This window comes from Blautia glucerasea (assembly GCF_013304385.1).
Classification (GTDB): Bacteria; Bacillota; Clostridia; order Lachnospirales; family Lachnospiraceae; genus Blautia_A; species Blautia_A ammoniilytica.
In genome coordinates, this window is sequence record NZ_JAAITU010000002.1 from 115344 (window position 1) to 173014 (window position 57671).

Here is a 57671-nt window from a genome sequence, read left to right on the forward strand (position 1 = left end):
TGTGCATTATATTTGTATCCATTATTGGCTTCTCTGTTCATATGTATGGCAAGACTGGGAATCAAAGCCATATCCTCATTCATATCCACCAGGATCTGCCGGATCTCCCCCTTTTCCCTGGCGATCACACGTCCTGCCACAGAAAGAGGCCTGTCAAACCAGGGTGCCATCAGCATTCCTCCATAGGGTTCCACATTCAGGTGCACATACATTCCTTCTACATTTATCTCCGGATTCTCTTTGATTTTTAATGCAGGAGAATCACTGTGGCTTGCCAGTATGTGAAAATGGTCTGCCCCTTCTTCCGGTATGGAAAAAGCAGCCAGTGCGGAATGATTCCTTGTTGTAAAATATCTGCCTCCCGGATGGATGTCCCAGCATTCCTTTTCAGACAATTCTGTAAAGCCCTTTTTCAAAAGGCGTTTCTTCATCTGTTCCACTGCCTGAAATGCAGAAGGGCTTTTCTTTATAAATTCAAGTAACTTTTCAGCATTTTTTCTGTACATATCCAAAATCTCCTCATCCGTATGATATCCTGATTATACGCTACATTCCATTTGGCTGCAACCGGAAGGATACAGCACTTAATGTGCCTATTACATAAAAAAGCTGCTGTACCTCCTGAGTACAACAGCCTGTCCGTCAGTCTTTTATGATCAGTGCCATAAAAACAAGATCTGTATTACCTGTATTTGATAATCCGTGACCTTTGCCTGATGAAGTATAGGTAATATCCCCGGCACTCACCGGACGATATGCACCATTATCATTATACTCTCCCTGACCTGCAAGAATATAATAGGTCTCACTTTCCCCATGATGCTCATGATAACCAAGCGAGCATCCCGGCTCCAGTGTTACTTCTGCATACAGACCGCATTTCCCTGCAAGATATGGTTCTTCCAGGATCTCCTTAATGATCACATGGCCATTTCCTTCGCACATATGCTCAATACGGCTTACCTTCATAATGAAACCTCCTTTTCAATTCTGCTGATCGCCTCCAGCGTATTCTCATAGGTACCAAACGCAGTAAGCCGAAAATATCCTTCGCCCTGAGCACCAAAGCCGGAACCAGGAGTTCCTACTACATTTGCTTTTTCCAGCAGATAATCAAAAAACTCCCAGGATGTCATTTTCCCTGGTGTTTTCAGCCAGATATACGGAGCGTTCACACCACCTGAAACGGAAAAGCCAGCATTTGCAAGAGATTCCCGGATCGTTTTAGCATTCCTCATATAATAGCCTACCTGCTCCTTTAACTGTGCCTTGCCTTCCGTAGAATATACAGCTTCCCCTGCACGCTGTACGATGTAAGGAGCACCATTAAACTTAGTGCCATGACGTCTTGCCCACAGTTCATGAAGTGCCACACCATCACGGACCAGTTCCTTTGGAATTACGGTAAAGCCAAGCCGCACACCTGTAAAACCTGCATTCTTGGAAAAGCTGCGAAGCTCGATAGCACAGGTTCTTGCACCTTCACACTCATAAATAGTATGTGGTACATTCTCTTCAGAAATATATGCTTCATAGGCTGCATCATAAATGATCACGCAGCCGTTTTTGTTGGCATAATCCACCCATTGCTGAAGTCCCTCTTTTGTAATGGCACCACCTGTGGGGTTATTAGGGAAACAAAGATAGATTAGATCCGGCACTTCTTCCGGCAACTCCGGCAGGAAGCCATTCTCTTCCCTGCAGGGCATGTAGATCACCCCGTCAAAATTCTCACGCTGTGTATTGTAAAAACCTGTACGTCCTGCCATAACATTAGTATCCACGTACACCGGATAAACCGGGTCGCAGACTGCCACCTTATTATCCAGTCCGAAAATCTCCTGGATATTTCCTGAGTCACTTTTGGCTCCATCGGAAACAAAAATCTCATCAGCACAGATCTGACACCCTCTATCCTGATAATCGTTTTTTGCAATGGCATTCCTCAGAAAATCATAGCCAAGATCCGGTGCATAGCCGCGAAAAGTCTCTGCATGAGCCATCTCCTCCACAGCCTTATGAAGGGAATCGATAATCGCCGGTGCCAAAGGCTGGGTCACATCTCCAATCCCAAGACTTATGATTCTTGCATCTGTATGCTCTGCCTGATATGCTTTTACTTTCTTACCGATGGTTGAAAAAAGATAACTGCCCGGTAATTTAAGATAATTGTGATTTACTGTTACCATAAATATCTCCTGCCTGCCAGAAGCCTGCTGCTATATGGCATCCTGGCTTGTTTTAATTTTATTTTCGTTTGCTGATCTCATCAGCAAGAGCCTCCCGAACACCTGCCGGATTTGCTTTTCCCTTTAATTCTTTCATGATCAGTCCTACAAAGTAGCCCATAACCTTATCCTTACCTTCAAGAAGCTGGGCAAGAGGTTCCGGATTCTCATCCAGGATCCTGGTCACAGTACTTTTAAGCAGGCCTGTATCTTCAACAATTTTCAGACCTTTCTCTTCAATGTATACCACAGGATCAATATCCTGGTCAAACACTTTTTCAAATACCCTTTTTGCATTCTGGGCACTAACCTGTTTTTTCTCTACCATATCCAGCAGATCTGCAAGATGCTTTGCACCAAAATGTACCTTTTCCGGCTCCATTCCCTTTTCTTTTACAAGACGAAGCACCTCACCCATAAACCAGTTTGCTGTTTTTTTCGGATTCCCGGACAGCGTGGCTGTTTCTTCAAACAAATCCGCAAGATGCCTGGATTCTGTAAGGATTTCCGCATCATAAGCCGGAAGCCCGTATTCCTTTTGATAACGCTGCTGCTTTTCTTCACGGAATTCCGGAAGCTGTGCCTTCGTATCCTGGATCCACTGGTCTGAAATATGAATGGGTGGAAGATCCGGATCTGGAAAATACCGATAATCCTTTGCATCTTCCTTAGAACGCATAGCATGGGAAGATTCTTTGTTATCATCCCATCTTCTTGTTTCCTGCACTACAGGTCTTCCCATTTCAAGAAGCTCGATCTGGCGCTCCCGTTCCCCTTCAATCGCTCTTGCAATTGCTTTAAAAGAGTTCAGGTTCTTCATCTCTGTTCTTGTTCCAAATGTGTCTGAACCCACCTGGCGGATAGAAAGGTTTACATCTGCACGCATAGATCCTTCCTGCAGCTTACAATCAGAAACGCCCAGGTACTGCATAGTGCAGCGCAGCTTTTCCAGGTATGCGATCACTTCTTCTGCGCTCCTCATATCCGGCTCAGAAACAATCTCGATCAGAGGCACACCACTTCGGTTGTAATCTACAAGAGAACAGTCTTCCCATTCATCATGGATCAGTTTTCCTGCGTCCTCTTCCATGTGCATTTCATGAATACGGATTTTCTTTTTGCCTGCAGAAGTCTGGATCTCTACCCAGCCGTCATGACAGATTGGCAGATACAGCTGGGAAATCTGATAGTTCTGAGGGTTATCCGGATAGAAATAATTCTTTCTGTCAAATTTGCAATACTGGTTAATGCTGCAATTCGTTGCAAGCCCGGCTTTTAATGCAAATTCAACTACTTTTTTATTCAATACAGGAAGAGAGCCTGGCATACCGGTACATACCGGACAAGTGTGTGTATTTGGTGCTCCTCCAAATGCGGTAGAACAACCGCAGAATATTTTTGTTCTGGTAGCAAGCTCTACATGAACCTCCAAACCGATCACTGTTTCATACTGTTTCATGCTCTGGCACCTCCTTCTTCCGGAGTTCCAAAATCTCCTCTTGCCTGCTCATATGCATGTGCTGCGCGCAGGATCTTCTTCTCCATAAAGCAGTCACCGATCATCTGTACGCCGATAGGCAGCCCTGTATGGTCCTTGCCGCAAGGAACGGAAATCCCAGGCAATCCGCACAGATTGACTGCAACTGTATAAATATCTCCCAGATACATAGCCAGCGGATCCTTCAGGCTTTCTCCGATCTTTGGTGCTGTATAAGGTGCTGCCGGGGCAAGAAGTACATCATATTTTTCAAATGCCTGGTTAAATTCCTGCATGATCAAAGCTTTTGTACGCAAAGCCTTCAGATAATATGCATCGTAATATCCGGAGCTAAGTACAAAGGAGCCAAGCATAATACGTCTTTTTACTTCTTCTCCAAAGCCTTCTGTTCTGGAACGCTTGTACATATCATGAAGACCTTCATATTCTTTTGCCCTGTATCCATATTTCACCCCATCAAAGCGCTCCAGGTTGGAGCTGGCTTCTGCACTGGCAATGATATAATAAGCAGGGATCATATATTCCATTGTTTTTACTGAGAAAAACTCAACGATTGCCCCAAGCTCTGTAAGTGTTTTCAGCACTTCCATAAAAGCAGCCTTTACTTCCGGATCGATTCCCTCTGCCAGATATTCTTTGGGAACACCAAATTTCATACCTGTGATCTTTCCATTTAAAGCTTCCATAAAATTAAGATCTTCTCTTTTTTGGGATGTACTGTCCTTAGGATCGTGACCTGCGATCACCTGAAGAAGTGCTGCACAGTCTGCTACATCCTTTCCTACAGGTCCGATCTGATCCAGGGAAGATGCGTAAGCGATCAGTCCATATCTTGAAACTGTACCATAGGTCGGTTTCAGGCCTGTTACTCCGCAAAAAGAGCTGGGCTGACGGATCGAACCACCGGTATCTGAGCCCAATGCCATGTACGCTTCTCCTGCTGCTACCGCTGCACAGGAGCCGCCAGAAGAACCACCGGGTACATGCTCCAGATTCCATGGGTTTCTTGTGATTCCGTAAGCAGATGTTTCTGTGGTACTTCCCATAGCAAACTCATCCATATTTGTTTTTCCGATAATGATCATCCCTGCCTTTTCCAGCCGATCGATCACCTCTGCCTGGTACTGAGGCTCAAAGCCTTCAAGAATCTTTGAAGCACAGGTAGCAGGCTTGCCCTGTACACAGATATTATCTTTTACTGCAATAGGCACACCTGCAAGCGGGCCTGTATAAGTGCCGTCTGCAATTCCTTTTTCTACCTGTTTTGCTCTCGTATATGCTTCTTTTTTATATAAATCCAGATACGCATGTACTCTGTCTTCTTTTTTCTCGATCTGGTCAAACACAGTCTTTACACCATCAACCACACTGATCTGATGCTGTTTGATCTTTTCCGCCAGAGCCAGCGCTGTCATTTTTTCCAAATCCATGGTTTTCTCTCCTATCCTATGGTCTTGGGCACCTGATATTGTCCATCCTTTGCTTTTGGTGCATTCTTCAGCATTGCCACGCTTTCATCTCCATTTGTCACCACATCCTCACGGAATACATTAGCATTCCCGAAAATATGAGACAGTGGTACCACACCAGATGTATCCAGTTCATCCAGCTTTTCAACATAATCCAGCATTTTCTGCATATCAGCCTTAGCCTTTTCTCTTTCTTGTCCGGAAAGGGACAGCTTTGCCAGAATGCATACATTTTCCATTGTTTCATCATCTATGATCTTTGCCATTTTTCCATCTCCTCTTATGGCTCCAGCCTGTTCATATCTCTTGGGAACAGGCATGTTTCACGTACATTATCCTCTCCCAGCAGCTGCATGGTAAGACGTTCCAGACCGATTCCCAATCCACCATGTGGCGGCATTCCATGTTTGAAGGTATCCAGATACTCCTCCATTCCTTCGGTTTCCATACCTCGTGCGGCTAACTTGTCACACAGTGCCTGGTAATCATGGATACGCTGCCCTCCTGAGGTGATCTCCAGGCCATGGAACAGAAGATCAAAGCTTAAGGTATACCTGGTATCTTCCGGATCATCCATAGCATAGAAAGGACGTTTTTTAGAAGGATAATGGGTTACAAATACAAAATCCGCATCATATTCTTCTTTAAAGTAACGGCCGATCAAGGCTTCTTCTTCAGGCTCCAGGTCAAATGGATTACGGATCTGACGTTTGTACTTTTCGGACACCAGTTGTTTTGCTTCATCAAAACGTATCTGTGGAATCCTGGCCACATCCGGAAGCTGAACCTTCAGCATTTCCAGTTCCTTAGCATAATCCTTTTTCAGAAGCTCCATAGCATACTGAAGATATCCTGTCTCCATGGCCATGATCTCCTGAAAACAGTCAATATATCCCATTTCAAAATCAAGGCTTGTATATTCATTCAGGTGACGTTTGGTATTATGCTTTTCTGCACGGAACACAGGCCCCGTTTCAAACACACGGTCAAATACGCCAACCATCATCTGTTTGTAAAACTGCGGGCTTTGTGCAAGAACAGCAGGCTTATGGAAATAACTGAGTTTGAACATATTTGCACCGCCTTCAGCTCCTCTAGAACCGATCTTTGGTGTGTGTATCTCTGTAAATCCCTGTTCATAAAGATAATCTCGAAAAGCCCTTGTAAGACCTTCCTGGATCCTGAATTTTGCCCTTTCCTGAAGGTTACGAAGAGAAATGGAACGGAAGTTCAGCTTTGCTTCCAGAGAAGTATTCAGCTTCCATTTGTCAATTGCCAGAGGAAGAGGTTCTGCCGGTGATGACAATACTTCCAGATTTGAGATCAGAAGCTCTCTGCCCTGTGGTGCACGCTCCTCCTGGCTGACAGTTCCTGTCACTCTTACGGTCATGGCTTCTTTCAGATCACGGACAGAAACATTTGCTTTTCCCTCTTCCAGCACCGTCTGAAAAAGCCCTTCTTTTTTTCTTAAGATTACGAATGCAATTTCACCCATATTTCGGATACTGTGAATCGCACCTGCCACACAAGCCTGCTGATTCAGGATGTGGTCACTTAAAAGTTCTTCAAAGCTGCATTCTTTCTTTTCCCATTTACCATCCAAAAATTTCATTTCCTCATCCTCCATATTCACAGTGAATTGCTGCCTTTTCAGGCATTTTCTTAAACTTTATACTTCATCATATAAGAGCATTAGCACCATCTGTGCTGTTTCTACCATATTAGTACCGGAATCCATACTGCATTTCTGTATATAACGGTATGCATCCTCTTCATTCAGATGATTTCGCTCCATTAATAAAAATTTTGCATTAGATATATAATTCTGTTCTTTCCAGCTACGGGGCTTTGGCCGTTTCTTGTCTTTTTTCCATCGTCTTTCCAGCTGTGAAAGTACCATATCAACTGTATTTACCAGATCACTGGCTTTCATAGGCATTTCCACAGATAAGACGGAAGATGGCGCCTCTTTGATCACTCTGGCTGATGCAAGCAGCAACAGCTGAAAATAGGAAGGCAGATATTCCAATATATCCCGGTAATACATATCCGGCAAATGGTAGCCACAGATTAGGACTCCCCCATCTAGTTCAGACATGCTTGCCAAAGCACCTGCACCTGTGCTGCACACTGAAGCCACAGAAAAACCATACCGGATCAGGATCGCCCGTATTTTTTTCGCATCTTCGATCTTAGGCAGCGCAATTACAATGCTGCTATTCATACGTACCCGCCACTCTCTTTCGTCTTTGTTATACAAACCTTCACGCTGGTATTTCGTATTCCTGCTTCATATTCTTAAATACGATACAGATATTCTTCAATCTCCCATTGTGTCACCTGTCTTGTATAACGAAGCCATTCTTTCTTCTTTGCAGCGGTATATTCCTCACAAAATTCCTTGCCAAGAATCTCTTTCATCCACTGGCTGTTCTCAAATTCTTCTACAGCTTCACGAAGATTCTCCGGAAGATTTCCTATATTCATTGCTTTTTGATCAGATTCAGACATGGAACGATTGGAAGACTTTGTAGGATAGGTCTTCTTTTCAATTCCATCCAGTCCTGCAGCCAGACAGCAGGCAAATACAAGATATGGATTGGCTGCCGCATCCGGGCTTCTCAACTCTATCCCTGTATGTTCTCCTCTGGCACCTGGAATCCTGATCAGGGAATTCTGATTGTTTGTAGTCCAGGTAAGCTCTGTAGGTGCCTCATATCCTGGCACCAGACGCTTATAAGAATTCACCACTGGATTGGTGATCACAGCCATTTCCCTGCTGTGAGCCAAAAGGCCGCCAACAAAGTAATACGCATCCTCACTTAACTCCTGTGGATTCTCCGGATCTACAAAAATATTTCTGCCCTCTTTAAATAAAGAAAACCGAATATGCATGCCGGATCCGTTAGCATCCACTTTAGGTTTTGGCATAAAGGTAGCATGAAGCCCATGACGCTTTGCAATGGTCCGCACTGCCATTTTAAAGGTCATAATGTGGTCAGCCATTTTACGGATCTCATCACATCTGAAGTCGATCTCATGCTGTGCCGGTGCAGTCTCATGATGGGAGGATTCGATCTCCATGCCCATATCCTCCAGATTCAGCACCATATCTCTTCTTGCATTCTCTCCCAGATCCACAGGACTGATATCCAGATAACCTGCCTTCTCATGAGTCAGTGTGGTAGGTACTCCATTATCGTCTGTATGGAACAGGAAAAATTCACATTCCGGGTCAATATAGCAGGTATAGCCCTTCTGCTCTGCCATTGCAGCTGTTCTTTCTAATATATATCTGGAGCTGCGTTCATTTGGCTTTCCGTCCGGTGTATAAATATCGCACAACAGTCTGGCAACCTTTCCCTGCTGGGGGCGCCATGGGAGGATAGTAAAGGTGTCAAGATCCGGATAAAGATACATATCCGGTTCTTTTTCTCCTGCGATCCCTGCAATAAAAGATCCATCTACCACGCATTCATTATTTAATGCCCTTGGAAGCTCTCTTGCGGTTATGGCTATATTTTTCAATGTTCCAAACATATCCGTAAACTGCAATCGGATAAACTCTACATCTTCATCCTCCGCCATCTGTAAAACTTCTTCTCGTGTATAATTCCCCATCTCATTCTCTCCTTTATAATAAAAAAGAGCATACTTCATACAACATCTGTATGAAGAACGCCCTTGTTCATGTTGAACATTATAGCAACGGCATTATTTGTTGTCAACTCCTTTATCACTGTGAATCAAAAAAAATACAGCCACAAAAGCCTTAAAAAGCTTTGCAGCTGTATCATTATGCCTGCAACTGTGATGGTGCCGGACAGTTACAAGTTTACAGATATGAATATCCCATCAGAGATTCATCCACTGCTTTGGCAGCTTCTCTGCCTTCACGGATCGCCCAAACCACCAAAGACTGGCCTCTATGCATGTCTCCTGCTGTAAACACACGCTCCACACTTGTTTCATATCCATTCGGTTTTGTTTCCACATTGGTACGTCCGTTTACTGCTACCTTAAATGCATCTGTCACATATTTCTGGCTTCCAAGGAAACCGGCTGCGATCAGTACCAGTTCTGCCGGGATCACTTCTTCTGTTCCTTCTACAGGTACCATCATCATGCGGCCAGTTTTAGGATCTTTCTCACTTTTCAGCTTAACGATCTTTGCCTGGCATACATTTCCGTTTTTATCAGCAATAAATTCCTTTACTGTTGTCTGATAAACCCTTGGATCATGACCGAATACAGCAATGGCCTCTTCCTGACCGTAATCTGTTTTCAGCACTCTTGGCCACTGTGGCCATGGATTATTCGGCGTCCTGTGTACAGGCGGCATTGGCATCATTTCCAGCTGGGTAACGGATTTTGCTCCCAGACGGATGGAAGTACCTACACAGTCATTTCCGGTATCTCCGCCTCCGATCACAAGCACATGTTTTCCCTTCGCTTCCTCATAAGGTGCTTTCTGAAAATCAGAATCCAAAAGTGTTTTTGTAACCTTAGAAAGGAAATCTACTGCAAAATAAATACCTTTTGCTTCTCTTCCAGGAACCTTGATATCCCTTGGATTGGATGCACCACAGGCAAGAATCACACGGTCATACTGTTTCAGCAGCTCTGCAGGTGTAATGTCCACACCAACATTGACTCCTGTTATGAACTTAACTCCCTCTTCTTCCATTAAGTGGATCCTGCGGTCGATCACAGATTTATCCAGCTTCATATTCGGAATTCCATAGCGGAGCAGCCCGCCGATCCGGTCGTTTCTTTCATATACAGTTACCTGATGGCCTCTACGGTTCAACTGCTGTGCTGCGGCAAGTCCGGAAGGGCCACTGCCAACTACTGCAATGGACTTGCCTGTACGCACCTTTGGAATCTGAGGCTTTACCCAGCCATTTGCATAAGCCGTCTCAATAATGGCACGTTCATTTTCCTTGGTAGATACAGGCTCTCCGTTAATATTACAGGTACATGCAGCCTCGCACAGTGCAGGGCACACCCTTGATGTAAATTCCGGGAAGGAATGGGTCTTGCTCAGTCTTAAGAATGCCTGTTTCCAATTGCCTGTATATACCAGATCATTTGTTTCCGGTACAAGGTTATGCAGCGGACAGCCGGAAGCCATTCCTCCAAGCATCATGCCCGACTGGCAGAAGGGAACTCCGCATGCCATACAGCGTGCCCCCTGAAGTTTTTGTTTTTCTTTATTTAACGGAATACGAAATTCCTTAAAATCAGCAATTCTTACTTTCGGCGGCAGAACCTTTGCCGTCTCTCTGTCGTAATCTAAAAATCCAGTTGGTTTTCCCACGGTTATGCCCTCCTAATACTTTCATAAAACGCTTCCATCTGTGCCTGTTCGCTGTTCAATCCTTTTTCTTCCAGCTTTGCACTTAAAGTCACCATATGTTTATACTCATTTGGAATCAGCTTTTTGAAATGAGGAAGATATTCGTCAAAGTCTGCCAGCACCTTTGCCCCCAGTTTTGAACCGGTAGCCTGTACATGGGCTTCAATCAGATCCCGCAGTTCCTTTTTATCATATTTGTTCTCAACCTTTTCAATGGAGATCATGGCTTTATTCAGATTCTTGTAAAGCACATTGTCCACGTCCAGCACATAGGCGATACCACCGCTCATACCTGCTGCAAAGTTTTTCCCGGTTTTGCCAAGAACAACCACACGACCGCCGGTCATGTACTCACATCCGTGCTCACCAACACCTTCTACAACTGCATACGCTCCAGAGTTACGTACTGCAAAACGCTCTCCAGCCATTCCGTTAATAAATGCAGTTCCGCTGGTAGCACCATACAGTGCAACATTTCCTACAATAATATTATCCTCTGCTTTGTAACCGGCTTTTTCCGGAACCTTTACTACAAGCTTTCCACCTGAAAGCCCTTTTCCAAAATAATCATTGCTGTCACCAGTAAGCTTCAGGGTAAGCCCCTTAGGAATAAACGCACCAAAACTCTGTCCGCCTGCACCAGTACAGTTGACTACAATTGTATCGTCTGCCAGACCTTTTTTATGATTTCTAGTGATCTCTGCACCCAGAATTGTTCCAAAAGCCCTGTCTGTATTTGTAACATTTACAGAGATTTCTGTTTTGCTTCCACTTACAATATTTTTACCGCATTTTTTAAGAAGCACTTTTTCGTCCAATGTTTTTTCCAGTTCAAAATTGAACTCTGCTTTCGGATCAAAAGTAACCTTTTCCCCTTTTGCCGCATATGGATTATTCAAAATAGCAGTCAGATCCACTTTGCCCTTATGAGGCTCCTTTACCTTATCAGATGCAACCAGAAGATCTGTACGTCCCACCATTTCTTCTAGGGTACGAACGCCTATCTTTGACATATATTCTCTTAATTCTTGTGCGATAAAACGCATGAAATTCTCTACGTATTCTGGTTTTCCTTTAAATCTTTTACGCAGCTCCGGATTCTGTGTTGCCACACCTACCGGGCAGGTATCCAGATTACATACACGCATCATCACACAGCCCATTGTTACAAGAGGTGCAGTTGCAAATCCAAATTCCTCTGCTCCAAGAAGAGCTGCCACTGCCACATCTCGACCGCTCATCAGCTTTCCATCTGTTTCAATACGCACACGGTTACGTAATCCGTTCATCAGAAGTGTCTGGTGTGTTTCAGCAAGTCCCAGTTCCCAGGGAAGTCCGGCATTATGAATGGAGCTTCTTGGTGCAGCTCCTGTACCGCCATCATAACCAGAGATCAGGATCACCTGTGCTCCAGCCTTGGCAACACCGGCTGCAACCGTTCCCACACCTGCTTCAGATACAAGCTTTACTGAGATATCTGCATATTTATTGGCATTTTTCAGATCATAGATCAGTTCAGCCAAATCCTCAATGGAATAAATATCATGATGTGGCGGCGGGGAGATCAGACTTACTCCTGGTGTAGAATGCCTGGTCTTGGCTACCCATGGATATACCTTCTTTGCAGGCAGATGTCCGCCTTCACCAGGCTTTGCTCCCTGTGCCATCTTGATCTGGATCTCACGTGCAGATACCAGATAACGGCTGGTAACACCAAAACGTCCGCTGGCAACCTGCTTGATGGCAGAGCAGCGATCATTGTCTGTTCCTGCTGAATCCAGACGTTCCTCACTTTCGCCACCCTCTCCTGTATTGGATTTTCCATGAAGATGATTCATTGCAATGGCAAGTGTTTCATGTGCTTCCTGAGAAATGGAACCATAAGACATTGCTCCTGTTTTAAAGTGTTTTACGATCTCATCAACACTTTCCACTTCCTCCATAGGCACAGGCTCTTTGGCGTATTTAAAATCCATCAGGCCTCTTAAATTGCCATGGTTTTCTTCATCAACCTTTTTTGTATATTCTTTAAACAAATCATAGCTGCCTGTCCATGTAGCCTGTTGAAGAAGGGAAATGGTCTGAGGATTGTATTTATGCTCCTCTCCCTGGCTTCTCATCTTATGAGCTCCTACACTGTCAAGAGTAAGATCTGTAGTCAGCCCCAGCGGATCAAATGCCTCGGAATGGAGACGTTCTACATTGTCCTCAATATCTTCCAGTGTAATACCGCCTACACGGCTGACTGTTCCTGTAAAATATTTATCAATCACATCCTGAGATACACCAATAGCCTCAAAAATCTGAGATCCCTGATAGGACTGAATAGTGGAAATACCCATCTTAGAAGCAATTTTTACAATACCGCCAAGCACTGCCTGATTGTAATCATTGACTGCTGCATAATAGTCTTTTTCCAGCATATGGGTATCGATCAATTCACGGATCGTTTCCTGTGCAAGATATGGGTTAATAGCACTTGCACCATAGCCCAGAAGGGTTGCAAAATGATGTACCTCTCTTGGCTCTCCAGACTCCAGGATAATTGCAAGGGAAGTGCTTTTCTTAGTTTTTACCAAATGCTGATGCACAGCGGATACTGCCAGAAGTGACGGAATAGGCATATGGTTTTCATCTACCCCACGGTCAGAAAGTACCAGAATATTGGCTCCGTCACGATATGCCTTATCTACTTCCACAAACAGTCGGTCAATAGCACGCTCCAGCTTGGTGCTTTTATAATAAAGAGTGGAAACAACGGCGACCTTAAATCCTTCATAGTGCATTTCCTTGATTTTAAGCATATCTGTATTGGTAAGGATAGGATTGTTGATTTTTAATACCTGACAGTTTTCTGCATTCTGCTCCAACAGGTTTCCATCCTTTCCAACATATACGCTGGTACTGGTAACGATTTCCTCACGGATAGCATCAATAGGCGGATTTGTTACCTGTGCAAAAAGCTGCTTAAAGTAATCAAACAGAGGACGATTTTGTTTGGAAAGAACAGCCAGAGGCGTATCCACACCCATTGCTCCAATACTCTCTGCGCCATTTAATGCCATATTGCGGATTGAAGTCCGGTATTGCTCATAGGTATATCCGAAAGCCTTCTGAAGGCGGGCTCTTTGTTCTTCTGTGTATTCCTCGATTCTCTCATTTGGGATATGGATGTCCTTCAGATGCAGAAGATTGCTGTCCAGCCACTCTCCGTATGGCTGTTTTTTTGCATACATTTCTTTAAGGTCATTATCATCAATAATCTTGCCCTGTACAGTATCCACAAGAAGCATTTTCCCAGGATGAAGACGTTCTTTTAATACGATTTTTTCTTCCGGCACAGGAAGAACGCCTACCTCAGAGGACAAGATCACATATCCATCAGATGTAACATAGTATCTGGATGGGCGAAGACCATTTCGATCAAGGACAGCTCCCATCACATCACCATCTGAAAACAGAATGGACGCAGGTCCGTCCCATGGCTCCATCATAGTTGCATAATACTGATAAAAATCCCGTTTTTCCTGAGAAATAGTATCATTATTTGCCCATGGCTCAGGAATGGTGATCATCACTGCAAGTGGCAGATCCATGCCGCTCATCATCAGAAACTCCAGCGTATTGTCCAGCATTGCTGAGTCGGAACCGCTTCTGTTCACAACCGGAAGCACCTTAGACATTTCCTGGCTCAGATATGGGGATTCCATATTTTCTTCTCTGGCAAGCATCTTATCTGCATTACCACGGATCGTATTGATCTCACCATTATGTACGATCAGACGGTTAGGATGTGCACGTTCCCAGCTTGGATTTGTATTAGTACTGAAACGGGAATGAACCACTGCAATGGCAGATTCATAATCCAGGCTCTGAAGATCTTCAAAAAAGGTGCGAAGCTGTCCAACCAGAAACATACCTTTGTATACAATGGTCCTGCTGCTCATAGATACTACATAGGTATTGTCATTGGACTGTTCAAACTCCCTGCGGACAATATACAGTTTCCTGTCAAAATCAAGACCCTTCTCCACATCATCTGGTTTTTTAATAAATGCCTGCATGATATAGGGCATACACTCACGTGCTTTGTGTCCAAGTACATCCGGTACAGTGGGCACTGTACGCCATCCAAGGAATTCCAGACCTTCTTTTTCCACAATGATCTCAAACATTTTCTTTGCCTGGGCACGCTTGATTTCCTGCTGCGGGAAAAAGAACTGTCCAATTCCGTACTCTCTTTCCCCTCCAATCTCAATGCCTTCTTTCTTACAGGCTTTTTTGAAAAATTTATGAGAAATCTGCAAAAGGATTCCCACACCATCTCCGGTTTTTCCTTCTGCATCCTTTCCTGCACGATGATCCAGATTTTCTACAATACGCAGGGCATTTGCAACCGTTTCATGGCTTTTTTTACCTTTAATATTTACAACTGCACCAATTCCGCAGTTATCATGCTCAAATTCCGGGCGGTAAAGACCCTGCTGGTCATTTGCCACTTCTCTCATATTTCCTCATCCTTTCTATATGGTCTTTCTTTCAATTTCTTTTTTTCGGTCTACTGCCGCCTGTACAAATCCACGGAACAGCGGATGCGCATGGTTTGGCCTTGACTTAAATTCCGGATGACCCTGGGTTCCTACAAAGAATGGATGACCTGAAATCTCGATCATCTCTACAATATGCCCATCCGGAGATGTACCGGCTATGCTCATTCCCTTTTCATTCAATTCGTCTCTGTATGCGTTATTGACCTCATAACGATGTCTGTGACGTTCCTGTATTTCTTTCTTGCCAAACAGTGCAAGGGATAAAGAATCATCCTTTAATACGCAAGGATAGCTTCCCAGACGGAGGGTTCCCCCCAGATCCTCTACCTGCTCCTGATCCGGCATAAGTGCGATCACCGGATGAGTAGTCTCAGGTGCCAGTTCTATACTGTTAGCATCCTCATACCCAAGCACATGACGGGCAAATTCCACAATCGCCATCTGCATGCCAAGACAGATACCAAGGTAAGGAATCTTGTGAACTCTTGCATACTGTGCAGCCAGGATCATTCCTTCTGTTCCTCTATTGCCAAAGCCGCCTGGAACCAGAATCCCGTCTACGTCATGAAGCTGCTTGTCCAGATTCTTTTCATTTAATTCTTCAGAATCCACCCAGGTAAATTCAACCTTCGCCTTGCAGGAGATCCCGCCATGCTTTAACGCTTCCACAACACTTAAGTAAGCGTCATGAAGCTGTGTATATTTTCCTACAATAGCAATATTCACACAATCCTCCGGATGCTTCAGATGATCCACCATCTGGATCCAGTCTGTCAGATCCGGCTTCCTGTTTTCCAGGCACAAAGACTGAAGAACCACATCTGCCAGCTTTTCCCTTTCCATTGCAAGGGGTGCCTCATAAAGATATTCCACATCCAGATTCTGAAGCACATGGCTGACAGGCACATTACAGAACAAAGCGATCTTGCCACGAATGTCTTCCGTTAGAGGATACTCGCTTCTGCACACCAGCACATCCGGCTGGATCCCCATTCCCTGTAGTTCCTTAACGCTTGCCTGGGTGGGCTTTGTTTTCATCTCACCAGAAGCCTTCAGATATGGGATCAAAGTGACATGTATCAAAATAGCATTTTCATGTCCCACATCGTGTTGGAACTGACGAATTGATTCCAGAAAAGGCTGGCTTTCAATATCTCCTACTGTACCGCCCACTTCAATAATTGCGATTTTGTCCTCATCCGGTGATTTTGCCCTGTAAAATCGATTTTTGATCTCATTTGTAATGTGCGGAATCACCTGGACAGTTCCTCCGCCAAAATCTCCATGTCTTTCTTTCTGAAGAACAGACCAGTAAATCTTTCCTGTGGTTACGTTTGAGTTTTTATCAAGGCTTTCATCAATAAATCTTTCATAATGTCCCAGATCCAGGTCCGTTTCCGTACCATCATCTGTAACGAAAACCTCTCCATGCTGGATCGGATTCATTGTACCAGGATCAATATTGATGTATGGATCGAATTTCTGCATAGTCACCTGATATCCTCTGGCCTTCAAAAGCCGTCCAAGGGATGCAGCAGTGATTCCTTTCCCCAGTCCAGAAACAACGCCTCCTGTAACAAAAACATACTTAATTGCCATTATATATTTCCTCCTCATCCATAAAGCTCTCATCTCATATCTGTACTAAGCCAAACAAAAAGGTGCCAAAACAATCCTTCCGGAGGGGACTATCCCCCGAAAGTTCTGTTTTGACACCTTTGTCATAAAAATCACAGATATAAAAATTTGCTATAATATAACCCATTTTTACATGTTTGTCAATAATAAATCTGTAAAACAACCCACTTTTGATCTGTAAAGCAGCCACACCTAATTCTGATCATATTTTGTGGATCTCATATTCCATGCTTACTGTATGCTCCGGGATCTCCATTGGATAATTCCCGTCAAAACATGCTTTGCAGATTGGAAGGCCTCCGGCCATTCCCTCTAGATATTCACTTTCCATATATCCCAGAGAATCTGCACCGATCATTTTGCAGATCTCTTCTGTACTGTGTTTGGCTGCAATCAACTGATCATTGCTTGGCACATCGGTTCCGAAATAACAGGGATGTAAAAAAGGCGGTGAACTGATTCTTACATGAACTTCTTTTGCCCCTGCCTCCTTCAGCATGGTGATCAGATTGGCAATGGTAGTGCCTCTCACAATAGAATCATCTACAAGTACGATCCTTTTGCCCTGTACAACCGACTTCAGCACACTTAATTTCAAATGTACACTGGACTCTCTCTCCTTCTGGGTGGGCTTGATAAAAGTCCTTCCTATGTAGGAATTTTTGTAAAAAGCAAGTCCAAATGGAATGCCGGATTCTTCAGAATATCCCTTGGCAGGAATCAGTCCGGACTCCGGAACTCCTGTTACCAGGTCTGCTTCTACAGGATAAGACTTTGCAAGAGACTTTCCGCCACGGATCCTGGCATCGTAAACACTGACTCCGTCAATGGTGCTGTCAAGCCGTGCAAAATAAATATATTCAAAAACACAATGTGCATGCTTTTTATTTTCAAAGATCATCTGGGACTTTACTCCCTCCCTGGAAATACTTACCATTTCTCCAGGCTTTATATCACGGATAAAGTCTGCACCTACCGATGTAAGGGCACAGCTTTCGGAGGCAAGCACATAAGCATTCCCCCTTTTTCCAAGACATAAAGGACGCAGGCCGTAAGGATCCCTGACACCGATCAGCTTTCTGGGGCTCATCACCACCAGACCGTAAGCTCCCTTGATCTTCTTTGCAGTTTTCATCACAGCCTCTTCCACGCTTTTGGACCCTACTCTCTCCCTTGCAATATAAAAAGCAATCACTTCAGAATCTGTAGTTGTATGGAAAACTGCACCGCTTTGGATCAATTCCCACTTCAGCTCCGGGGTATTTACCAGGTTGCCATTATGGGCAAGAGCAAGACTTCCTTTTACGTAAGAAAGCACAAGGGGCTGTGCATTCTCAGCCACAGATGCTCCCGTGGTAGAATATCTCACGTGTCCAATGCCGATATCCCCATCCATCTGACGGATGGTGTTTTCTCTTAAAACTTCACTTACCAGTCCCAGATCCTTATGGAATTTCACGTTTCCAATAGGCCCGTTGGTATCAGATACCGCAATTCCACAGGCTTCCTGTCCTCTGTGCTGCAAAGCTGTAAGCCCGTAGTAGATGGACGTTGCCACATTTTCTCCGTCCAGGTCATAAATACCAAATACACCGCATTCTTCTTTTATCTTAGCCATCTGGTTCCTCCTAGCTGCATAACCGTTCATCGCAAACATCCATATAATATAATTGAAAAAACACATTTGTCAACCCTGGCTTCTGAAAATATTTCCATCACCCTCTGGCAAAATAAAAAATAATTTTTTTCAAAAAAATAGTTGACATCTGTTTTTTTTTGTGTATACTACATCACATAAAGCAAAGGCGCTTTGGATGATACATTTATCGTCCGAAGCGCTTTTTTCGTTTTATAGAAAAAATTATGAGTGAAAGCGAAATGAAAGGAGTACCGAAGTATGACTCAAAATATTCCTGAAATTTATGGCAGTCTTGTTTTTAATGACAAGATCATGCGAAGCAAATTACCAAAAGATATGTATAAGGCTCTGAAAAAAACAATTGAAAACGGTTCACATCTGGAGCTGGACGTAGCTAACTCCGTAGCCGTTGCAATGAAAGAATGGGCAATTGAAAATGGTGCCACTCATTATACACACTGGTTCCAGCCAATGACCAATGTTACTGCTGAGAAACATGACAGCTTCATTTCTCCTACCGGCGACGGACAGGTGATCATGGATTTCTCCGGTAAAGAACTGGTAAAGGGCGAGCCGGATGCATCCAGCTTCCCGTCAGGTGGTCTTCGTGCTACCTTTGAAGCAAGAGGCTATACAGCATGGGATCCTACTTCTCCAGCATTTATTAAAGACGGAACCCTTTATATCCCTACAGCTTTCTGTTCTTATAGCGGAGAAGCTCTTGATAAAAAAACACCTCTGCTCCGTTCCATGGATACATTGAATAAAGAGGCAGTAAACATTCTGCACATCCTTGGAAATAAAGAAGTAAAGCATGTTTCTACCACAGTAGGACCTGAGCAGGAATACTTCCTGGTAGACAAGGATCTTTATAACAAAAGAAAAGACCTGGTATTCTGCGGACGTACACTTCTTGGTGCACCTGCTCCAAAGGGTCAGGAAATGGAAGATCATTATTTCGGTACTCTGGCTCCAAAGGTTTCCGCTTACATGCACGACCTGGACGTAGAGCTTTGGAAGCTTGGTATTCCAGCAAAAACAAAACATAACGAGGTTGCTCCTGCACAGCATGAGCTTGCTCCTGTATTTGATACTACCAATGTTGCTGTTGACCACAATCAGCTGACTATGGAGATCATGAAAAAAGTAGCTGACAAGCACGGCCTGGTTTGTCTGCTTCATGAGAAACCATTTGAAGGAATCAACGGAAGTGGTAAGCATAATAACTGGTCTATGAGTACTGATACAGGCGTAAATCTTCTGGATCCGGGAAAAACACCAGCTGAAAACATTCAGTTCCTTGTATTTTTGATGGCAGTGATCAAAGCAGTTGATGAGTATGCGGATGTACTTCGTATCTCTGTTGCCAGTGCAGGAAACGATCATCGTCTTGGAGCAAATGAGGCTCCGCCGGCAGTTGTATCTGTATTCCTTGGCGATGAGCTGACTGAGGTCATGAAGTCTATCGAGAATGATACATACTTCACCTCTCATAGTGCTGTTCAGATGGATATCGGTGCAAAGGTTCTGCCTCACTTTGTAAAAGACAATACAGACAGAAACCGTACTTCTCCATTTGCTTTTACAGGTAATAAATTTGAATTCCGTATGCTTGGTTCTGCTGCATCGGTTGCAAATCCAAACATTATCCTGAATACTGCTGTTGCTGAAGCACTTCGTCAGTTTGCACAGGAACTTTCCGGTGTACCGGCAGAGGAAATGGAGCATGCAGTACATGAACTGATCAAACGTGCGATCCGTAAGCATAAACGTGTGATCTTTAACGGAAACGGATATACAGATGAGTGGATCGAAGAAGCCGAAAAGAGAGGTCTTTATAACCTGAAGTCTACTCCTGATGCTCTTCCAATGTGGATCGACGAGAAAAACATCAAGCTGTTTACAGATCACAAGATCTTTACAAAGGAAGAAATCTTCTCCCGTTATGAGATCTGGCTGGAAAATTATTCCAAGACCATCAATATTGAGGCTAATACAATGGCAGAAATGGTCCAGAAAGATCTTCTTCCATCTGTAATGACTTATACAGAAAAAATTGCAGCTGCTGCAAGCGCCAAAAAAGCGGTTGTTGCCGATATTTCTACAGCATGCGAAGCTTCTCTTATTTCAAAGCTTACTGCTTTGGAAGAAAAAATGGCTTCCGGTGTGGAAAAGTTGAAAGCAGATACTGCAACAGCCCTTGCAACAGAAGATCCGCTTGAAAATGCCAAAGCATATCAGTCTGTTGTACTGGAAGATATGGAAGAACTGAGAAAGGCTGCAGATGCTGCCGAGGTTCTTATCCCGGATGCTCTTCTTCCTTATCCTACCTACGGAAAACTTCTGTTTTCTATTTAATCGTTTCAGGTAAATACAGGGGATATCCTTATATGAACTCTACTTCATAATTCATTATCGATTTCCTCATCCATTAATCACACGATAGCGGATATTCCCTGATTTACATATATACTTGTTTTAGTTCGTAAAGAAGCGAAAGAAAGCATATATACTCTCTCTCGCTTCTTTTTATTTATCTCAGTCGAGAAGACTCCCACCTCTTTCAGGTGGTGAGTAACAGCAAGTTCGTCTCAGTGGGAGTCCAATCTCCGACTGAGATAAACGCTCCGCGAGGATGCGCAGTGATTCTGTAAAGAATATGTCAGCTTACGCTGACCAGAATCACGCGCCAAGTCTCGCGACTGCTCGACTTGAATCAAGGGGAAAGAAAGGAGAATGATATATGGACTATTCAGCAGTTAATACTATATGGGTACTTGTAGGTGCAGCCCTTGTCTTCTTTATGCAGGCTGGATTTGCAATGGTTGAAACAGGCTTTACAAGAGCCAAAAACGCTGGAAATATCATCATGAAAAACCTGATGGATTTTTGTATCGGCACACCGGTCTTCTGGCTGGTTGGCTTCGGTATTATGTTTGGTGCAGGAAATGGCTTTTTTGGAAAGATCGGCGGTATTGCCACCGAAGCTAATTATGGAAGCGCAATGCTTCCTGATGGCGTTCCTTTCTGGGCATTTCTTATCTTCCAGACCGTCTTTTGTGCAACCTCTGCTACCATCGTTTCCGGTGCAATGGCAGAACGCACTAAGTTTTCCGCTTACTGTATTTACAGTCTGCTCATCAGTCTTGTAGTGTATCCTGTTTCAGGACACTGGATCTGGGGCGGCGGATTTATTTCACAGATGGGATTCCATGATTTTGCAGGTTCCTGCGCGGTCCATATGGTAGGTGGTGTTGCTGCATTTGTTGGAGCTATTATCCTTGGACCTCGTATTGGTAAATATACCAAAAGCGGAAAATCAAAAGCAATTCCTGGTCATAACCTGACAGTAGGCGCTCTTGGAGTATTTATCCTCTGGTTCTGCTGGTTTGGATTTAATGGTGCTTCCACAGTTTCCATGGAAGGAGATGCTATTATCACTTCCGGCAAGATATTTGTCACTACTAACCTTGCTGCCGCAGTTGCTACTGTTTCAGTTATGCTGATCACATGGGTACGTTACAAAAAACCAGATGTATCCATGTCCCTGAACGGATCCCTGGCTGGTCTTGTTGCCATCACTGCAGGCTGCGATACTGTATCTCCTACTTCCGCAGCGATCATTGGTATCCTGGCTGGTTTCATTGTTGTATTTGGTATTGAATTCATTGATAAAGTGCTGAAGGTTGACGATCCGGTAGGTGCAGTTGGTGTTCATGGCCTGAACGGTGCTTTTGGTACCCTTGCAGTCGGTCTTTTCTCAGATGGAACCGGTACAAACTGGAAAGGTCTTCTGGTAGGCGGCGGCTTCCACGGATTTGGTGTTCAGATTGCAGGTATGTGCATCACGATCCTCTGGGTTACTGTTACAATGACGATTATTTTCCAGGTGATCAAGCATACCATTGGTCTTCGTGTATCCGAAGAAGAAGAGATCCAGGGTCTTGACGTTAAAGAGCATGGTCTTGCAAGTGCTTACGATGGATTTACGATCCGTGATACAGTTGCCAGCGTTCCAGCTCCTATGGGAACCGGCTCCGGTAAACATACCAGCCACCCAATGCCCTCTGCTCCTGCTGAAACAGTACCGGAGCTTCCAAGGGAAGGAGTACATAAGCTTACCAAGGTTGTGATCATCACAAGGCAGAACAAGCTTGAAGAATTTATGCATGCAATGAATGAGATCGGTGTTACCGGCATCACCATTACCAATGTGCTTGGCTGTGGCGTACAGAAAGGTGCTCCATCCTTCTATCGTGGCGTTGAAATGGATATGAACCTTCTGCCAAAAGTTAAGATTGAAATTGTTGTCAGTCTTGTGCCAGTACAGAAAGTGATCGCTACAGCGAAAAAGGTACTCCACACCGGCCAGATCGGAGACGGAAAAGTATTTGTATACGACATTGAAAATGTAGTAAAGATCCGTACCGGTGAAGAAGGCTACTTAGCTCTTCAGGATACCGCTGAAAAATAAGGCTTCACTCATATTTCTATTATAGAAAAAGGTCTGCCTCCCGGCCAATATGCAAATGGATTTCCAATTGCAGGGCTGGTTTGCAGACCTTTTTATTGCAGATTTCTATATACTCTTGTATCCCATCTATCTTGGAAGCTTTGGCAGATTCCATCGATAATGAGCTGCCAGATACCGAATCAGCACTACCACACAGGATCCCATCACCATTGCCCATACAGCCCCAAACTGCTGCATCCACACACATACAATTGCTCCTACAATAGACGCACAGGCATAAATATGGCGGACAAAAATATAAGGTGGCACACCTGCCATCATATCTCTTAAAAGACCTCCACCTACGCCTGTGATGGTTCCAACAAAAACCAAAAGAAATACATTGCTTCCGTATCCCTGACGTATCCCTGTATTTACTCCCATCACAGTAAAAATCCCAAGTCCTATGGAATCCATGATCAGAAGGATCCTTTCAAAAGCCTGGGAACTGTGTTGTCCCGGCTCCATCTTCTTCATATAATAAGCAAAGAATACCAGGCAGGAAGTGATCACTGCTGCCAGTGCATACTTTGAATTCAAAAATACAGTAGGCGGCAGGATCCCAAGTACAATATCACGGATTATACCTCCTCCTACCGCTGTTACTACCCCAAGCACACATACTCCGAAAATATCCATAGAGCATCCGGCTCCCACCATAGCCCCGGATGCTGCAAATGCAACTGTCCCGATCATCTCAAGACAAAATGTGATCGCTGTTTGAATATCCATTATCTCTCTCCTGCCATTTTTTCTCTGTAAAAAGGACCCTGCTGTGCAGGATCCTTTTCCTACATATAAAATTATAACAAACCTGCCCTGCTTTGTGTACCCCTTTTATCCTTTCACTCCGCCAAGAGCCACTCCTGCCACAATATATTTTGAAAGAATAAAATAAATGATCACCAATGGGATAATGGTTACAAACAGTCCTACATATACTACTCCATAATCTGTACGGAACTGGTTAGAACTAAGCAGCTGTACAAACATAGGCAGTGTTTTTTTGGAATCTGTAGTCAGCATAATGGTAGGTGTAAACAGATTATTCCACTGGGCAATGAACTGGAAGATTGCCTGTGTGGCAACTGCCGGCTTCATAATCGGTATAATGATCCGGTTAAAGGTATGCCACTCTCTGGATCCATCAATCCGGGCCGCTTCGATCATCTCAATAGAAAGTGTACTTTCCATATACTGTTTCATAAAGAATACTACCGCCGGACTGGCAATAGCAGGGATGATCAGCGGAATATATGTATCTACCAGCTTCAGATCCAGCATGAACCGGTAAAAACCGATAATAGAAATCTGGCTTGGAACCATCATGATGGCCATAATAAACGCCCATGCAAATTTCTTAAATTTAAAATCATATACATAAATGCCATACGCTGTCATAGAAGAAAAATATACAGCAAGAAAAGTACCTGGTACTGTGATGGTCAGTGAATTTAATGCTGCTTTTTGCAAAGTGATCTGCATACCATTTTGCTTTGCCAGAAGGTTTTTCCAGTTTTCTATCAGATGGCCTGACGGGATCAGGGAAATACCGGATTTGATGGCTTCAGAGCTTCTGGTGGCATTCATGATCAAAAGTAAAAACGGCCCCAGTGCAAGAATACAGAAAATCACACATACTACAGTACGGAAAATCCGCTGCCGCTTTATAGAGCTTGTATAACCATCTTTCATGATCTCTGCCCTGCCTTTCCGGCTTTCTTTGCTGCCTTTTTCATCCTACGCTCCTCCTTGTCACCCATGGTAGCAAAAAGGATCAGGCTGACGATCAATGTTACTGCAAATAGAATCACGGATACTGCTGCCGCTTTTCCAACATCACTGTTATACAGACGCATGATATACATGGCCATTGTTGTAGTCTTATCATCCGGAAGCCCTACCAGGCCTGTTTCAGGAACATTAAACAGCGCTGGAATATCATACATCTGCAGACCGCCGATTGCAGATGTTACCAGGGTATACAGCATGATCGGCTTTAACAGAGGAAGGGTAATGAACCGAAACTTCTTAAATCCGGTAGCTCCGTCAATATCTGCCGCCTCAAACAGTCCAGGATCAATTCCCAGCACTCCTGATATCAGAAGCAGGGTAGTATTTCCAAACCACATCCACCACAAGATCGTGGAAATCAGTCCACGGCTTCCTGCCACGCTGGACATAAAATCAAAGTTTTTCCCAAGAATGCCCCAGTTTTTCAAAGACTGGGTAATCGGTCCATACTGGGAAAACATGGCCTTAAACAATACAGATACAGAAGCTGCAGTGATAATGCTTGGAAGATAAACGATCACCTTCACTGCCCCTGTCCCTTTCACCTTAACCTTTGTGTCAGTAAGCCATACAGCCAGTAAAAGAGAAACAAGGATCTGGGGGACAAAATTGCAGCCCCACATCACCAATGTATTTTTCAGATAGCTAAGTACATAAGGGCGCTCTCCTGCACTTAACCCAAGCACATTCAAAAAATTCTGAATGCCTGCAAAATCCACAAACTGCCTGCCATTTCTCTTATAATAAGAAAGGGTGCTGTAATAGAAAGTATTTATCAGCGGCCACAGTTGAAAGATCAGGTAAGTAATAAAAAAGGGAGCAATAAAATAATATCCGTATCTTCCGTAATTGATTTTTTTCTTTTTCTTCTTATTCATAAATACCTCCTATGAAAGGTACTGCCCCTTCGTAAATGAAGAGGCAGTATCCATACAGGCAGCTGTTGTCAGCCTGGTTTCATTATTATTCTACGCTCAGGTAAGAGAAGGTATCATGGATTGATGCTTTCAGATCTGAAATTGCGGTATCAAGATCTTTCTCACCAGTTGCATAAGCCTTTGTCTGGGTATCCAGAAGAGAAAGGATCTGCTGATCTTCTGCTGTTACGGTAGAAGCATCCAGTCCATCTGCCAGAGGAAGGAAGAATTCCATAAAGTTCTGTCCTGCGTCAGCATACAGATAACCATTTCCGTCTGCGGAAGCGCCGCTTTCAATGATCTTATTAATTGCTTCTGTGTTATTTACATAATCAGAATTCAGTGCATTGATGGCTACCATTCCATCTGTATCACAGGTAAAGAATTTCATGATTTTGCCAGCAAGTTCTGTATCAGCACACTCTGTTGTTGCAGCCAGTCCAGTGCCGCCCCAGTAGCATTTATTTGCTGTTGGAACAAGGATCGTATTGTTTTTCCATGTATCGCTTAAGCACCAGTAAGTAAACCATGGGCATCCCATATAAGCAATGGCTGCATTGCTGCTCTCGCCATCCCCATCCATGTTTGCATACCAGTCAGCATTCCACTGATCTGTATTAAAAGTAAGCTCTTCATCATACATCTTCTTGGCTGTTTCAAGATAAGTGGTGATATTGTCATCCAAAGTGATCACATCGTTCTCATCATAGAATCCTACAGTTCTGGAGTTTGTCAGCATACGTTTGATCTCATCATAACCAGAGAACAATTTGCACTTTCCACCGGATGCTTCCTTAACTTCTTCTGCTGTTGCGATAATCGTATCAAGATCTTTGAATTTCTCTGCCAGCTCAGCCGGATCTGTAGTTCCAAGATATTTTTCTGCCAGATCTGCACGTACCTGGAAGCATCCTGGTGTTGCCTGCCAGAACAGAGCACGTACATTACCGTCTGCATCTGTACCAAGATCAAGATCATACTGGTACATGTTCTTGTAATCGTCCTCTGTAATGCCCAGGTCTGCAACTGATTTTACCCAGTCACTGTTTACATATTTCTGAACATAATCAACTTCCAGTCCCATAAGATCCGGATATAATTCATTAGAAGGGTCATCCAGTACAGGATCCAATTTGCCCTGATAATAATCAGATCCACCTGTATTTACAAATACGATTCTCTTATAATCATCCGGATATGCCTCTTTGAACGGACCATCCAGAATATTCTTAATGTCATCATTCCAGCCCCACACTACGAATGCATCATCAGCTGCAGAATCACCTGTCACTGTGTTGTCCGGTTCCTGGTCATCTTCAGCCATTACCGGAACTGCATATACGGAAAGTCCTCCAACCATTGCAGCGGTAAGTAAAACACTCATAAGCTTTCTCTTCATTTTTGCTACCTCCTTAATATAATCCTTTTATTATTTACATTTATTTTGGTACTTCTTTTACATTACAGGACTGCAGTAAAAATCACCCCAGTTTTTTGACCGATCTGCCCTGAAATAAAGTTCCATCCACTGTATAGGACCGGATCAGCGCTGTCTTCGGCTGTTCAATCAGTTCCACCAGCTTCTCTGCAGCGATCCTTCCAATGGCACTGGTATCCTGACATAATGTGGTAAGCTTTGGTTCCATGATCCTGGCTATGTTATTCCCATCATAGCCTGCAATGGAAATATCCTCCGGAATCTTCAAATCTCTTTCCCGTATCTCATTAAACCCTCCAACTGCTGAAAGATCATCTGGATAAAGGATACAGGTAGGTGGATCTTTAAGTTCTAGCAGCTCCCTGGTTTGCCTTGCAGACAGGTCTGCGTCTAGGTAACGTGCTGGCCTGACATATTCGTCCGGAACCTGGATCCCTTCTCTTTGCATCATCCGGTAAAAGCTGCTGAGACGTTTCTTCGTAACCGAAGTGTCATCTCCATAAATGTATGCAATCTTTCGGTGACCCTGAGAAAAGATATATTCCAGAAGTTTCTCCATTCCCTGTACATTGTTAGATAAAACAGAGATCCTGCCGTCACACACATGGTCAATGGTAACAACCGGCACTTCTGATCTTAAAAGTTCCTGCACCTCCTCGCTGTAAAAATCCACGCAAGCCATTACCACCCCGTCCACGCCCCGATATCTGCAATGCTCATAATAACTCATCTTCTTTCCCGAAACATTTCCACTAGTAAAGGTAATGTCATATCCCTTGCTCTCTGCTGTACTTTTGAAGCTTTCAAGCACATGATTAAAATAAGCATGTGTCAGTCCGCTGTGAGCCTGATCTACAAAAAGCACGCCCAGATTGTAGCTTCTTTTTGTTTTCAAAGCCCTTGCAGATGAATTTGGCAGATACCCAAGATCTTCTGCGGTTTTCTGGATCAGTGCTTTTGTCTCTTCCCCGATATCCGGATAATCATTTAAAGCTTTGCTGACTGTCGCTACGGAAACATTGCATTTCTTTGCGATTTCCTTCATCGATACCATAAGCCCTGTTGCCTCTTTGCTTTCTTTGTTTTCCTAAATCGTTTTCGCATCTTCACTATATTACTTTATGTACAAATTATCAAGCATTTTTTTTAATTTTTTATGCTTTTTGCTTCCTTTCTCTCTATTTCACAAAATCAGATTTTCAGTTTTTTTCAAAATAAACAAAGTTGTCTTCATTTATCACGAAACTATTTCGTAAAAATTCCTTGCTTTTTTATATTCTCTCAGATATATTAAAGTTAAGATAATTATCCCATCCTTTTATAGGGATAACTTCTTTATATTTTCACTATTTTATATTGTTTTCTAATGTTTCTTTTATTTCTGTTGAATTATCAGAACTCATTCGTTTTCGCATATACTTTTTTTCAGAGCTCCACGCATGATTATGTAGTACATTGTGTCAAGCTCTAATCTTTGACAAGGGAGGATTTCCAATGAAGTTCGGTTTCTTTGACGACGAAAAAAAGGAGTATGTGATCACAACCCCGGACACTCCACTTCCATGGATCAATTATCTGGGATCTCAGGACTTTTTCAGTCTGATCTCCAACACCTGTGGCGGTTACAGTTTCTATAAAGATGCAAAGCTGCTCCGGCTTACCCGTTACCGCTATAATAATCTTCCGGCAGATTCCAACGGAAAATACTATTACATAAAAGAAGGGGACGTGATCTGGAATCCTGGTACAATGCCCACCAGAACCCCTCTGGACGAATACCAATGCAGACACGGTCTCGGATACAGCCGTTTCCATGGAATCAAAAACCAGCTTTCTGCCGATCTTCTGGCTTTTGTACCTGTAGACACTCCTTGCGAGATCAATGTACTTACCTTAAAAAACCAATCCGCTTCTGCCAAAAAGCTTTCCCTTTTTTCCTATGTGGAGTTTTGTCTGTGGAATGCAGTAGATGATATGACCAATTTCCAGCGTAATTTAAGTATTGGAGAAGTGGAGATCCAGGGAAGCGCTATTTACCACAAAACAGAATACAGAGAGCGAAGAAATCACTACAGCTTCTTTTCTGTAAATACGCCCATTGACGGCTTTGACACCAGCAGGGATGAATTTCTGGGAGTACGCCGGGGAAATGACCGGCCTCTGGCCGTAGAGCAGGGAAAATGTACTGGTTCTGTTGCCAGTGGATGGTATCCCATCGCCAGTCACCAGATTGATCTTGTACTTGCTCCAGGGGAAGAGAAAGAACTGATATTCCTTCTTGGGTATTGTGAAAATCCTCGGGAAGAAAAATGGGAAGCACCAAATGTGATCCGCAAGACCACAGCTCTTGCCATGCAGGAAAAATACCATACTTCCGCACAGGTGAAGAAAGCATTCCAGGATCTGAACCATTACTGGGAGGATCTGCTCTCCCGCTTTTTTGTAAACAGCCAGGATCCCCATGTAAACCGTATGGCAAATATCTGGAACCAGTACCAGTGTATGGTAACTTTCAACCTTTCCCGCTCTGCTTCCTACTACGAATCCGGTACAGGAAGAGGCATGGGCTTTCGAGATTCCTGTCAGGATCTTCTTGGCTTTGTACATCTTGTACCTGAACGCGCAAGAGAGCGTATCCTTGATATTGCTGCTACTCAATTTGAAGATGGCAGTGCTTATCATCAGTATCAGCCTCTCACCAAGAAAGGCAATCTGGATATTGGAAGCGGATTTAACGATGACCCGTTATGGCTAATCGCAGCTGCTTCTGCTTACCTGAAGGAAACCGGTGATTTTTCTATTTTAGACGAAATGGTAGCCTTTGACTGCGACACCTCAAAAGCACAGCCCTTTTTCCAGCATCTGCTTCGCAGCTTCCATTATACCTGTACCCACTTAGGTCCCCATAAACTACCATTGATCGGCCGTGCAGACTGGAACGACTGTCTGAACCTGAACTGCTTTTCCAGTGAGCCTGGGGAGCCATTCCAGACTACTGGTCCTTCTGAAGGTCCTGTGGCAGAATCTGTTTTCATTGCAGGAATGTTTGTAAAATACGGCAGGGAATTTCAAACCATCTGTGAAAAATACGGCCACACCGAGGAAGCTCTTCAGGCAAAAGATGCAGTTGATGCCATGTACCAGGCAGTGCTTGCCTCCGGCTGGGATGGTGACTGGTTCCTTCGCGCCTATGACGCAACATCCCAAAAGATAGGTTCCCATGAATGTGAAGAAGGCCAGATCTTTATTGAGCCTCAGGGATTCTGCGTAATGGCAGGGATCGGTGTAAAGGAAGGCCTGGCAGAAAAAGCACTGGATTCTGTAAAAGAACGGCTGGATACCAAATACGGTATCATGGTACAGCAGCCTGCTTATACCAGATACTACCTGAACCTTGGGGAAATCTCCTCCTATCCGCCAGGTTATAAAGAAAATGCAGGCATTTTCTGCCATAACAATCCCTGGATTTCCATCGGAGAAACCATGATCGGCAGAGGTAGCCGTGCTTTTCAGATCTATAAAAAAACCTGTCCTTCCTATATTGAGAATATCAGCCAGATCCACAGGACAGAACCTTATATTTATTCTCAGATGATTGCAGGAAAGGATGCCCCACGGCATGGGGAAGCAAAAAACAGCTGGCTTACAGGCACTGCTGCCTGGACATTTGTAAATCTCTCCCAGGCCATCCTCGGCATACAGCCAAGCTATGACGGTTTGTGTGTAGACCCATGTATCCCTGCAGACTTTGGGGATTTCACTGTCACCCGCAGGTTTAGGGGCGCAGTATATCATCTTTTTATCTCAAATCCTGATCATGTTGAAAAGGGGGTAAAATATCTGGAAATCGACGGAAAACAGATTTCAGGTAATCTGATTCCTTTTGAAGAGGGAAAGAAAGAATACCAGGTAACGATCCATATGGGATAAGACATTTTATATGACATGTAATAAGCCAGTTTGCTCCAGGTGATTCTGAAGGAAACTGGCTTTTCTTTTATTTCTTCAACGGATCGATCTCCGCTTTATAAACATATCTGAGGAACAGCACACAGATCACAAAGGAAAACAATTCTGCAATAGGGAATGACCACCAGGTAGCGTTGATCCCGCCTGTCCGTGCCAGAATAAAGGCCGCCGGAAGAAGCACTACCAGCTGTCTTAACACAGATACTGCCAGGCTTAAGAAGCTATGGCACAGGGACTGGTATACAGAGGAGGAAACCACACTGAAACCAGCCAGCAAAAAGCTAAAACTGATAATGCGAAGAGCCGGTATTCCAATCTCCAGCATAGTATCTGAAGCGTTGAAAATATTCAGAAGCTCCTGAGGGAACAGCTGGAATACTGCAAATCCCAGAAGCATGATTCCAACACCCATAGCCACACTGAACCGGATCGTCTTTGTGATACGATCCGGCTTTTTGGCTCCGTAATTGTAAGAAATGATGGGCACCATACCATTATTCAGACCAAATACCGGCATAAATACAAAGCTCTGAAGCTTGAAATAAACACCAAATACTGCGGTTGCAGTAGAGGAAAATCCCATCAGGATCTTATTCATACCAAAGGTCATAACAGATCCTACGGAAGCCATGATAATAGACGGGAACCCAACACTGTAAATATTTTTTACAACATTTGCGGACAGCTTATATTTCACCAGGGAAATATGGAGTTCCTTATTAATATGATGATTTACAAAATATCCTACAATAGCAGCAATAATCTGCCCAGTTACAGTGGCAAGGGCAGCACCTGCCACCTCCATCCTGGGAAAGCCGAAAAGACCAAAAATCATGATCGGATCCAGAATAATATTCAGGATCGCACCCAGAAGCTGGGTCAGCATGGAATAAAACGTCCTTCCGGTTGCCTGCAGCAGTCTTTCAAATACAAGCTGCATAAACAGTCCAAATGACATCATCCCGATGATCCTTACATAAGCCGTTCCATAAGAAAGGATCTGGGGATCCTGTGTCTGAACAGCAAAGAATGTATGTCCGAAGACTCCGGTAAGCACGGCAAAAGTCAATGCACTTAACAGGCAAAGGATAATGCCGTTATTAGCAGCCTTGTTGGCATATTCCGTATTCTTTTCGCCCAGAGACCGTGACACAAGGGCATTAATACCTACACCGGTACCTGTACCTACTGCGATCATCAGGTTCTGTACAGGAAAGGCCAGTGAAACAGCTGTCAGTGCATTCTCATTGAGCTTTGCAACAAACATACTGTCTACAATATTATATAATGCCTGAACCAGCATGGAAATCATGATCGGGACAGACATTGATACAAGCAATTTTCCAACAGGCATAACGCCCATTTTGTTTTCTTTTTCCACGGCATTTTTTTCCATAAAAATCCCCCTCTCAATGTGTTTTGTTCAAGTCGAGCAGCCGTTTTTTACGATAACTTTTTCTATTCTATAGCAGTGCATCCTATATGTCAATCAAAACATCATAAAAAGAGGAGGAGTGATCTACATCTGATAAAGCATCCGCCGGATCAGGAACAGGATCAGGATATGTGCCGGGTAAAAAACATAGAAAAAGTATTTTGCCCATTTTCCTTTAATGAATCCTCTCTGTCCGTTATACATATTGATAGAAAGAAAAGCAAAGCATGCTTTCCACTCATAGATCAGCCAGCTTGTACCGATCACCGCCTGGGCTGCTTTCTTCTCCTTCAGCCAGTACATGATAAGAAGGAATACGTATCCTCTGTAGCTGTAATCTGCATGCAGGTTCCATGATACAGCAAAAAGCACGGCCATGCAGATAAGCTGCATCAGCTGGTTGTCTTTATAATAATCAACTGCACAAAAAGCCAGATAACCCAAAAACAGTGTAAAAAACACATTCTGGGTAGACATATCAAAGAATGTACCTTTATGTACCAGATCCCAGGAAATTTCTGAAATACAGGCAAAGATCAGTAGATTTCTTCCATATTTAAAGCGGTTGTGTGTATGGACAAAGCCCTCCACCAGAAGAAAACAAAAAATGGGAAATGCAGCCCTGCCCACATCCCGCATGATCCTGTAAATCGATATATCCGTGCCTCCAAGAACAAATAAAGTCCTGGTGGCAGACGCTGATTTCACCAGAAGAAATGCAGCTGTATGGTCGATCAGCATGATCACCATAGCCAGTACTTTTAATGCACTGCCGCTTAAAACCCGGAACTTTTCCGGCATAAATGAATCCTGTAATTGCTTTGTCTGTTCCATCCTGTCCTCCTTTAGCTTAGGTTTGCTTGTTCCAACTTAATTTCATCTGCAGCCAGCAAAATATCACCAATCGTTGATTTATATCTGCATGTGTATATCATATTTCTCTCCCCTCCAATGACGCATCCGATAATTGCATTATAGTAAGTAAATCAGAAAAGTAAAGAAATTTTTTTCGGTGACTGTTGCTCATTTACATTTTTTATTCAAGCACTTTCTCTTTTTTCTATGTTTTTTTACAAATTATGACTGGACGAATTGGGCATTTTGTGAGAGAATAACACCAGTAAAGCGTTCCGCTATGGGAGACTCCCTTAAGGAGCGCTACACTGAGTTGTTAGACTTTTAACAACATTAAGTTCACTAATACTGAAAGGAGTCTTAAAATGATTTACACTAAGGAAGTTGAAAACATGTGTCCTGTAGCTAAGGGCGCAAAACATGAGCCTGCTCCAATTCCTGAAGAAGGAAAATGGGTTCATTCCAAAAAAATTGAAGATATTTCTGGTTTTACACACGGCGTTGGCTGGTGTGCTCCACAGCAGGGTGCATGCAAGCTGTCCCTGAATGTAAAAAATGGTGTAATCGAGGAAGCTCTTGTTGAAACGATCGGATGTTCAGGTATGACTCATTCTGCAGCTATGGCAGCTGAGATCCTTCAGGGCAAAACTATCCTGGAAGCTTTAAATACTGACCTTGTCTGTGATGCGATCAACACCGCAATGAGAGAATTATTCCTCCAGATCGTATATGGACGTACTCAGAGTGCTTTCTCTGATGACGGACTTGCTGTAGGTGCCGGACTTGAGGATCTTGGTAAGGGTCTTCGTTCCCAGGTTGGTACTATGTATGCTACAAAAGAAAAAGGTGTTCGTTACCTCGAGATGGCAGAGGGATATGTAACAGGTATCGCTCTTGACGAGGATAATGAAGTAATCGGATATCAGTTCGTTTCTCTTGGAAAGATGACCGACTTCATCAAAAAAGGTGATGATCCTAACACCGCATGGGAAAAAGCAAAAGGTCAGTATGGCCGTGTAGCAGATGCCGTTAAGATTATCGACCCAAGAGAAGAGTAATCAGGAAACGAAAGGAGACGAACATAAAATGGCATTATTTGAAAGTTATGAAAGAAGAATTGACCAGATCAATGCTGTATTAAACAGCTATGGTATCAGCTCTATCGAAGAAGCTGAAAAAATTACAAAAGATGCTGGACTTGACGTATATGATCAGGTAAAGAAGATCCAGCCGATCTGCTTTGAGAACGCTTGCTGGGCATACACTGTAGGTGCTGCCATTGCAATCAAAAAAGGCTGCAGAAAAGCTTCTGACGCTGCTGCTGCTATCGGAGAAGGCCTTCAGGCTTTCTGTATCCCAGGTTCTGTTGCTGACCACAGAAAAGTAGGTCTTGGCCATGGTAACCTTGGTAAAATGCTTCTTGAGGAAGAGACAGAGTGCTTCTGCTTCCTTGCAGGCCATGAGTCCTTCGCAGCTGCTGAGGGTGCCATCGGTATTGCAGAGAAAGCAAACAAAGTACGTCAGAAACCATTACGTGTTATCCTGAACGGTCTTGGAAAAGACGCTGCTCAGATCATTTCCCGTATCAACGGTTTCACATTTGTTGAGACAAAATATGATTACAAAGAAGCTAAATTAAATATTATCTATGAGAAACCATATTCCAACGGTCTTCGTGCTACTGTTAAATGCTACGGTGCAGATGACGTTCAGGAAGGTGTTGCTATCATGCATCACGAGAATGTTGGTGTTTCCATCACAGGTAACTCCACAAACCCGACCCGTTTCCAGCATCCGGTTGCAGGTACATACAAAAAAGAATGTATCGAGCAGGGTAAGAAATACTTCTCCGTTGCTTCCGGCGGTGGTACAGGACGTACACTTCACCCGGACAACATGGCAGCAGGTCCTGCTTCCTACGGTATGACAGATACTATGGGACGTATGCACTCTGATGCTCAGTTCGCTGGTTCTTCTTCTGTACCGGCTCACGTTGAGATGATGGGTCTGATCGGTATGGGTAACAACCCGATGGTTGGTGCTACTGTGGCAGTTGCTGTTTCCGTTGAGGAAGCTGCTAAGGCTGGTAAGTTCTAATTCATTCAAGAATGCCTCGGCATTCTTGCTGCGAGGTGCGCGTCATGCAATTGCATGACATACTTCTACTGCGCACCTCTGCAATCCTGCCGGAGGCTATATCAGCTGGGGGATTGACTCCCAGCTGATATAAAATACCACCAGGTAACTTTTAGGTTATCCGGTGGTGTTTTTTTATGTTATATTTTTATGTTATATTTTTATGTTCTATATTGTATGTTCTACACTTATATATCCTTTACATTTCCCTTTTGGGAACCGGTTCCCCGTTTTTGAAGATGCTGTCACACGGAACGCAGCCACGTACAGAGGAAAGAGGATAAATATTTGTATTTCTGCCGATCACGGAGCCAGGATTCAGCACAGAACCACAGCCTACTTCCACATGATCTCCCAGCATTGCGCCAAACTTCTTAAATCCGGTCTCTACCTGCTCCTGCCCATCTTTAACAATCACCAGCTTTTTGTCGGATTTCACATTGGAACAGATAGAACCAGCTCCCATATGAGACTTATACCCAAGCACAGAATCTCCCACATAATTGTAATGAGGTACCTGCACACAATTAAAGAGTACTACATTCTTAAGCTCTGTAGAATTGCCTACTACACAGCCCTCTCCTACGATCGCCTTGCCTCTGATAAATGCGCAGTGGCGTACTTCTGCATTCTTACCAATGATAGCCGGTCCATGGATGCTGGCAGTAGGTGCTACCTGGGCTGATCTGGCGATCCAGATATCTCCCTCCAGATGCTCATACTCTGCCGGATCTAATGTATTTCCCAGCTTTATGATAAAATCTCCTATCTCCGGAAGCACTTCCCAGGGATAAGTCTTTCCTTCAAATAATTCTCCTGCAATCGTTTCATTCAGATCCAGAAGATTAGAAATAGTAAAATCCTTCATCATGATGATTTTCCTCCTTGTTTCCCGGAAGAAGCACTTCTGGTACTTCTCTCCGGCTTTTTATAATACTGTGCCGATGCATCAAAAAATTGCCGCAAAGCATACTGATAATTGCTGGCCTCCACCTGATTGGTGCGGATGCGTACAAAATGTTCCAGCTTATCCATATATTCCTGCTCTGTAATAGATCCCTCTGCCACATAAGTCAGTCCTTTTTCCCAGCTTGCTGTAAGCTCCGGATTCAGAAGCTGACGGATGGAGCAATTCACTACGTCATAAATCATCTCGCCTAAAAGTGTGGGAGTGATCATCTGTGTTTTCTTGTTCAAGGACAGATACTTAATATTAAACAGCTTTTTCAGGATCTCTGCCCTGGTAGCACTTGTACCGATTCCGCTGCCTTTGATCTGTGCACGCAGCTCCTCGTCCTCAATAAGCTGTCCTGCATTTTCCATAGCAAGGATCATGGAGCCTGAATTGTATCTTTTAGGAGGGGATGTTTCCCCTTCTTTAATATTCAAACTGTCCACGGAAAGTATATCATTTTTCTTCAGTTTCTGCAATGCACCAAGAAGCGCTGCATCACAGGCCACATCTTCACTGTCTTCTTCGGACTTTCCTTCTGCAGCTCTCCCTTCTGTATCAGAAGCCTTCTTTCTTGCAAATGAATTGGCTGCGATCTTCAGGTATCCTTCACTTACCAGCACTTTAAAAGAAGAGAAAAAGGATTCATTCCCCATCCTGGTTACAATGGAAACCTTCTGATACACTGCAGGAGGATAAAAAATACACAGAAAACGTCTCACGATAGTCTCATAAACCCGCTGAGAAGTAAGGGACAGGCCTTTTAAGTTGCCAAGACCCTGTCCTGTGGGTATAATGGCATAATGGTCTGTGATCTGCTTGTCATTTACATATCGTGTCTTGGCTATGGTTTGCCAGGTTCCCATAGAAAGAGCTTCTTTTGCAGCATCTGCAGCAGGCCCGTAATTCTGCAGCCCGGATATATTCTTAGAGATTACCTTTGCCACTGCTGTTGACAGTACCCTTGCATCTGTCCTGGGGTAGGTTACCAGCTTTTTCTCATATAATTCCTGCACTACTGCCAACGTTTCATCCGGGCTGATCTTAAATAGCTTGGAGCACACATTCTGCAGCTCTGCCAGGTTAAACAAAAGCGGTGGATTCTTATTTTCCTTTTTCCGCTCCACCTTCTCTACTGTACAGGACAAAGGCTGCACAGATGACAGGCTTTGGATCAGCCCTCTGGCATCTTCTTTTTTCTTAAAACCGTTTTCTTTATATAATACAGGGGACTGGAAATAAGAGCTGCCTTCTACTGCCCTCCATTCACCCTCGAATTTTTCTCCTTCAAGTACAATACTACTGACCACACGGTAAAATGGTGTTTTCACAAAAGAACGGATCTCCCGTTCCCTGCGTACTACCATCCCAAGCACACAGGTCATTACTCTTCCTACAGAAATAGCCTGATATTTGGAACTTAGATAATTAGATACACTGTTCCCATAACGCAAAGTCAGTACACGCGAAAAATTGATCCCCATCAGATAATCTTCTTTTGCACGAAGGTAAGCAGAAGCTGCAAGATTGTCATATTCTGAAATATCCTTTGCTTCACGGATCCCTCGCATAATTTCTTCTTCTGTCTGAGAATCAATCCAAACTCTTTTTTCTTTTTTTCCTTTTACACCAGCCATCTGTGCCACCAGCCGGTAGATATATTCTCCCTCCCGTCCAGAGTCTGTACACACATAGATGGTCTCTATATCCGGCCTGTTTAAAAGGCCCTTCACAATCTGAAACTGTTTCTGAACGCCTGGAATCACTTCGTATTTAAAGTCACGGGGCAAAAAAGGCAGGGTATCAAAACTCCACCTTTTGTATTTCATATCATATTTTTCAGGATAGCTCATAGTGACCAGGTGCCCTACACACCAGGTCACTACAGAAGTATCAGACTCCAGATAACCATCCCTTCTTTGTCCGTTGATCTTTAAAGCTTTTGCAAATTCCTGAGCCACACTGGGCTTCTCGGCTATGTATAAAGCTTTTGACATTATTTATCTGCACTCATCTTTCTCAGCGGCCATGCAAGCAGCAAAGCACCGCCTACCATATTTCCAAGTGTTACGATCAGAAGATTCTTCAGTATCAGTCCGATGGAAAGCCCATCTACCAGACAATAGGAAGTAACAAAAATTCCCATATTGGCAATGCTGTGCTCAAATCCGCTTACAACAAATCCTGAAATACACATAACGATCATCAGGAATTTTCCTGTTTCGCTTTTTAACTTAATTCCGCAAAGCACGCCAAGGCATACAAAGAAGTTACAAAGCACTGCCCTGAAGAACATCTGGCCTGCAGGCATTGTCAGCTTGTTGTTGATAAATCCTCCGAAATAATCTGCTGTACCGGATGCCCCTGCCCATACAAAGATCAGAGCCAGGATCAGACATCCTACAAAATTACCGATATAGCTTACCAGCCATACCTTTCCGGCATCCTTCCATGACACACTCTTATCATAAGCGCCAAATGCCATGACCATATTATTGCCGGTAAATAACTCTCCACCTACCAGGCAGATCAAAAGCACTGCAATAGAGAAAACCAAAGCCCCCAGAAATTTCCCCCATTCAGGTGCATTCGCTGAAAATACATTTCCCACCACATTACTGTAGATCATGGCCATGTCAATAAAAAATCCTGCCATGACAGCCCGAAGAAAGTATTTCAGGAAATTGCCGTTTAAAAGACCGATCTTGGCTTTTGCGGCGTTAGCAAGTTTCTGTACATCCTCGTAGTTCATAAAAAACACCTCCGCTGGTTTATGAAATTTGTGCAACTGCAACAGTATTTTTACAGTCGCTAATTTTTACTACCGGTATATTATAACACTTTGATGTTTTTTTCACAATAGACTTTGAGAAATAATTAGCAATAACCTATTCAGGGCTTTTATAGTTTATAATAATACCTGTTATTATTCTCTCATAAACAGCAAATCAGCATCTTTCCTGGGAATTGCCTTGCCAATTATCGTGCCTGGGAATTGAAGACTTGATAATCTTTTCACAGCTTCCAAAGAATCCTTCTCAGATACTGCAAGAAGAAGTCCACCGGATGTTTGGGGATCACAAAGCACATCTATAAGTTCAGGAGCTGTATCGCCCCAGCTGCATTTGTCCCCGGTAAACTCTTTATTCCGGTAAGCACCAGCTGGTACCATTCCCATGGAAGCATATTCCAGGGCTCCTTTCTGTATAGGCACTGAAAGCGGATCGATGCACAGACTCACACCACTGCCCTGGGCCATTTCAAGACAATGACCTGCAAGACCAAATCCGGTAATATCCGTACATGCATGGATCTCCAGATCTGCCACCGCATCCCTGGCATATTTGTTCAGCCAGCTCATTACCCGGATCACTTCCTGCCCCTCATCCCTGCTTAAGAAATCAGCCTTCAGGGCGGTAGTCAAAATCCCTGTACCAACAGGTTTCGTAAGGATCAGACGATCCCCTGGCAAAGCCCCTATATTTTTCCATAGATGATCCGGATGTACAAAACCGGTAACACATAATCCGTACTTAGGCTCATCATCCTGGATCGTATGTCCGCCTGCAAGAACGGCGCCTGCTTCTTTTACCTTGTCTGCTCCTCCCCTCATAATATCCCCAAGGATATCCGGAGAAAGGCAGTTTGGAAAAGCAGCAATATTCAGAGCCAGCTTCGGCTCTCCACCCATGGCATACACATCGCTTAATGCATTGGCTGCAGCGATCTGTCCAAAGGTATAAGGATCGTCCACGACAGGTGTAAAAAAATCTACAGTCTGTATCATAGCCAGATCCTGGTTGATCTGGTAGACAGCAGCATCATCTGATGTTTCTGTGCCTACCAGAAGATTTGAATCGTAAAATTTTGGCAGCTTGCTCAGAACCTGAGCAAGGGTCCCCGGACCTAATTTGGCCGCTCACCCGGATGTATGGGAAAGAGTGGTCAGCCGGATCTTCTCTCTCTGGTCCAAATCGCCACCTCCTTTTTATTTCGCCTGGATATAACCCTTTGCTTTCAAAGTCTCAGCACAAAGAACAGCACCGCCAGCTGCACCTCTTACTGTATTATGGGACAGTCCGATAAACTTCCAGTCATATACCGTATCCTCACGAAGACGTCCTACAGAAACGCCCATACCATGTTCAAAATCAACATCTGCTGTAACCTGTGGACGATTGTCCTCTTCCAGATACTGGATAAACTGCTTCGGCGCACTTGGAAGCTGAAGCTCCTGGGGAATGCCTTTAAACTCTCTTAATGCATTAACCAGCTGCTCTTTGGTTGGTTTCTTTCTGAATTTTACAAAAACAGCTGCTGTATGTCCATTCAGGATCGGCACACGTACACACTGACAGGTAATAACCGGCTCTTTTGCAGGTACGATCTCACCATTCTGGATCGTGCCCCAGATACGAAGAGGCTCTTTCTCACTCTTCTCCTCCTCACCGCCGATATATGGAATAATATTGTGTTCCATCTCCGGCCAGTCTTTGAAGGTCTTGCCTGCACCGGAAATAGCCTGATAAGTAGTAGCAACTACTTCATATGGCTCAAATTCCTTCCATGCAGTGAGAACAGGTGCATAGCTCTGAATAGAACAGTTCGGTTTAACTGCAATGAATCCTCTCTTTGTGCCAAGACGTTCTTTCTGGTGTTTGATCACTTCAAAATGCTCAGGATTGATCTCCGGAATAACCATGGGAACATCCGGTGTCCATCTGTGTGCACTGTTATTGGAAACAACTGGTGTCTCTGTCTTTGCATATTCTTCTTCGATTGCCTTGATCTCTTCTTTTGTCATATCAACAGCAGAAAATACAAAGTCTACAGTAGAAGCAACCTTCTCAACCTCATTAACATTCATAACGATCAGGTCCTTTACAGCCTCCGGCATAGGAGTATCCATTTTCCAACGGCCGCCAACGGCCTCCTGGTATGTCTTTCCTGCGCTTCTTGGGCTTGCAGCTACTGTTACTACCTGAAACCATGGATGATTCTCAAGCAGAGAAATAAATCTCTGACCTACCATGCCGGTTGCTCCTAAAATACCAACTTTTAATTTTTCACTCATAATATGATCTCCTCAGTGTTTTTTGCACGCATACATCCTATTGGCATGTCTTTATTCCACGTACATTTGTCTTTTCATCAAATACTATAACAATCTTACCAAAAAAGCAAGCCTTTTTTTGTTATTTATGCTGTTATTAATTCTCTTCCAGATATTTTTTGTTTTCCTGGATCACCTGACGCATAACCTCCGGTCCCGGAGCTCCGTAAGTAGTACGCTTTTCCACACAGGTCTTCATACTTACAGCCTGGTAAATATCTTCCTGGAAAACGGGGCTGATCGCCTGATATTCGGCAAGAGGAAGATGATCCAGGGAAGTACCAAGTTCAATACACTTCAATACAAGCTGGCCTACGATCCCGTGGGCATCCCTGAAAGGCACACCATGGTTCACCAGATAATCTGCCGCATCTGTAGCATTGGTAAAGCCATTCTTTGCACTGGCTTCCATATTGTCCTTCTTAAACTCCATGGTAGATACCATACCTGTAAATAATGCCAAGCAACCTTTAACTGTATCAATGGCATCAAAGGTTAGTTCCTTATCTTCCTGCATGTCTTTATTATATGCCAGTGGAATCCCCTTCATAGTTGTAAGAATAGACATAAGAGCACCATATACACGACCAGTCTTGCCACGTACCAGCTCTGCAATATCCGGATTCTTCTTCTGCGGCATAATACTGCTGCCTGTACTGTAGGCATCATCAATCTCCACAAACTGGTATTCATTGGAATTCCACATAATGATCTCCTCAGAAAAACGGCTGAGATGCATCATGATCGTAGAAAGGGCTGATAAAAGTTCGATCACATAATCTCTGTCAGAAACAGAATCCATACTGTTCCTGGTGGGCTCATCAAATCCCAGAAGCTGTGCTGTATACGCCCTGTCCAGCGGATATGTAGTACCTGCAAGTGCACCGGCTCCCAAAGGACAAGTATTCATCCTTTTGCGGATATCCATAAGACGCCCTCTGTCTCTTCGGAACATCTCAAAATATGCACCAACATGATGGGCAAGTGTAACCGGCTGTGCTTTCTGAAGATGGGTAAAACCAGGCATCCAGGTCTGTACATTGCCTTCCATGATCTTAAGAAGAGCCTTCAGAAGATCCTTTACCTCACCGTCAATCGCATCAATCTCATCACGCACATAAAGCTTCATATCCAGGGCTACCTGGTCATTACGGCTCCTGCCGGTATGCAGCTTCTTACCTGCATCGCCTACACGTTGGATCAGGTTGGCCTCCACAAAGCTGTGGATGTCTTCATACTCGGAAGTTATGGCAAGTCTTCCTTCCTTTACATCCTCCATAATGCTGCCAAGCCCTTCCATGATCTTGTCCTTTTCTTCCGCTGTAAGAATCCCCTGCTTTGCCAGCATCTCCACATGGGCCATACTGCCTCTGATGTCCTGCTCGTAAAACTTCTGGTCAAAAGAAATCGATGCATTAAAATTGTATACAAGTTTATCTGTTTCTTTTGTGAAACGTCCGCCCCAAAGCTGTGCCATGTTTCTTCCTCATTTCTTTTATTTTTTTGCAAACAGTTCAGCAGCCATATCCTTAAAGTCTGCTGCACCATTACATTTTTCTATGACAGTTTATCACAGATTATCCAGTTTGGAAAGTTCTTCCTTCCTGTCTCTCCTGGAAAACACACATCCGCAGTAATTCTGCCTGTACAGTCCATATTCCCTGGAAAGCTGGATAGACCGCTTATATCCATCCTTTTTCTTAAAGTCTGACGGCAGATGAGATACCTGATAAATCTCTCCTAGTTCTTCTCCGATCTCATTGATCTTTACCGCATTTTTCAGTGGACTGATCGACAACGTAGTTGTAAAGTAATCATACCCGCCTTCTTTGGCCAGGCGGGCTGCCTGCTCCATCCGAAGCCGATAGCAGCCAAAACACCGTTCTCCTCCTTCAGGAACATTCTCAAGTCCTTTCGCCATATCATAAAAATCCTGCGGACAATATTCTCCTTCGAGAAGATCCACAGGATGTTCAAATTTCATCTCTTGTATCAACCTGAGAATCTCTGCCACACGTTTGGCATACTCTTCTGCAGGTGCTATATTAGGATTATAGAAAAAAACTGTGATCCTGAAATACTGTGAAAGGTATTCCAGCACATAACTGCTGCATGGAGCACAGCAGGCATGTAAAAAAAGCCTTGGTACATGCCCCTGCTCCTGTTCTTTTTTAATCAGATTTTCCAGTTCTTTTTGATAATTTACATTCGCCAATTCTCTCGCCCATCCTTACAATCGTCTCATATCCAGCTTCTGTATTCTCCAGCAGGTCACTGTCCAGCCGCACCTTTCCATGCTGTAAAAACAGAATAATCGTGGAGCCTCCAAATTCAAAATAGCCTTTTTCTGCTCCCTTTTTCACATGGCAGGAATCCTTTTCCAGGTTTGTGATCTTTCCAACCATCATGGCACCTACTTCCATCATCATTATGGTGCCAAACTTCTCTGTACGGATCAAAGTATATTCTCTTGCATTCTCACGGTAAATAGGAAACGCATCATTAGCTGCCGGATTAACAGTATGATAGATCCCGGGCAGCGTAACATTTTTTGATTTCTGTCCATCTGCCACATAACAGTAATGATGGTAATCATCCACCGTCAGGCGAAGGATCACAGCATATCCACCCTTATAATGGTCTGCCAGTCTTTCGTTTCTAAGGAGCTGTGCAGCAGTATACAAAGTGTCCTTTATATAGAACCTGGTATCTGCCCCGATCCTGCATACAGTAGCCTTACCGTCACAGGGACTGATCAGCAGATTCTCTCCCTGGGCAATCATACGTTCCCCGGGTCTGATCCTTCTGGTAAAAAAATCATTGTAAGAGCGAAATCTCTGCTTTGTATACACAGACAGGTCAATCTGATTTTTTTTCACAAAACCAGGAACCATCCCTGCTGATAGCGGGCTATTCAGGAAAACACCGGCTGCCTTTGAGACAAATGGACGTACCAGCAGTTTCAGGCAAAGTCTTCCTCCCCGATCATTGTACAGAAAGTGGAGAAGCTTGTCCTGTCCGTTTTCTTCAATTGTGATATTTCCTTTTCTGTCTATATAGTTCATTTGTATTCAACACCTTTATAATAAAATGATGGTACCAGAGCCAAAATAAAAATAATGATACCAGGATCAAAAGGTTTGGGCTGTGATACCTGCGGATTTTATCTTTATAACAAATGGAACATAAATGCAAGTGCAATGCCTACCAGTGCAACCAGCAGAATGATCATTGGATTCTGTGGTTTCTTTACTTTAATGTCGCTGATAAACAGTACTCCTACAACCACCACTGCCACATTGATCACAAAAAGGAAGTACCTGCCACAATATTTTCTTAACAGATACAGGAAAGGTAAAATGATCGCCATGGATGTGATGGGCAGCCCCTGATAATATTTCCTGGTTTCTGCAGTTTCATTCTGACGCTTTTCTTCCATTACATTAAAAAAAGCAAGACGGATCACAGAGGCCATTCCGTAAAGAGCAAGGATGAACACACTGAATGCTCCCCGCATCCCCAGGCAATAGCAGATCATAATGGGAAAAACTCCAAAACAGACCACATCACACAAGGAATCGATCTGAATGCCGAATCTCTTCTCATCTTCTGTACGATTCTTCTTGGTACGGGCGATCTTCCCGTCAAACATATCGCAAAGCCCGGACAGGGCAAGACACAGAATAGCTACCCGAAAATCCCCTTCCAATGCCCGTGTCATACCCACAATGGAAAACCCCAGACTTATATAAGTCAAAACAACTGTATAATCATAAAAACCTAACATACGCTTTTCTCCTTTTTTTCTGTTTGTGTATCATCCCGTATCACAAAATATGCAACACAGGTCATTATGGCACTGATCAGCATCTGTCCATAATAAGACAATCCTCTGCTAAGAAGCATGGACGGCAGAAGCAGATCGCCAAACACCGGCTCAAACATGCGGATGTAAAGAGTCTCACTGATACCCATACCGCCAGGCAGCGGAAGCATATCCACTGATACGGAAATCATGGACTGCAGCAGTGTAATGGCAAAAAAGCCCACTGAATGAAGTCCCAGCGAACGGTACACCCAATAGGTGATGGTGAACAAAATACATCGTTGAACCAGAGTAATAAGAAATACATTCAGGATGATCCTTTTATGGCCTGCCCAAAAAGCTGCAGTGGCATGGTACTGATCCATAGACTCTTCCAGCTTTTTCAAACGGCTTTCCTTTTTCTTCAGGAACTTTACATGCTCCAGAAGCTTCAGTCCCTTTACCATCAGCCATTTTGCAAGACCAGGAGCAAATACCAGAGTCAGCATCAGGGTAACGCAAAAAATATTAAGTCCCAATCCCAGATAAAAGACCCACATGTAATCTCCAAGATATCCTCTGAGAAAACCACTGCCAAATATAGCTGCTACCACACCGATCAGTACAAGCACAGCCTTATATGTAATGGTAACGATCATCAATACCAGCGTGGTCACAGGGACAGGCATCTTGTCCTTTTTCATGAAATAGATCTGCATTGGCTGTCCTCCGGACGCAGATGGAGTAATGCAGCTGAAAAAAAAGCCTACAAAGGAATACAGGGCGCAGTGTCCCATCTTTACCTTTGCTCCCAAAGTACGCATCATATAGAAAATGATCGTTGATTCTCCCAAAATAAAAAGTATCACACAGACCAATCCCAGCAGCAGATACCGCCAGTCAGCATCCCTCACTGCCTGAAGAATATCACCGATATCCTCTCCTCGAAATACAAAATGGATGGTCAGTACAAAAACAACAACCAGAAATACCAGATTAAAAATCGTTTTTCTTTTGCTTGACATTGGATTATCTCTTTCATTTAAAATTCCTTTTCTCAGCATTATATCATAAATTCTTACAAAAGCATATGATAAAATATATTAAATTGGAGGCAAAATATATGAAGCCACTACTGGAAGTCAGAGATGTAAGCCTCTCCTACCACAGCCTTTCCGGGGAAACACCAGCCCTTTCTAATATATCCTTTGACCTGATGCCTGGCGAGTTTCTTGCCATTGCCGGTCCATCCGGATGTGGGAAGTCTACGCTCCTGAACCTGATCAGCGGACTTTTAACTCCTGAAAAAGGCTCCATCTATATGGGAGATCAGCCTGTAGGAACCCCAAACACACGTATAGGATATATGCTGCAGAAAGACCATCTGCTGGAATGGAGATCCATATACAGAAATATTATCCTGGGGCTGGAGATCCGTCATCAGCTTACTCCCGCCAAAAAAGAGCTGGCAGATCAGATGCTGGCCACTTATGGTCTGGATAAATTCAGAAATGCCAGACCGTCCCAGTTGTCTGGAGGCATGCGGCAGCGTGCTGCCCTAATCCGTACCCTGCTGCTGAAGCCGGAGCTTCTACTCCTTGATGAGCCCTTTTCTGCCCTTGATTATCAGACACGTCTGAATGTAAGCGATGATATTGGAAAAATCCTGAAGAAAGAAAATAAACCTGCAATTCTGGTGACTCATGATATCGGAGAAGCCATTAGTATGGCTGACCGTGTAGTGATCCTGTCAAAACGTCCTGCTGTTGTGAAAAAGATCGTCCCCATTGAGCTTGGCCTAAAAGACAGAACACCTATGTCCTCCAGAAATGCCTCGCTTTTTAAATATTATTTTAATCTAATATGGAAGGAGCTAAATCAGAATGAATAATCACTCTTTCAGACAACAGCAATATCTTTTCAGGTTAAAAAGAGACAGAATCCTGATCCATGCATTCAGGCTCCTGCTTCTAGCTTTTTTCCTGTTTTTCTGGGAAACCGCTTCCAGGAAACAATGGATCGATTCCTTTATTTTTTCCAGTCCTTCCCTGGTCCTGGAAACCTTTGTAAAAATGCTGAAAGAACAATCTCTTACCTTGCATATCCGCATCACACTGTCAGAAACCCTGATCAGCTTTTTTCTTGTAATGAGTCTTGGTATCTTAAGTGCAGTGATCCTATGGCTTTTCCCAAAAATCTCCAGAATCCTGGAGCCCTACCTGGTGGTTCTGAACAGCCTGCCAAAATCCGCACTTGCTCCACTTCTTATTGTCTGGCTGGGTGCCAGCGAGAAAACTATTATTGTATCCGGCATATCCGTCGCCATCTTCGGCTGTATTCTCAACCTGTATACAGGCTTTACCGAAATCAGCCAGGAAAAGCTGAAACTGATACGAACCCTTGGGGGTGGCAGGATAGATGAATTATTTAAGATCGTCCTTCCCTCTTCTGTACCTACCATACTAAGCAACATGAAGGTAAACATAGGTCTTTGTCTGGTTGGCGTGATCATTGGGGAATTCATTGGTGCCAGACAAGGACTGGGATACCTGATCATCTATGGAAGCCAGACCTTTAAGCTTACCTGGGTACTGATGTCCATTGTGATCCTGATGATCATTGCCATGCTTTTATATGGAATCCTGAATCTTATTGAAAGAAAAGTGAGAAAGCACTAATTGTCGGAGTCTTTCTCCGGCCTACATAAGCAGCTGCTTCAGCCACTTTGAAGCCGCTTCCGTATTCTGGGCATTTACAAGCACGGCCACACATACCGGCTCATATTCAACTCCAAACTGTTCTTTCAGATTTTGATTTAAAACCAGAATGTGATTTCCCTGTACCTTTTGTCCTGCTGCCTGAAGGGTATCCTGATCTAACAGCTGATCAAGATCCATAAAATAACCTTCCTTTTCAAAGGAACTGCAAAGTGTTTCCGGCATTAATACCACATCGAAAGCCTGCGCCTGAACCTTTGTCACAAAAGCCACCTGGCTGTATGTATCCAACTGGGTACCATCTTCATTTGATACCAATGTTTCTGTAATATCAACCTTCTGGTATGGGTCCTGGTCAATCCCCGATAATTCTTTCAGGTTTTCTTGGACAGTTTCATAATCAGCACCTGCAGAATCTACCACAGCAATGGATAAGAAGGTTTTGATCCTGGCATTTTCTATCCAGCTTCGTATTCCAAAAGCCAGGAACACTATCCCTATTGCTGCAAAAATCCATACCTTATAATACATCCAGATATACTGCAGTTTTCCTTTCCAATCCATTACTTTTAATTTTTCTTTTTCCAGAAGCCTTTTTTCTTTTTTAGTAAGATCTGATTCATGTTTCTGACTCAGCTGCTGACAGGTATGTTCCTCCTGCTGTTTTTTTTTATTTTCATCTTCCAGTTCAATTCTCATAAAATTCCTCATTTTCATTTCATAATATTTATATATGATACCATACTTTCTCAGAAATAAACATACATATTCTTGTTCTGTCACAGAATTCCATTTATAATATGATTACAGCGTCAAAAGGTCTGAGCCCATCTGTACCAGCCATATGTGGGGGAATGCCTTAAGACACGCCCTGAATATAAGGAGGCATTTTTCCCATGAAAAAAAAAGGCTACTATTCTTCCGGTGAATTTGCAAGGATGGCCCACGTTACCCTTCGCACCATCCGTTATTACGATAAACAGGACATCCTGAAGCCCTCATATGTATCCCCTGCAGGAGCACGTTTTTATACAGATGAGGATTTTGCCCGTCTGCAGCAGATCCTTCTTTTAAAATACTTAGGTTTTTCTCTGGACGATATCCGTAAAATGACTATTGATGATTCAGATTATCACTTCATGCTTAATTCCCTGGATGTGCAGCTAAAGCTTGTACGGGATCGGATTGAACAAATGGAAATGGTAGAACAGGCTATACTGGATACTGCAGACATGATCCGAAAGGAGCACACAGTAAACTGGAGCCAGATGCTGAACCTGATTCATCTTACAGGCATGGAAAACAGCCTGAAGAACCAATACCAGGATGCCTCCAATATTTCTGCCAGAATCAATCTGCACAGTCTTTATTCTGTGAACCACCAGGGATGGTTCCCCTGGTTTTACCAGCATTGTCATCTGACAGATGGTATGAAAGTGCTTGAGATTGGATGTGGCGACGGTACTTTATGGACAGAGAATCTTTCCTGCCTTCCCAGGAATATTTCCGTAACCCTTTCCGACACTTCAAGCGGTATTCTCCGTGATGCCCGAAGAGCCATAGGAGGAGTGGATCCCCGTTTTTCCTATACTGCCTTTGACTGCCATCAGATACCTTTCCCAGATGAAAGCTTTGACCTGGTGATCGCAGGCCACGTACTTTTTTACTGTGACAGAATCGGGGATGTATGCCAGGAAGTAAGCCGTGTATTAAAGCCTGGCGGTTTGTTCCTGTGCTCCACATACAGCAGCAGCCATATGCGAGAGGTAAGTCAGCTTGTTCAGGATTTTGATGACCGGATCGTTCTTTCCGCAGAAAAGCTTTATGAGAAATTTGGCAGAGAAAACGGAGCCGGGATTCTGTCCAGGTATTTTTCCTCAGTAACCTGGGAATCCTATCCTGATCACCTTGTGGTTCCTGATGCCCAGCCTCTGATCTCCTATATCCTTTCCTGCCACGGCAATCAGAATCAATATATTCTGGATCATTACAAGGAATTCCGCTCCTTTGTGGAGAAAAAAACAGAGCATGGTTTTCACATTACTAAAGATGCAGGACTTTTTCTTTGTGAAAAAGTAACAAATTTAAAAAAATTGTAAAAAAGCCCTTGAAAGTGACCTTACGTTATCTTTTATACTGAAACTATCATAAATAACGCACCATTTACAAAACAAAGGAGAAGATATTACTATGAAGGGAATTATTCTTGCCGGAGGCTCCGGTACCCGTCTTTATCCGCTTACCATGGTAACATCCAAACAGCTGTTACCGATTTATGACAAACCTATGATCTACTATCCCATGTCCGTATTGATGAACGCAGGGATCCGTGATATCCTGATCATTTCCACACCTCAGGATACCCCAAGATTCCATGAACTTCTGGGGGATGGACATCAGTTCGGTGTACATCTGACCTATGCTGTACAGCCAAGCCCGGACGGACTTGCACAGGCCTTTATCATTGGTGCCGACTTTATCGGCAATGATACCGTTGCAATGGTTCTTGGTGATAATATTTTCGCTGGACATGGCCTGAAAAAAAGGTTAAAAGCAGCTGTTGAAAACGCAGAATCCGGCAAAGGAGCCACTGTTTTCGGTTACTATGTAGATGATCCGGAGCGTTTCGGTATCGTAGAGTTCGACAAAGACGGAAAAGCAGTTTCCATCGAGGAAAAGCCAGAGCATCCAAAGAGCAACTACTGTGTGACAGGCCTTTATTTCTATGACAACCGAGTGGTTGAATATGCAAAGAACCTGAAGCCAAGTGCCAGAGGAGAGCTGGAAATCACAGATCTGAACCGTATCTACCTTGAGAATAATACATTAAATGTAGAGCTTCTGGGACAGGGCTTTACCTGGCTGGATACCGGTACACATGAAAGTCTGGTGGAGGCAACCAACTTTGTAAAAACTATGGAAAGCCATCAGCACAGAAAGATCGCCTGCCTGGAGGAGATTGCCTACTTAAATGGCTGGATCACAAAGGAAGACGTTTTAAAGGTATACGAAGTTCTGAAAAAGAATCAGTATGGACAGTATTTAAAAGACGTTCTGGATGGTAAATATCTGGATGTTCTGCACTGAAAGGAGAATTTATAAAATGAAGATCATTGTTACCGGCGGTGCCGGATTTATCGGAAGCAACTTTATTTTTCATATGTTAAAAAAATATCCGGATTACCGGATCATCTGTCTGGACTGCCTGACCTACGCAGGTAATCTTTCCACTCTTGCACCTGTAATGGACAATCCAAATTTCCGTTTTGTAAAAGAAAGCATTACAGATAGAGAAGCTGTATACAAACTTTTTGAAGAAGAGCATCCGGATATGGTTGTAAACTTTGCAGCAGAAAGCCATGTAGACCGTTCTATCGAAAACCCTGAGGTTTTCCTGAACACCAATATTATCGGCACTGCTGTTCTGATGGATGCATGCCGCAAATACGGAATCCAGCGTTACCATCAGGTTTCCACTGACGAAGTTTATGGAGATCTGCCTCTGGACCGCCCGGACCTGTTCTTTACTGAGGAAACTCCCATCCATACAAGCAGCCCTTACAGTTCTTCCAAAGCAGGCGCTGACCTTCTGGTACTTGCTTACCACAGAACTTACGGCCTGCCTGTAACCATCAGCCGTTGCTCCAACAACTACGGTCCATACCACTTCCCTGAGAAGCTGATTCCTCTTATGATCGCAAATGCGCTGAATGACAAGCCTCTTCCGGTTTATGGAAAGGGCGAAAATGTACGTGACTGGTTGTATGTAGAAGATCACTGCAAGGCAATCGACCTGATCATTCATAAAGGCCGCGTAGGCGAAGTTTACAACATCGGCGGACATAACGAGATGAAGAACATCGATATTGTAAAAATCATCTGTAAAGAACTAGGCAAACCGGAAAGCCTTATTACTTATGTAGCAGACCGTAAGGGGCATGACATGCGTTATGCCATCGATCCTACCAAGATCCATAATGAGCTTGGCTGGCTTCCGGAAACAAAATTCGCAGACGGAATCAAAAAAACCATCCGCTGGTATCTTGACAATAAGGAATGGTGGGAAACCATTATTTCCGGTGAGTATCAGAATTACTACGAAAAAATGTACGGCAATCGCTGATATAAGGATCGTGAGGAGGACGCTATGAAGTTTTTTGTAACAGGTGTGGCAGGACAGCTTGGCCATGATGTGATGAATGAGCTGCACAAGCGGGGCTTTGAAGGCGTTGGGTCTGATATTGCACCGGTCTACAGCGGTATACAGGATCATTCCCCGGTTACTGAAATGCCTTATGTTTCCATGGACATTACAGATGCCAGGGCCGTAGAAAATATCCTGACACAGATCAAACCGGATGCTGTGATCCATTGTGCTGCATGGACAGCTGTTGATGCTGCCGAAGATGAGGATAAACAGGAAAAGGTTCGCCTGGTAAACGTAACAGGCACAGAAAATATTGCAAAGGTATGCCAGAAGCTGGACATTAAAATGATGTACCTTTCTACCGACTATGTATTTGACGGACAAGGAGAGTCGCCTTGGGATCCGGACTGCAAGGATTACAAGCCATTAAATGTTTACGGACAGACCAAACTGGACGGTGAACTTGCTGTTTCCGGTCTTGTTTCCAAATTCTTCATTATCCGTATTGCCTGGGTGTTTGGAAAAAACGGAAAGAATTTTATCAAAACCATGCTAAGTCTTGGTAAAACACACGATACCCTTCGTGTGGTAAATGACCAGATTGGCACCCCTACCTACACCTTTGACCTGGCCCGTCTGATGGTAGATATGATTTTGACCGACAAATACGGATATTATCATGCTACCAATGAGGGGGGCTACATCAGCTGGTATGACTTCACAAAGGAGATCTTCCGTCAGGCGGAAGCCCTTGGACATCCGGAATATGCTCCTGATCACTGCCACGTATATCCGGTGACTACTGCTGAATATGGTGCTTCAAAAGCAGCAAGACCATTTAACAGCCGTCTGGATAAAAGCAAGTTGGCCAAATGCGGATTTACTCCTCTTCCCACCTGGCAGGATGCACTTGCTAGATATTTAAAAGAACTGGATTTCTGATAATTAAAAACAATTTTAGGTTGGTTTATCCCTGACAGCAAAAGACCTGCAAAGTACGAAAAATACTTTTGCAGGTCTTTTTTAACATATTCGTTTTACCCAAATTTATGCAGCGCTATCTGCTGTTGTAGTGTCTGCTGCAGCATCTGCAGCTGTACCTTCCTGTGCATCTGAACTGCCCTCCTGCCCCGGAACAGGGGATGGAGTGATAGGACCGTCCTCCGGGATTCCCATATCCTGGGTAGATGTATCAGAAGCAGCCTCATCCTGAGTGATGGTCTGTCCGTCACGTACCTTTGCCATCAGCTCTTTGGCCTTATCTACTGTAGTCTCATCCGGGATCATAACGTAAGCAGGCTGACTTAAGGAGTATGGCTTTTCCTTTGCACCAGTACCATTCACGCTGTAAGTAACCACATTCCAGGTGCCCCCATTCTTCAGCTGATCCTGGAGGATCTCAGCAATCTCCTCATAAGTAATATTCGTGCCAAAGCAGCCATCCAGGCCTTCGATCACACTGGAATAATTCTTCAGGATGTCCGGAGACATTGCCTTTGCAATCACTGCTTTGATCACAGCCATCTGGTTCTTGCCCCTCTGTCTGTCACCTTCAGAAAATGCATATCTCTCTCTTGCAAATACAAGAGCAGACTCTCCATCCAGATGATTGACGCCTTTGTTGTAATGCCATCCCAGAATGTTTCTGGAATCAAATTCATAATCAGAATCCACATCAATGCCGCCAAGTGCATCAATGATCTTTGTAAATCCTCCAAAGTTCACGCGGAAATAATAATGAATATCTTCATCGTAAAGCATACCCAATGTATCCATACATACATCAATACCATAGATACCGGCATGGGTCAGCTTATCCTTTGCTCCATTGGAAATAGAAAGAGGAACAAAATAATCTCGTGGTGTGGACACAAGCAGGATCTGCTTTGTCTCTGTATTGATGGTGGCCACGATATTCACATCACTTCGGCTGGAAGCAGTCATCTCGCCTCTTGTATCAATACCGCTAATATAAATGGTATAGATCTTGCCGCCGCCAGCAGTCTCTACCGGCTTCACCGGCTCTTCATCCTTCTCGGCGATCACATTCTCCACATCTACTGTACCAACTTCTTTGATCTTTGACTGGATATCTGTATATCCTTCCATCTCGGACAAGACTTCCACATAAGCCTGGTTCAGGATCAGTGCCTGTACCTGACCGTTCAGAAGACCATCTGCCAGTTCTGTAAGCCCTGGGAACTCTACTGTATTCACATCTGTATCAAACTGGCTTTTCAGATGGGCAACAGCTCCGTCTGTGTTGGTACGGTCAAGAGCCTGAAGGATACCATAAGTGTCCCCCTTGGTGGCGTCCACAGAATCTGCTGTATCCTCAGCCTTTACATAAACAGATATCTTGGTGATCTCAGTCTTTTCTCCGGAAATCCTGGTGATGGCTTTCCTTGTCTGATTCACGTAAGCACCGCCAATGGCAAGAATTGCAATAAATACAAACCCAAGCAAAGCCCCGACAGTAAACCGGATCTTATTGCTCATTCGCCATACAAGGGCTGCAGTGAGGACCACGAACAAAAACAGGATCACACCGGCAACAATCATGTAGGTATCTGGAATCATCTTTGTTCTGGCAAGCATAACCATAAAGATCACGGAAACCACCAGTAAAAGCACAGTGATCACCAGACCTGGCACCCTGTCAAACTTTTTCTTCCAATTCATCCTTGCATTCTCCTTTTCATCACATATTTCAAGAATGCCTCGGCATTCTTGCTGCGAGGTGCGCGTCATGCAATTGCATGACATACTTCTCCTGCGCACCTCTGCAATCCTGCCGGAGGCTATATCAGCTGGGGGATTGACTCCCAGCTGATATTCAAAATCACCCCATATTTTATACGCTGGATACATGAAAATCAAGAGGAGAATCCTTATACAGCTTAAATTTAAGATTCTTTTTATAAATTATGGGATTAAAATGGATATTTTTCAACGTGTATGCTATAATTCTAACCAAATTGCGGAAAATCTCACATTATAGGAGGCATTATACATGACCAAAGATACTTTTTTACAGCTTGCAGACCAAATCCTGCTCCTTGACGGCGCCACAGGCTCCAATCTGATGGCAGCAGGAATGCCAAGAGGCGTATGCACCGAAGAATGGGTGCTCAGCCACAAAGATGTGATTCAGAAACTGCAGAAAGAATATATCGAAGCAGGAAGCCAGATCATCTACGCTCCTACCTTTGGCGGCAATCGGTGCAGTCTTAGCCTGCACAATCTTCAGGATCAAGCCAGCCAGATCAATCATACACTGGTCAGCTATTCGAAAGAGATTGCCAAGGGCAGGGCTTATGTAGCCGGTGATATTACCACCTCCGGCAAGATGATGGTTCCGGCAGGCGAAATGACGTATGAAAACGCCTATGAAATGTACAAAGAACAGGCTGGATACCTGGTAGATGCCGGTGTGGATCTTTTTGCAGCAGAAACCATGATCAATATCGAAGAAACACTGGCAGCTGTAGATGCTGTCTCCAGTATATGCGATCTTCCTATCCTTTGCACCATGACTGTAGAAGCAGATGGCAGTATTTTCAGCGGCGGCAATGCAGTTGAAGCAGCACTTGCCCTGGAGGCAGCCGGTGCATCAGCTGTAGGAGTGAACTGCTCTGTGGGACCAGATCAGCTGGTATCTGTGATACGGAATATACACGAAAACGTATCCATACCTGTAGTTGCCAAGCCCAATGCAGGTATGCCTTCCATTGATGACCAGGGACATGCTGTATACAATATGACCGCAGAAGATTTTGCCAGACATATGAAAGTACTGATAGAAAATGGTGCCTCTGTGATAGGAGGCTGCTGCGGCACCACACCGGAATTTATCCGTCAGACCGCACAACTGATCCGCAGCCTTTGATCCCCCTTCTGTTATCTTACTTTAATTGCTTTTTTAGGACACATTTCCTGACAGCAAAAACACCGGATACATTTTTTATAATCATAAACAGGCGGCTGGTCTTTCCCCTTACGGAAGTCCACCGCCTTTTCCGGCACAGGACAGCTATTCACACAGATACCACATTTAACACACAAATCCGCCTGAATATAGGGCTTTTTCTGGAACAGATTCAATGCTTTAGCCATCCTGGTCCACAGGTTCTGCCGGAGTCTTTTCCGATCCACATGAAAATCTGGTTTACCAAACAGTTTCACAGCATCTGAAATGGAAATCTCTTTTCCTTCAGGAAGGAGAACTAAGATTTCCTCTTCCTTCCATGTACCAAGCCCCATCTTTTCTCCATGATAATTTGTTGGAACCAATGCAGGATCCAGATAGACAAGTCTTGCAAACATACTATCAAGGGCCACAGGATCTGTAGACATAAGCAGTACATTCATAGGCACAGGATCACCTGCTCCCGGACCATTGCCCTCCATGGCAACAATGCCATCCATCAGATACAGCCTGGGCTTTACCATCTTGTTCAAATCAACCAGCATTCTGGCAAAGCTATCCGCACTGGGATACCTGGTATGTCCAATGGCTTTTTGTCTTCCATATATAAATCCATAACTGTTTTTTACTGCCCCTGTGATCCGCTCCAGTGCATGTGTTTTCATTTTTGACACAGAAATCACACAATCCGCCTCTGTAAGCTCCTTAGGCAATATAAATTCCTTTGCCTGGATCCCCTGAGGATAAGAAACCATTACTGGTTTTTTATAATCAACAGCAGGGATGTGATACTTTTCCAAATAAGCATCCATCCCTGTTCCTTGTATCACCTTACTGGTAGTTCCATTTCCGCAAGAATCTGCCAGCATGATCCGGTTATAACCTTCTTCCCGCAGGATCCTTGCCAGCGCACCGACCACAATAGGATGAGTGATCACAGCCTTTTCTATTTCTGCTTTTTTCAGAAGATTTGGTTTTAAAAGGATTTGTTCTTCTTTTCCGATCAGGCTTTCAACACCTCCAAGCAGTGCAAGCCCTTTTTTAAGAAGAGAATAAATTTCTTCTTCCTCATATTCCTTACAAGGAAGAAGAATCACTCTGCTTTTTTGCTCCATAAATCAGTCCTTCCCTTCTGTAAGATCTGTATTTCTCACTGCCCGGCGTACCGGAAGGATACAGGCAGGAACTACAGACAGGCCATCTACTCCCATTTGTATAAATGTGTGTGTAAGCTTTGTATCTGCAGCTATCTCGCCACAGATGTATACTTTACGTCCATTTTTATGTCCTGCATCCACCACCATCTGGATCATCTTCAATACAGCCGGATGATGATCATTATACTTGTTACGAAGTAAAGGATTCTGCCTGTCCATGGCAAGGGTATACTGGGTCAGATCATTGGTGCCAAGGCTTAAGAAATCCACTCTTTTAGCCAATTCTTCACTAATCATTACTGCAGCCGGTGTCTCGATCATAATAGCCTTTGGAATCTCCTGGTATGGCTGTCTTTTTTCGTCCAACTCTGCTCTTACTTCAGCAAGAATCTGCTCTATAGCATCCATCTCCTC

The 57671-nt window shown here is 43.8% G+C and carries 46 protein-coding genes (2 of these 46 cut by a window edge); 12 read left to right on the forward strand and 34 right to left on the reverse strand.

The window, feature by feature from the left end:
* The 13 genes from G5B11_RS01605 to purF form a co-directional block, all read right to left on the reverse strand.
* Positions 1-506, reverse strand: the beginning of a protein-coding gene (locus G5B11_RS01605; protein ID WP_173726629.1) for a M18 family aminopeptidase. It extends 763 nt beyond the left edge of the window; 506 of the gene's 1269 nt are visible here — the first part of the coding sequence; it begins with the start codon at positions 504-506; the stop codon falls past the left edge of the window.
* A gap of 136 nt (positions 507-642) precedes the next feature.
* Positions 643-969 carry a cupin domain-containing protein gene (locus G5B11_RS01610; protein WP_158420297.1) on the reverse strand — a complete coding sequence of 109 codons (327 nt, stop codon included), beginning with the start codon at positions 967-969 and terminating at the stop codon, positions 643-645.
* Positions 966-2189, reverse strand: a complete 1224-nt coding sequence (locus G5B11_RS01615) for an LL-diaminopimelate aminotransferase (RefSeq protein WP_173726630.1) — start codon at positions 2187-2189, stop codon at positions 966-968. The genes G5B11_RS01610 and G5B11_RS01615 overlap by 4 nt, the downstream gene beginning before the upstream one ends.
* A 58-nt stretch (positions 2190-2247) precedes the next feature.
* Positions 2248-3687, reverse strand: a complete 1440-nt coding sequence (gatB, locus tag G5B11_RS01620) for an Asp-tRNA(Asn)/Glu-tRNA(Gln) amidotransferase subunit GatB (protein WP_173726631.1) — start codon at positions 3685-3687, stop codon at positions 2248-2250.
* The gene (gene gatA / locus G5B11_RS01625) at positions 3684-5156 is read right to left on the reverse strand and encodes an Asp-tRNA(Asn)/Glu-tRNA(Gln) amidotransferase subunit GatA (RefSeq protein ID WP_173726632.1); all 1473 of its coding nucleotides are present in this window, start codon (positions 5154-5156) and stop codon (positions 3684-3686) included. Before gatA ends, gatB begins: the two co-directional genes overlap by 4 nt.
* A gap of 11 nt (positions 5157-5167) precedes the next feature.
* A complete protein-coding gene (gene gatC, locus G5B11_RS01630; protein ID WP_158420293.1) occupies positions 5168-5461 on the reverse strand; it encodes an Asp-tRNA(Asn)/Glu-tRNA(Gln) amidotransferase subunit GatC in 294 nt (97 codons plus the stop codon).
* A 14-nt stretch (positions 5462-5475) separates the two neighbouring features.
* On the reverse strand, positions 5476-6807 hold the full coding sequence (aspS, locus tag G5B11_RS01635) for an aspartate--tRNA(Asn) ligase (RefSeq protein WP_173726633.1): 1332 nt from the start codon (positions 6805-6807) through the stop codon (positions 5476-5478).
* Between the two features lie 57 nt (positions 6808-6864).
* Positions 6865-7419: an ANTAR domain-containing response regulator gene (locus tag G5B11_RS01640; protein ID WP_173726634.1), complete on the reverse strand. Its 555-nt coding sequence runs from the start codon at positions 7417-7419 to the stop codon at positions 6865-6867.
* Between the two features lie 74 nt (positions 7420-7493).
* Complete coding sequence (locus tag G5B11_RS01645) at positions 7494-8816, reverse strand: glutamine synthetase family protein (protein ID WP_173726635.1); 1323 nt, start codon at positions 8814-8816, stop codon at positions 7494-7496.
* Positions 8817-9030: 214 nt separating this feature from the next.
* Complete coding sequence (locus G5B11_RS01650) at positions 9031-10515, reverse strand: glutamate synthase subunit beta (protein WP_173726636.1); 1485 nt, start codon at positions 10513-10515, stop codon at positions 9031-9033.
* 2 nt (positions 10516-10517) lie between these two features.
* Positions 10518-15062, reverse strand: coding sequence for a glutamate synthase large subunit (gene gltB / locus G5B11_RS01655; protein ID WP_173726637.1), 4545 nt, complete (start codon positions 15060-15062; stop codon positions 10518-10520).
* 15 nt (positions 15063-15077) lie between these two features.
* Entirely contained in the window at positions 15078-16703 is a 1626-nt protein-coding gene (locus tag G5B11_RS01660) for a CTP synthase (protein WP_158420288.1), read from the reverse strand.
* Between the two features lie 241 nt (positions 16704-16944).
* Positions 16945-18360, reverse strand: coding sequence for an amidophosphoribosyltransferase (gene purF / locus G5B11_RS01665; RefSeq protein WP_158420287.1), 1416 nt, complete (start codon positions 18358-18360; stop codon positions 16945-16947).
* A gap of 279 nt (positions 18361-18639) precedes the next feature.
* Here purF and G5B11_RS01670 point away from each other — a divergent pair, with 279 nt between their 5' ends.
* Complete coding sequence (locus G5B11_RS01670) at positions 18640-20739, forward strand: glutamine synthetase III family protein (RefSeq protein ID WP_173726638.1); 2100 nt, start codon at positions 18640-18642, stop codon at positions 20737-20739.
* Positions 20740-21124: 385 nt separating this feature from the next.
* A complete protein-coding gene (locus G5B11_RS01675) occupies positions 21125-22855 on the forward strand; it encodes an ammonium transporter (protein ID WP_173726639.1) in 1731 nt (576 codons plus the stop codon).
* A gap of 126 nt (positions 22856-22981) precedes the next feature.
* Here the strand turns inward: G5B11_RS01675 and G5B11_RS01680 are convergent, their stop codons facing one another.
* From G5B11_RS01680 to G5B11_RS01700, 5 genes are all read right to left on the reverse strand, one after another.
* Positions 22982-23626 (reverse strand): trimeric intracellular cation channel family protein, encoded by a 645-nt coding sequence (locus G5B11_RS01680; RefSeq protein ID WP_173726640.1) that lies wholly within the window; start codon positions 23624-23626, stop codon positions 22982-22984.
* A 105-nt stretch (positions 23627-23731) separates the two neighbouring features.
* Positions 23732-24589: a carbohydrate ABC transporter permease gene (locus G5B11_RS01685; protein WP_158420283.1), complete on the reverse strand. Its 858-nt coding sequence runs from the start codon at positions 24587-24589 to the stop codon at positions 23732-23734.
* Positions 24586-25566, reverse strand: coding sequence for a carbohydrate ABC transporter permease (locus tag G5B11_RS01690; RefSeq protein WP_173726641.1), 981 nt, complete (start codon positions 25564-25566; stop codon positions 24586-24588). Before G5B11_RS01690 ends, G5B11_RS01685 begins: the two co-directional genes overlap by 4 nt.
* 85 nt (positions 25567-25651) lie before the next feature.
* Complete coding sequence (locus G5B11_RS01695; RefSeq protein ID WP_173726642.1) at positions 25652-27004, reverse strand: hypothetical protein; 1353 nt, start codon at positions 27002-27004, stop codon at positions 25652-25654.
* An 82-nt stretch (positions 27005-27086) separates the two neighbouring features.
* A complete protein-coding gene (locus G5B11_RS01700; RefSeq protein ID WP_158420280.1) occupies positions 27087-28097 on the reverse strand; it encodes a LacI family DNA-binding transcriptional regulator in 1011 nt (336 codons plus the stop codon).
* Between the two features lie 440 nt (positions 28098-28537).
* Between G5B11_RS01700 and G5B11_RS01705 the strand changes: the two genes are divergently transcribed.
* On the forward strand, positions 28538-30973 hold the full coding sequence (locus G5B11_RS01705) for a GH36-type glycosyl hydrolase domain-containing protein (protein WP_173726643.1): 2436 nt from the start codon (positions 28538-28540) through the stop codon (positions 30971-30973).
* Positions 30974-31040: 67 nt separating this feature from the next.
* On the opposite strand, the gene G5B11_RS01710 is transcribed toward G5B11_RS01705, so the two are convergent.
* The gene (locus tag G5B11_RS01710) at positions 31041-32408 is read right to left on the reverse strand and encodes an MATE family efflux transporter (RefSeq protein WP_173726644.1); all 1368 of its coding nucleotides are present in this window, start codon (positions 32406-32408) and stop codon (positions 31041-31043) included.
* 123 nt (positions 32409-32531) lie between these two features.
* Complete coding sequence (locus G5B11_RS01715; protein WP_158420277.1) at positions 32532-33281, reverse strand: TraX family protein; 750 nt, start codon at positions 33279-33281, stop codon at positions 32532-32534.
* Between the two features lie 386 nt (positions 33282-33667).
* On the opposite strand from G5B11_RS01715, the gene G5B11_RS01720 reads away from it, so the two are divergent.
* Together G5B11_RS01720 and G5B11_RS01725 are read left to right on the forward strand one after the other, a co-directional pair.
* The gene (locus G5B11_RS01720) at positions 33668-34360 is read left to right on the forward strand and encodes an iron-sulfur cluster assembly scaffold protein (protein ID WP_158420276.1); all 693 of its coding nucleotides are present in this window, start codon (positions 33668-33670) and stop codon (positions 34358-34360) included.
* Between the two features lie 28 nt (positions 34361-34388).
* The gene (locus G5B11_RS01725) at positions 34389-35399 is read left to right on the forward strand and encodes a GGGtGRT protein (protein ID WP_173726645.1); all 1011 of its coding nucleotides are present in this window, start codon (positions 34389-34391) and stop codon (positions 35397-35399) included.
* Positions 35400-35637: 238 nt separating this feature from the next.
* On the opposite strand, the gene G5B11_RS01730 is transcribed toward G5B11_RS01725, so the two are convergent.
* The 10 genes from G5B11_RS01730 to G5B11_RS01775 form a co-directional block, all read right to left on the reverse strand.
* Positions 35638-36309, reverse strand: coding sequence for a UDP-N-acetylglucosamine pyrophosphorylase (locus G5B11_RS01730; RefSeq protein WP_173726646.1), 672 nt, complete (start codon positions 36307-36309; stop codon positions 35638-35640).
* Complete coding sequence (locus tag G5B11_RS01735) at positions 36306-38387, reverse strand: DNA topoisomerase (RefSeq protein ID WP_158420274.1); 2082 nt, start codon at positions 38385-38387, stop codon at positions 36306-36308. The genes G5B11_RS01730 and G5B11_RS01735 overlap by 4 nt, the downstream gene beginning before the upstream one ends.
* A complete protein-coding gene (locus tag G5B11_RS01740; RefSeq protein WP_173726647.1) occupies positions 38387-39142 on the reverse strand; it encodes a formate/nitrite transporter family protein in 756 nt (251 codons plus the stop codon). The genes G5B11_RS01735 and G5B11_RS01740 overlap by 1 nt, the downstream gene beginning before the upstream one ends.
* Before the next feature lie 174 nt (positions 39143-39316).
* The gene (gene selD, locus G5B11_RS01745; RefSeq protein ID WP_173726648.1) at positions 39317-40363 is read right to left on the reverse strand and encodes a selenide, water dikinase SelD; all 1047 of its coding nucleotides are present in this window, start codon (positions 40361-40363) and stop codon (positions 39317-39319) included.
* Between the two features lie 15 nt (positions 40364-40378).
* Positions 40379-41464 carry an aspartate-semialdehyde dehydrogenase gene (gene asd, locus G5B11_RS01750; protein WP_158420271.1) on the reverse strand — a complete coding sequence of 362 codons (1086 nt, stop codon included), beginning with the start codon at positions 41462-41464 and terminating at the stop codon, positions 40379-40381.
* A gap of 136 nt (positions 41465-41600) precedes the next feature.
* Positions 41601-42980, reverse strand: a complete 1380-nt coding sequence (argH, locus tag G5B11_RS01755) for an argininosuccinate lyase (RefSeq protein ID WP_173726649.1) — start codon at positions 42978-42980, stop codon at positions 41601-41603.
* A 93-nt stretch (positions 42981-43073) separates the two neighbouring features.
* Positions 43074-43718, reverse strand: coding sequence for an epoxyqueuosine reductase QueH (locus tag G5B11_RS01760; RefSeq protein WP_173726650.1), 645 nt, complete (start codon positions 43716-43718; stop codon positions 43074-43076).
* Positions 43675-44568, reverse strand: coding sequence for a phosphatidylserine decarboxylase (locus G5B11_RS01765; protein WP_173726651.1), 894 nt, complete (start codon positions 44566-44568; stop codon positions 43675-43677). Before G5B11_RS01765 ends, G5B11_RS01760 begins: the two co-directional genes overlap by 44 nt.
* Before the next feature lie 104 nt (positions 44569-44672).
* Entirely contained in the window at positions 44673-45290 is a 618-nt protein-coding gene (locus G5B11_RS01770) for a CDP-alcohol phosphatidyltransferase family protein (protein WP_158420267.1), read from the reverse strand.
* Positions 45284-46333 (reverse strand): lysylphosphatidylglycerol synthase transmembrane domain-containing protein, encoded by a 1050-nt coding sequence (locus tag G5B11_RS01775; protein ID WP_158420266.1) that lies wholly within the window; start codon positions 46331-46333, stop codon positions 45284-45286. Before G5B11_RS01775 ends, G5B11_RS01770 begins: the two co-directional genes overlap by 7 nt.
* A gap of 98 nt (positions 46334-46431) precedes the next feature.
* Between G5B11_RS01775 and G5B11_RS01780 the strand changes: the two genes are divergently transcribed.
* Together G5B11_RS01780 and G5B11_RS01785 are read left to right on the forward strand one after the other, a co-directional pair.
* The gene (locus G5B11_RS01780) at positions 46432-47199 is read left to right on the forward strand and encodes an ABC transporter ATP-binding protein (RefSeq protein ID WP_173726652.1); all 768 of its coding nucleotides are present in this window, start codon (positions 46432-46434) and stop codon (positions 47197-47199) included.
* On the forward strand, positions 47192-47986 hold the full coding sequence (locus G5B11_RS01785) for an ABC transporter permease (protein WP_158420264.1): 795 nt from the start codon (positions 47192-47194) through the stop codon (positions 47984-47986). Before G5B11_RS01780 ends, G5B11_RS01785 begins: the two co-directional genes overlap by 8 nt.
* 21 nt (positions 47987-48007) lie before the next feature.
* Here the strand turns inward: G5B11_RS01785 and G5B11_RS01790 are convergent, their stop codons facing one another.
* Complete coding sequence (locus tag G5B11_RS01790) at positions 48008-48724, reverse strand: hypothetical protein (RefSeq protein ID WP_173726653.1); 717 nt, start codon at positions 48722-48724, stop codon at positions 48008-48010.
* Positions 48725-48921: 197 nt separating this feature from the next.
* Here G5B11_RS01790 and G5B11_RS01795 point away from each other — a divergent pair, with 197 nt between their 5' ends.
* From G5B11_RS01795 to rfbD, 4 genes are all read left to right on the forward strand, one after another.
* Positions 48922-50124 carry a MerR family transcriptional regulator gene (locus G5B11_RS01795; protein WP_173726654.1) on the forward strand — a complete coding sequence of 401 codons (1203 nt, stop codon included), beginning with the start codon at positions 48922-48924 and terminating at the stop codon, positions 50122-50124.
* A gap of 91 nt (positions 50125-50215) precedes the next feature.
* Entirely contained in the window at positions 50216-51112 is an 897-nt protein-coding gene (gene rfbA, locus G5B11_RS01800; protein WP_173726655.1) for a glucose-1-phosphate thymidylyltransferase RfbA, read from the forward strand.
* A 16-nt stretch (positions 51113-51128) separates the two neighbouring features.
* Positions 51129-52148: a dTDP-glucose 4,6-dehydratase gene (gene rfbB / locus G5B11_RS01805; protein WP_158420260.1), complete on the forward strand. Its 1020-nt coding sequence runs from the start codon at positions 51129-51131 to the stop codon at positions 52146-52148.
* Between the two features lie 24 nt (positions 52149-52172).
* Positions 52173-53114 (forward strand): dTDP-4-dehydrorhamnose reductase, encoded by a 942-nt coding sequence (gene rfbD, locus G5B11_RS01810; protein ID WP_173726656.1) that lies wholly within the window; start codon positions 52173-52175, stop codon positions 53112-53114.
* A 105-nt stretch (positions 53115-53219) separates the two neighbouring features.
* Here the strand turns inward: rfbD and G5B11_RS01815 are convergent, their stop codons facing one another.
* Positions 53220-54854 carry an LCP family protein gene (locus G5B11_RS01815; protein WP_173726657.1) on the reverse strand — a complete coding sequence of 545 codons (1635 nt, stop codon included), beginning with the start codon at positions 54852-54854 and terminating at the stop codon, positions 53220-53222.
* A gap of 331 nt (positions 54855-55185) precedes the next feature.
* Here G5B11_RS01815 and G5B11_RS01820 point away from each other — a divergent pair, with 331 nt between their 5' ends.
* Positions 55186-56061, forward strand: coding sequence for a homocysteine S-methyltransferase family protein (locus G5B11_RS01820; RefSeq protein WP_158420257.1), 876 nt, complete (start codon positions 55186-55188; stop codon positions 56059-56061).
* Positions 56062-56072: 11 nt separating this feature from the next.
* Here the strand turns inward: G5B11_RS01820 and G5B11_RS01825 are convergent, their stop codons facing one another.
* A complete protein-coding gene (locus G5B11_RS01825) occupies positions 56073-57215 on the reverse strand; it encodes a DUF362 domain-containing protein (RefSeq protein ID WP_173726658.1) in 1143 nt (380 codons plus the stop codon).
* Between the two features lie 3 nt (positions 57216-57218).
* Positions 57219-57671: the 3' end of a phosphoenolpyruvate--protein phosphotransferase gene (gene ptsP, locus G5B11_RS01830; protein ID WP_173726659.1), read on the reverse strand. It continues 1170 nt past the right edge of the window; 453 of the gene's 1623 nt are visible here — the last part of the coding sequence; its start codon lies beyond the right edge, outside the window; it ends in the stop codon at positions 57219-57221.

Coding starts and splice junctions, on each gene's coding strand:
- G5B11_RS01710 (WP_173726644.1), bottom strand. CDS start 32,408: ATGGAAAAAAATGCCGTGGAAAAAGAAAACAAAATGGGCGTTATGCCT.
- gltB (WP_173726637.1), bottom strand. CDS start 15,062: ATGAGAGAAGTGGCAAATGACCAGCAGGGTCTTTACCGCCCGGAATTT.
- gatA (WP_173726632.1), bottom strand. CDS start 5,156: ATGGATTTGGAAAAAATGACAGCGCTGGCTCTGGCGGAAAAGATCAAA.
- G5B11_RS01695 (WP_173726642.1), bottom strand. CDS start 27,004: ATGAAGAGAAAGCTTATGAGTGTTTTACTTACCGCTGCAATGGTTGGA.
- G5B11_RS01690 (WP_173726641.1), bottom strand. CDS start 25,566: ATGAATAAGAAGAAAAAGAAAAAAATCAATTACGGAAGATACGGATAT.
- rfbD (WP_173726656.1), top strand. CDS start 52,173: ATGAAGTTTTTTGTAACAGGTGTGGCAGGACAGCTTGGCCATGATGTG.
- G5B11_RS01790 (WP_173726653.1), bottom strand. CDS start 48,724: ATGAGAATTGAACTGGAAGATGAAAATAAAAAAAAACAGCAGGAGGAA.
- G5B11_RS01715 (WP_158420277.1), bottom strand. CDS start 33,281: ATGGAACAGACAAAGCAATTACAGGATTCATTTATGCCGGAAAAGTTC.
- G5B11_RS01720 (WP_158420276.1), top strand. CDS start 33,668: ATGATTTACACTAAGGAAGTTGAAAACATGTGTCCTGTAGCTAAGGGC.
- G5B11_RS01660 (WP_158420288.1), bottom strand. CDS start 16,703: ATGGCAATTAAGTATGTTTTTGTTACAGGAGGCGTTGTTTCTGGACTG.
- G5B11_RS01670 (WP_173726638.1), top strand. CDS start 18,640: ATGACTCAAAATATTCCTGAAATTTATGGCAGTCTTGTTTTTAATGAC.
- G5B11_RS01685 (WP_158420283.1), bottom strand. CDS start 24,589: ATGAAAGATGGTTATACAAGCTCTATAAAGCGGCAGCGGATTTTCCGT.
- G5B11_RS01730 (WP_173726646.1), bottom strand. CDS start 36,309: ATGATGAAGGATTTTACTATTTCTAATCTTCTGGATCTGAATGAAACG.
- G5B11_RS01740 (WP_173726647.1), bottom strand. CDS start 39,142: ATGAACTACGAGGATGTACAGAAACTTGCTAACGCCGCAAAAGCCAAG.
- asd (WP_158420271.1), bottom strand. CDS start 41,464: ATGAGTGAAAAATTAAAAGTTGGTATTTTAGGAGCAACCGGCATGGTA.
- G5B11_RS01775 (WP_158420266.1), bottom strand. CDS start 46,333: ATGTCAAGCAAAAGAAAAACGATTTTTAATCTGGTATTTCTGGTTGTT.
- purF (WP_158420287.1), bottom strand. CDS start 18,360: ATGGCTAAGATAAAAGAAGAATGCGGTGTATTTGGTATTTATGACCTG.
- G5B11_RS01770 (WP_158420267.1), bottom strand. CDS start 45,290: ATGTTAGGTTTTTATGATTATACAGTTGTTTTGACTTATATAAGTCTG.
- gatB (WP_173726631.1), bottom strand. CDS start 3,687: ATGAAACAGTATGAAACAGTGATCGGTTTGGAGGTTCATGTAGAGCTT.
- G5B11_RS01610 (WP_158420297.1), bottom strand. CDS start 969: ATGAAGGTAAGCCGTATTGAGCATATGTGCGAAGGAAATGGCCATGTG.
- G5B11_RS01825 (WP_173726658.1), bottom strand. CDS start 57,215: ATGGAGCAAAAAAGCAGAGTGATTCTTCTTCCTTGTAAGGAATATGAG.
- G5B11_RS01815 (WP_173726657.1), bottom strand. CDS start 54,854: ATGAATTGGAAGAAAAAGTTTGACAGGGTGCCAGGTCTGGTGATCACT.
- rfbB (WP_158420260.1), top strand. CDS start 51,129: ATGAAGATCATTGTTACCGGCGGTGCCGGATTTATCGGAAGCAACTTT.
- G5B11_RS01735 (WP_158420274.1), bottom strand. CDS start 38,387: ATGTCAAAAGCTTTATACATAGCCGAGAAGCCCAGTGTGGCTCAGGAA.
- gatC (WP_158420293.1), bottom strand. CDS start 5,461: ATGGCAAAGATCATAGATGATGAAACAATGGAAAATGTATGCATTCTG.
- G5B11_RS01725 (WP_173726645.1), top strand. CDS start 34,389: ATGGCATTATTTGAAAGTTATGAAAGAAGAATTGACCAGATCAATGCT.
- G5B11_RS01680 (WP_173726640.1), bottom strand. CDS start 23,626: ATGGATATTCAAACAGCGATCACATTTTGTCTTGAGATGATCGGGACA.
- G5B11_RS01705 (WP_173726643.1), top strand. CDS start 28,538: ATGAAGTTCGGTTTCTTTGACGACGAAAAAAAGGAGTATGTGATCACA.
- G5B11_RS01640 (WP_173726634.1), bottom strand. CDS start 7,419: ATGAATAGCAGCATTGTAATTGCGCTGCCTAAGATCGAAGATGCGAAA.
- G5B11_RS01820 (WP_158420257.1), top strand. CDS start 55,186: ATGACCAAAGATACTTTTTTACAGCTTGCAGACCAAATCCTGCTCCTT.
- G5B11_RS01675 (WP_173726639.1), top strand. CDS start 21,125: ATGGACTATTCAGCAGTTAATACTATATGGGTACTTGTAGGTGCAGCC.
- G5B11_RS01615 (WP_173726630.1), bottom strand. CDS start 2,189: ATGGTAACAGTAAATCACAATTATCTTAAATTACCGGGCAGTTATCTT.
- G5B11_RS01780 (WP_173726652.1), top strand. CDS start 46,432: ATGAAGCCACTACTGGAAGTCAGAGATGTAAGCCTCTCCTACCACAGC.
- G5B11_RS01785 (WP_158420264.1), top strand. CDS start 47,192: ATGAATAATCACTCTTTCAGACAACAGCAATATCTTTTCAGGTTAAAA.
- G5B11_RS01645 (WP_173726635.1), bottom strand. CDS start 8,816: ATGGGGAATTATACACGAGAAGAAGTTTTACAGATGGCGGAGGATGAA.
- aspS (WP_173726633.1), bottom strand. CDS start 6,807: ATGAAATTTTTGGATGGTAAATGGGAAAAGAAAGAATGCAGCTTTGAA.
- G5B11_RS01765 (WP_173726651.1), bottom strand. CDS start 44,568: ATGAACTATATAGACAGAAAAGGAAATATCACAATTGAAGAAAACGGA.
- G5B11_RS01700 (WP_158420280.1), bottom strand. CDS start 28,097: ATGGTATCGATGAAGGAAATCGCAAAGAAATGCAATGTTTCCGTAGCG.
- argH (WP_173726649.1), bottom strand. CDS start 42,980: ATGGCACAGCTTTGGGGCGGACGTTTCACAAAAGAAACAGATAAACTT.
- G5B11_RS01795 (WP_173726654.1), top strand. CDS start 48,922: ATGAAAAAAAAAGGCTACTATTCTTCCGGTGAATTTGCAAGGATGGCC.
- rfbA (WP_173726655.1), top strand. CDS start 50,216: ATGAAGGGAATTATTCTTGCCGGAGGCTCCGGTACCCGTCTTTATCCG.